The following is a 57671-nucleotide window of genomic DNA, read 5'->3' as shown; positions in this document are numbered from 1 at the left end:
GGTGGGGTCCTCGGCGTGCTGGTGCAGGGTGTACCGCAGAAAGCCGTCCCGGTCCGCCAGGAAGCGTCCGGTCTCGGCGAAGGCCTTGACGAACTCCTCCGGCGAGGCGTGCAGGGTGAACCTGTTGATGAAGGTGACCACCCCGTTCCCGGCGGGATCAAGGTCGTTGGGCTGCATCTCATCGCCTCTTCTCACGTGCGACGTAGGGCTGTGACGATGTGGCGTCGTCCAACGTGGGCGGCGGCTCTCGCAGCGCGCTCAACAGCGTCTGGACCCGGTGCCGTTCGCGGGCGGCCGGGGGTTCGAGCAGCCGTGGAGCGCCGGATCGAGCCATCGTCGATCCGCTGCCGACCGGGGCGTTGGGATGCTCGTCGACGATGAGCACACCGAGAAGCGGAGGCGCACGATGAGTCGGAACGTCGAAGCGGTACGGCGGATGATCAAGGCGTACAACACGGGCAGTACGGATGACGTCCACGAGTTCATCCACCCCGAGTATCTGAATCCGGCCACAATCGAGCACGGCATCGGGGAGGGGCCCGAGGCGTTCGCGAAGGCGGTAGCGTGGCTGCGGATGACCTTCTCCGAGGACGCGCACCTGGAGGAGGTCAAGATCGAGGAGCGGGGCGACTGGGTGCGCGCGTATCTGGTGCTGCACGGCCGGCACATCGGCCCCATGGTGGGCTTCGCACCCACCGGCCGCCGGTTCGCCGGGGAGCAGATCCATCTGCTGCGCCTGGTCGACGGCCGGATCAGGGACCACCGGGACTGGCCCGAGTACCAGAGCACCTACCGGCAGCTCGGTGAGCCCTGGCCCGAGCCGGACGGCTGGCGCCGCTAGGAACGCACTGTGCAAGGAGCCGATCGATGACCGAAGCACGGACCGTCGACTTCTGGTTCGACCCCGTCTGCCCGTACACGTGGATCGCCTCGCGCTGGATGGTGGAGGTCGCCAAGGTGCGGCCGGTGACCGTCCGCTGGCGGGTGATGAGTCTGTCGGTGCTCAACGAGCACCGGGACGACAACCCCGAGGGCGAGTGGGAGGACTACATGTGGGCGCCGGTGCGGGTGTGTGCCGCGGTGGAGGAGCGGTTCGGCGGGCAGGCGCTCGGTGACCTGTTCACGGCGATGGGGACCCGCTTCCACCTCCAGGGCGACTGGGGGAACCTCGCGGGGGCCCTGGCGGACGCCGGGCTGCCTCAGTCCCTCGCGGAGGTCGCCGAATCGACCGAGTACGACGAGGCCGTGCGGTCCTCGCACGCTCAGGCCATCGCCATGGCCGGCGGTGACATCGGCACCCCGGTGGTGTCGGTCGCCGGACCCGATGGCGAACGGGTCGGCTTCTTCGGTCCGGTCGTCTCCCCCGCACCCACCGGGGAGACGGCCGGACAGCTGTGGGACGGCTTCCTGCTGATGGCCTCCGTCCCGGGTTTCTACGAGGTCAAGCGCACCCGAACGGGAGAGCCCCGCTTCGACCTGCCGGCCTGAACCGGCCCCGGCCGCCCGGACCGCCGCGACCGCCCTGATCTGCCGTCACCCGTGGCGTCACCCATGCCGTCACCCGTGCCGTCGGACGTGGCGCAGCAGGGCCTCGGTGACGGGGCGGTGGACCGCGGCCGGCAGGGCATGGCCCATGTGCTCGATCTCCACCAGTTCCGTGCCGGGGATCTGATCGGCGAGATGGCGGCCGTGCGGCGGCGGGGCGATCGGGTCCTGCATCGCCTGGATCACCTGCGTGGGCACCCGGACGTCCCGCAGTTCGGGGGCCCGCTCGCGAGGCGGCGGCTGCACCGCGTAGTGCGCCTGCGGCTCGGTCAACGACCCCGAGTGGTCGATCGCCTGCTGTTCCCAGCGCCGGAAGTCGGCCTCGCCGAAGGGGACTTCGTCCCCGGAGAACAGCTTCCACCGGCGTATCCGGCGGTCCAGCTCCGCCTCCGGGCCCGCCGCGTCCTCGTTCATGACGGCGAGCGCCTTCAGGAACCGTTCCTGCGGCAGAGGCAGTCCGTCGGCCGAGGGCTCCCCGGTCATGGCACGGCGGATGTTGCCGGGGAAGTCCACGTCGAGCGCTCCGCTGAGCATCATCGACATGCTCAGCATCCGCTGCGGGTGGTCCAGCGCGACCAGCTGGCACAGGACCGCGCCCATGGACATGCCGACGAAGTGGGCCCGTTCGACGCCCCAGCCGTCGAGCACCGCCACCGCGTCGGCGGCCAGCTGGAGATAGCCGTACGGTCGTTCGGCGGGGTCCCAGCCGGTGGAGCGGCCCACGCCCCAGTGGTCGTAGCGGATGACATGGAGCCCGCCGGCGACGAGCAGTTCGACGAACTCGGCGGGCCAGCTCAGCGCGGTGAGGTTTCCCCCCGCGACCAGGAGCAGGGTGGGATCGGCCGGGTCGCCGAAGTCCTCGCTCCACAGCTCGACGTCCTTCGATGTGACGACGCGTTGTGTCACTGCGGCATACCTCTCGGCTCGGGGAACCATGGGTTCCGTGGATCGACGGTCGTGGTGGACGGCGGATCGTGGCCGGCGGGCCGCGCTCAGCGCGGGGCCAGCTCCCACAGGCAGGAGTCCAGGGGCACGTTGGGCGAGACCAGGGGCCCGGTCTTGGAGACGACGTCGAGTCCGGCGGCGTCGGCCAGCCGGTACCACTCGTCGTCGGTGCGCACCCGGCCGCCGAGGAAGACCAGCATGCGCATGTCGAGCACGCTGAAGTACAGGTCCGAGGTCCGTGTCCCGCCGGCCGGCGCCTCGGCCCGCTCCAGCAGGACGATCCGGCCGCCCGGCCGCAGCGCGGCACGGCAGCGTGCCAGGATCCGCAGCGCCTCGGGATCGGACCAGTTCAGCAGGACGAACGACAGCAGGACTACGTCGGCGGAGACCGGCAGTTCGTCGAAGAAGTCGCCGGCGACGACGTCGACGCGATCGCCCAGGCCGGCCTCCGCGATGCGCTCGCGCGCCCGGCCGGCCGCGCCCGGCAGGTCCAGCAGGGTGCCGTGGGCCTCGGGCGCGGCTCGCAGGATGGCCGTGAGCAGGCCGCCCGGCGCCCCGCCCACGTCGAGCACCTGCCGTGCCCGGCTCCAGTCGTACGCGGCGACGGGCGCGGCGAACGCGGCGTCCTCCCGTGTGGTCATCAGGGCGTCGAACGAGGCGCCGAGGGCGTCGTCGTCGGACAGGTCGGTCCAGAACGGCTTGCCGTAGTGGCCTTCGTACTGGGGCCGCCCGGTGCGGACCGCCTCCAGCAGGTGGAGGAAGGTCAGGTCGGCGCGCCCGACGGCCTGGTCCAGGTCGAGCCAGGAGCGCTGCCGTGCCGGATGGCCGTCGGCGAGCAGCTCTCCGACCCGGGTCGGCCCGTAGTGCCCGGGCCGGGTCTCCTCGAGGACACCGGCGGCGGCCAGGTGCCGCATCAGCCGCGACAGCGCGTCCGGGTCCGCCCCGGTGGCCTCGGCGAGGGCGTCGGCGCTCGTCGTGCCGGCGCGCAGATGGTCGACCAGCCGCAGGGTGGCCGCGACCCGCAGGGCCATGGGGGTGACCAGGTTGGACATGCGCACCAGGGCGTCTACCGGCCGCTCGTCCGCCGTGCCGCCGTGTCCTTCGTCCGTCGTGCCGTTCGTCCCGCTCATGCCCGGCCGCCTTCCGCGTCGGTGCCGAGCGCGTACGCGCTGAGGTGGTCCACGGCGTCGGCGTAGGTGAAGGGCTGCATGAACCAGCCGGCGCGGACGTCGCGGTAGTGGCGGGACAGCGGGTGGTGGGCGCTGAAGGAGGCGCCGCCCACCAGTGTCATGCAGTCCTCGACGACAGCCGCCGCGGTCCGGTTGACGACGAGCTTCGCGTACTGGAAGGGCGCCATCATCAGCCGGCCGCGCTCGTCCGGGTCGTCCGTCGTACGCCGCGCGTGACGGTCGGCGTTGGTCAGGGCCGCCGCCAGCGCCGTGCGCAGCGTGTAGAGCTTCACGTCGAGTTCGGCGACCAGGGTGCGGACCGCGGCGGCCGGCTGTTCACCGCGCCGGGCGACCGCGGCGACGGCGAAGTCACGGGCCGCCTGGGCGATGCCCGCGTACACGCCGAGCAGTCCGATGGAGCTGACGGTCTGGCCGGCCATCGCGGCGTCGTTGCGCACGCCGACCGGTCCGCGCAGGAAGACGTCGGTGGCGGGGACCGGGCAGTCCTGGAAGACGACCTCCGTGCTGGCCGAGGCCCGCATGCCCATGCCGTTCCAGTTGTCCGGCGCCTTCAGTCCGGGCGCGTCGGCGGGCAGGAAGGCGGAGGCCAGCCGTGGCGGTCCGGAGGCGGGCCGGGTCTGCGCCGCGACGACGAAGTGGCTGGCGAACGGGGCCATGCTGACCAGGATCTTGCGGCCGGTCAGCCGCCAGCCGCCGTCCGCCGCGGGCACCAGCTCCGTGATGCCGCCGGCGTCCTTGAGGGCACCGCTGATCAGCGCGCCCTGCGTACCCATCAGCCGCAACAGGCGCTCGGCCAGGGCGCGTCCGGTGTCGGTGCCGTGCTCGCGTTCGTACGACATGGTGATCCCGCGGCTGAACTGCATGTGCAGCGACAGCGCGACGGACGCGTCGGCCTCGGCGATCCGCTTCACCGCGAGGCACACGTCGTGGACGCTGCTCACGCCCAGTCCGCCGAACTCGCGCGGCACGGTCGCGCCGAGTACGCCGTCGTCAGCCAGGCGCCGGACGGTGTCCAGCGGGAAGGTACCGACCCGGTCGTGCTCGGTCGCGTCGGACGCCATGCCCGGCAGATGCCTGTCCAGTACGTCCAGCAGGGCCCGGCCCTCGGGGGTGAGCGGCTCGGCGAGGAGTCCCGCCGTGGTGACGGCCGTGCCGTCGGCCTGATCCGTCATGGCCTTTGCGTCCTTTCCGTCCGGATGACGTCGGCGGGGCGTACGGCCGCCAGATATCGGTCGATGGCTCTGCGGTGGTACCCCGGCCCGAACCCCAGCCGGTCCACCTCGGGCACCAGCCGCCTAAGTCTGCTGACGCGGGGGCAGTGCTCGACGCTGTCGCCGGTGACCTGCCATTCGGCCCTGGTGCCGAGCCGGCGTTCGAGATGCCGCACGATGGTGGCGACCTCCACGCAGTCCCCCGAGGCGAGGTTCACGGTCTCGTCGCGCACGCCGGTCCGCAGCAGGGCGTCCAGCACGGTGGTGAAGTCCGCCACGTGCACCATGTCCCGGCGCGCCCCGCGCTGGACGCGCACCCGGCCGGCCCGCACCTGGCTGATCAGCGCGGCGAGCAGGCGGAAGGGGGGCTCGTCCGGTCCGGCCACGTAGCCGAGCCGCAGGACGAGATGGCGCACCCCGGAAGCCTTGATCATCCGTTCGAGGTCCAGCTTGTGCTGGCCGTAGCGGGTGGAGGCGACCTGCGGGCCGTCCTCGTCACCCGGGCCGCCGGGGCCGCCGTACATGCTGACGGTGGAGAAGAACACCAGCATCCGCTCCTGCCGCAGACAGTGCCGGATCGTGTCCTCGACGAGCCTCGTCTCACGTCGGTGCGCGGCGTCGGGCAGCGGGTGCGTGGGCACTCCCGCGGCCAGGACGGTCGCTTCGGGGTGTGCCGGCGCGAGCGGGGCGAGATGTCGTGCGAGGAACCCGTTCCCGATGATCTCCATCTGACAAGACAGTCCTTCGGCTCGCTGGGGGCATCGACCCTGGCAGCCGGATGTCGAAGGACGCTCGAGAGCCCTCGGACGGCGGCCGAGGCCCTCTCGGGCGGCTGTTCAACAAGGCTCCGTGCGCCCTCAAGGGGACCGGGCAAGGGTGAGGTCTCCACCCCGTCCCTCTCGCGAGGCGAGGAGTTCCCATGCGCGTACTGTTCGTCAACTCCCCAGGGCGGGGGCACATCTTCCCGTCCGTGCCCCTGGCGCACGCGCTGACCGCGGCCGGTCACGACGTGCTGTTCGCCCAGGGCGGTGACGTCGACTCCGTGGCCGCGGCGGGCGTCAACGTCATCGATGTGACCCCCGGGCTCGACTATGCGACGGTGTTCCGGCCCGAGGAGATCGACTTCAGCGTCGACGGCGGTGACGAGTTCGTCGCCGAGCTCTTCGCCAGGGTCTCGGGTGTCACCGTCGACCGGGTGGTGGAGGTCGCCCGTGCCTGGTCCGCGGACCTGATCGTCCACTCACCGCTCCAGGGAGCGGGGCCGCTGGCGGCCGGGGTGCTCGGGGTGCCGGCCGTGCCGGTGGTGACCGGGCCGGCGGACAGCGCACCGCGCATCGACGGACTGCTGCGCGACCACATGAAGGAGGACTATCGCCGGCACGGTGTCGCGCCGGAGCCGGCGGCCGGCTTCCGCCTCAACTCGATGCCGTCCAGCCTGCTGGACCTGCTTCCCGAGCAGGTGCGCGGGGACGGTGACGTGCCGTTCCGCTATGTGCCCTTCAACGGCAACGGCGAGCTGCCCGGCTGGCTGCTGGATCCGGCGCCGCGGCCGAGGATCGCCGTCACCCTGGGGTCGATCGCCGGTCTGTGGGGCGGCCTGGCCATGCTGGCCCCGCTGGTGGCCGCGGCGGCGGACGTGGACGCGGAGTTCGTCGTCACCCTCGGCGGCGGCGACCCGGCACTGCTGGGTGAGCTGCCGGCCAATGTGCGGACGGTGGACTGGCTCGCGCTGGGGCCACTGCTGAGGACCTGCCAGGGGCTGATCCACCACGGCGGCTCCGGCACCTCGGCCGTCGCGATGGCCCTGGGCGTGCCCCAGTGCGTGATGGCGCTCAGCCCGGACCAGAAGGACAACGAGCAGGCACTCGTCGCCCGGGGCATCGCGATCGCTGCCTCCCCCGAGACGGTCGGCGCGGCGCAGTTCCAGGCCCTGCTGGCGGACGAGGGCATGCGGGCCGCCGCGGCCGAGGTGCGTGAGGAGACGGCGGCGATGCCGGCGCCCGCCGCGGTCGTCGAGCGGCTGGAGTCGCTGGGATGACGTACGGCCGGCGCCCGCGGCCCGGGCGCCGGCCGTGTGTCAGCGGCGGGCCGGCCGCACCGACATGGCGTGGCGGAAGACGTTCGCGGGGTCCCAGCGCGCCTTGATCCGCTGAAGCCTCGGGTAGTTGTCCCGGTAGTAGAAGGTGTGCCAGGGCACCCCGGAGGTGTTCCAGCGCGGGTCGATCAGGTCGGCGTCCGGGTAGTTGATGTAGGCCCCGCCGTTCGCGGCGCCGGGCACGGGCACGCCACCGGTGTCGGCGTAGACGTCCCGGTACAGCTCACGCACCCAGGCCAGTTGTGCCTCGCCGGAGATCCCGGGCCACCACGAGGTCTCGTAGGTGGCGCTGAACAGGCTGTCGCGGTGCGGGATCGCTGTCGCCGCGGCCGGTACCTCGTTGATCATGCCACCCAGCGTGGACAGGTACACGGCCGACGCCTGGTGCTCGTCGCCGCCCCGGGTCAGATGGCGGTGCAGGGTGCGGATCTGCGCCTCGGTCCAGGGCTTGCGCAGAAGCGCCGCCTTGGACTTGAAGGGGTATCTGCCGCCGGCGTACGGGTCGACGGTCAGGGTGGACTTCATCCACAGCGCGGTCGACTCCTCGATGTCCGGGCGGACCCCGGTGTCCGCGGTGATCGCCGTGACGTACTCGTCGAGCAGCTTCTTGCCGTGCGGCAGGGAGCCGTCCACGTTGGCCACGAGGGTGAAGCGTCCGCTCGCCTTGTGGTTGAGGATGAGCCAGCTGCTGAGCGGTGCGTAGCGGGATCCGGTGCCGGACTCCTTCTCGTGCCAGGCACCGTGGTTGCGCAGGATCCGTACGAACGCGGTCTCGGTCATGTCCGCCCAGGCCCAGCCGAGGGTGACGGAACGCAGCGTCGCCGGGGGCCTGGGCAGCAGGGTCGTGGGGTCGTTGCCGCGGGCGCCCGGGGAGCGCATCAGATAGCGGGTGACGATGCCGAAGTTCCCGCCGCCCCCGCCGGTGTGGGCCCACCACAGGTCGTGGTGGGGGTCGTCCGGGTCACGGGTGGCCACCACCAGGCGGGCCCGGCCGGCCCGGTCGGCGACGACCACCTCGACGCCGTACAGATGGTCGGCGACGAAGCCGTGATGCCGCGACAGCCCGCCGTATCCGCCGCCGGCGATATGTCCTCCGGCGCCGACGCTGGGGCACGCGCCGCCCGGTACGGTCACGCCCCAGCCGAGGTACAGGGTGCGGTACACCTCGCCGAGGGTCGCGCCGGACTCGATGGCGAAGGCGCGGTGCCGGGGGTCGTGGGAGACGGACTTCATCTCGGAGACGTCGACGACCATCTGGACGTCCGGGTTGTCGACGAAGTCCTCGAAGCAGTGTCCGCCGCTGCGCACGACGATGCGCCGGTCCGAGCGCAGGGCGTCGTCGACCGCGTCGACCACGTGGTCGGCCCGGTGGACGAGGCGTACGGACTCCGGCCGCGCGGAGAAGCGCCCGTTGTAGCCTCTTTCGATCAGCTCCGCATACCGGGGATCGTCGGGGCGGATGTTCTTGGCCGGGGGCCCCGGCAGGCAGTCACCGGCCCGGGCCGGCGCCGCGTGGGCCGTACCGGCTCCGCCCAGTGCCACGGCACCCCCGGCCGCGGCGCCGCCCGCGAGAAAGCCGCGGCGCGAGAAGTCCTTCACTGTCCGTCCCCCGTTTCGTCATGGGCTCTTGGGTGATTCGCGGGTCACTCGGCGGTGACCCGGTGTGCTGGTGTGGTCAGCGGTGTCCGGGCGGCGCCCCGGCTTCCCGCCGGCCGGCCTCTACGAGTTCTTCGAGGACCGGTACGACGGCGCTGGGCGCCGGCATGTCCCTCGACTCCCGGCTCAGCCGGACGGCCGCGTCGGCGAAGGACGGCTCCTCCAGGAGCCGGGTGAGCATCGTGCGCAGCGTTCCCGCGTCGGCGAGTTCGGGCCGCGCCACGCGCAGTCCGGCTCCGCGTTCCTGGAGCAGACGCGCCTTGTGGTCGGTGTCCCACACCCCGTCGGGCAGGATGAGCTGGGGCACGCCGCAGCTCAGCGCGGTGTTGAAGGTGCCGGCGCCGCCGTGGTGGATCACCGCGGAGCAGCTGGGCAGCAGGGCCTGAAGCGGCACGAAGTCCACGACGCGCACGTTGTCCGGCACGGTGCCGACGGACGCGAGCTGGGCCTTGTTCAGGGTGGCCACCACCTCGACGTCCAGTGCGGCCACGGCCGCGAGCACCTCGCCGAGCGGCAGCCGGTCGGCGCCGAGCAGCTCGCGGTGCGAGACGCCGAGCGTCAGACAGATCCGCCTGCCTGCCACCGGCTCGCGCAGCCAGTCCGGGAGGACCGAGCTGCCGTTGTGGGTGACGACCCTCATCGGTATGTGCTCCAGCCGGACGGGGAAGCGCAGCGAGGGGGGCAGCGGGTCGATGGTGCGCTGCCCGACCACGAGGTCCTCGCCGAACTCCCCGCCGTACTGCCGCATCGTCCAGCCAAGCCACTCCTCCATCGGGTCCTCCCGCTGCCCGGGGGGCAGCCGGCGTACCGCGTCGAGGTAGGACTCGCGCATCCGGCCGATGAGGTCGAGTCCGAACAGAAGCCGCACATGCGCCGCCCCGACGGCCCGCGCGGCGATCGGCCCCGCGAAGGTCAGCGGATCCCAGACGACCAGGTCGGGCCGCCACCAACGGGCGTGACGCACCAGGTCGTCCACCATGGCGGGTGCCGAGTACTGCTGGAAGACATGCGTGGTCATGGCGGTGAAGACACCGTGCATGTACGGGTAGGACAGCTTCTCCGGACGGATCTCCGTCATATCCGTCCAGTACTCGAACCGCTCGGCCATGGCCCGGTAGTCGTCCGCGCCGCCGGACTCGTCCCATGCGCCGGGATCAGAGCCGTGGGCGTCGGCGGTCTCCTCCCAGGCGCCGGTCCCGGAGGTCTCGCCGGGCCCGTCCGGCCCTTCGTGCTGCTGGTAGGAGTCCATCTGCGCGGCCAGGTCCAGGGCCGCACCGGCCGCCACCGCGGTCAGTCCGGTGCCCTTGATGTCCTCGGCGAGATCGGGCTGGCCGGCCACCTGGACCTCGTGGCCGGCGGCCCGCAGTGCCCACGCCAGCGTGACCTGTGCGAACAGATGGGACTTCGCGGTGTGTGTGGTGAACAGGACGCGCATCGGGCACCCTTCGTCGGCTGACGTGGTCGGGGCGGGGCGGGGCACTGCTCGGCGCGGGGCGCTCACACCACCCGGACGTCGGGGACGTAGACGATCCATTTGCCGCCCGAGTCCCGGAACTGCTGCTCCTTGGCGATGATCTCCTCGGCGTGGTTCCAGGCGAACAGCACGGCGTAGTCGGGGTACGGGTTCTCGAACTCCTCCCGGGAGCGCACCGGGATGTGCGAGCCCGGTGTCAGCCGGCCCTGTTTGTTCGGGGTGGTGTCGGAGATGAACGAGATCAGGTCCGGCCCGATGCCGCAGTAGTTGGCGACGGTGGCGCTCTTCGCGGTGGCGCCGTAGCCGACGACCGTCCGCCCCTCCGCACGGAGCCTGCGCAGCAGGGAGACCAGTTCGTCGCGGGCGTGCTCCACCCGCCGTACGAAGCCCTGGAGGGTCTCGAGGTCCGACAGCCCACGGCTGCGCTCCTGCTCCAGCAGCTCGGCGACCGCGGGCGACGGGGTGCGCCGGCCCGCGCGGGCGATGGTGTACCGGACCTCGCCGCCGTGCACGGGCAGCCGCTCCACGTCGACCAGCTGGAAGCCGAACCGTTCGGCCATCGCGCTCACGGAGGAGACGGAGAAGAAGTAGTAGTGCTCGTCGTAGATCTGGTCGAAGGAGGCGAGGTCGACGATGTCGGCGAGGTAGGGGTCCTCGAAGACGAACACGCCGTCCGGCGACAGCAGCACGTCCACGCCCTGGAAGATCGAGTCCAGGTAGGGGATGTGGCAGATCGTGTTGGCCGCGTAGATGACCTCGGCCTGTCCCTCGGCCTTGCGGATGTCGGCCGCCGTCGACGCCTGGAAGAACTCGGTGGTGACCCGGATGCCCTGGCGGCGCGCGAGGTCGGCCACGCTCTGCGAAGGCTCGACCCCCAGGTGCCGGATCCCGGCCTCGGCCAGGGCCCGCAGCATCACACCGTCGTTGCAGCCCAGCTCGACCAGGAAGGCGTCCCGGCCGGTGAGTTCGGTCTCCAGGAAGTGCTGCGCGGTCCCCTCGAAGTGCTTGCGCATCACGGAGGACCCGGACGACAGGTACGGGTAGTGGCTGTTGAACATCAGGTGGCGCGGCACTTCCTCGGTGAGCTGGACCATGGTGCACTCACCGCAGACACCGACCGCCAGCCGGAAGAAGAACTCGTCGCCGAGGTACTCGGGTTCGAGGAGCCCGCTGGAGAGCGGCTGCTGTCCGAAGTCCATGAACTCGTGCAGCCGACCGCCGCAGATCCGACAACTGAGCATGATGGAAGCCCACTTCCTTGAGTAGCGGAGTAGCGGAGTAGCCGAGGGGTAACGGGGCGGAGTGGCCGAGGAGCGGTCGTCATGACGCGCCGGCCCGACGGATGACGATCGTCATGACGCGCCCGGCCCGACGGATGACGGCAGCGGTCACAGTCCGCCCGGCCAGTCGTCGTCGCCGCGCAGCAGCGCCCTGGCCAGGCTCTGGTAGAAGGCCACGACGCCGGGTTCCTTGGGGCTCAGATGACCGCGGGCCGCGAATCGTGACCCGACCGCGCGCTGCACGGCCTCCAGGCCATTGCGGTCCTCAGTGTTGATCATTCCGGCGTACGACTCGGCCTGCCGGCGCATCTCGTCGAGGTCGGCGCTCTCCAGCGCGGCGCGCGGCACCAGGATGCCGCCGCGGACCTGGGTCCGGTCGATCGTGCGCGGCACGAGGCTGAGCCAGATCACCATCTCGCCGGCCGCCGCCAGACTCGCCGCGGGGAAGACGAAGAAGCCGTACAGATGGGCCTTCTCCGCGTCGGTCAGCGGTAGGGAGTAGGCCTCCTGCGGTGTGGTGAACGGGATCAGCATGCGCAGGGCCCACGGCGAGTCCACCCGTACGTCCGTGTCGGACCCGCCGGGCGTCGACGGCTGGAGGGTCTCGGGGTGGAACCCCATGACGTGGTAGTTCTCGTGGGCGTTCTCGACGGCGACCTTCCAGTTGCAGGCCCACTCCTCGCTCCAGGACCCGAGCTGTGCCATGTCGTCCAGCCGGTAGTTGGCCAGGTCGTCGGAGACCTTGCTCAGCTCGGGCGCGAGCGGGGCGGCGGAGGCGTCGAGGTTCACGTAGACGAGGCCGTGCCACTCCTCCACCGCGAAGGCGGGCAGCCGGCAGCTGCGCGGATCGAACTCCGGGTTCTTGCGCATATGGGTCGCGCCGATGAGCCGCCCGTCGAGCCCGTACCGCCACAGGTGGTACGAGCAGGTGAAGGACTCCGCCCGGCCCGCGGTGCCGGGCGTCACGAGGGGCATCATCCGGTGCCGGCAGATCGGTGACATGGCGTGCAGCGCCCCGTCCGCGTCCCGGGTGATCACCACCGGTTCACCGGCGATGTCGACCGACACATAGCTGTTCGGCTCGGCGAGTTCGTCGCGGTGGGCGACCAGTACCCAGGAGCGCCCGAAGACCCGGGTGCGTTCCAGTTCGTACAGCTCCGGCGAGGTGAACGCCCGCGGCGGCAGGCTGAGCTGGGGCGCGGACGTCAGATAGCGGCGCAGTTCGTCCAGCAGTGCGGCGACCTCGCCGGAGAGCGCGGCGCCCGCACCACTGCCGTCGGCCGCCCCGTTCGGACCGCCGAACGCCCTGCCCGGCTGCTGCTCGCCGGTGGTCCGGCCTGTGCTCACGCCTGTGCTCACGCTGGGACTCCAACCTGTGCCGCGGGTGGGTGGTCGCCCCGACCCTGGCAGGCCGGATTCGAACCCCGCTCGACAGCGGGACCGGCTGCCCTCACGGGCGGCGCGGCCCCGTGCGTCCAGCCGGTCTCCGGCGTTCCTCTAGCAGGCCGCCCGACGATCGGTGCCTCCGCCACCCCCGCCCTGTCGGGCGCGATCGAATGAGGTCACCGTGTACGGAGCCGAACTCGCCGAGATCTACGAGCTGATCCACCGCGGCCGTGGCAAGGACTATCAGCGGGAGGCGGCCGAGGTGGAGCGGCAGGTGCGCAAGCACCGTCCGGACGCCGCCACCCTGCTCGACGTGGCCTGTGGCACCGGGGCGCATCTCCGGTGCTTCGACGAGCTGTTCGACGAGGTGGCCGGGCTGGAGCTGTCGGAGCCCATGGCCCGCTGCGCCCGGGCGGCGCTGCCGCATGCCGACGTGCACGTCGGCGACATGCGGGACTTCGATCTCGGCCGCACCTATGACGTCATCACCTGCATGTTCGGCTCGATCGGCTATCTGCTCACCGAGTCGGCACTTGTCGAGGCGCTGCGCCGGTTCGTGCGCCATCTGACGCCCGGCGGCGTGCTGGCCGTCGACCCGTGGTGGTTCCCCGAGACGTACCGGGACGGCTATGTCGCGGGCGGCACGGTGTCCGTCGGGGAACGAGTCCTGTCCCGGGTGTCCCACTCGGTGCGCGAGGGGGCGGCGTCCCGGATGAACGTGCACTATCTGGTCGCCGACCCCGAGTCAGGGGTGCGGCACTTCCATGAGACGCATCTCATCGGCCTGTTCTCCCGGGAGCAGTACGAGTCGGCGTTCACGGCCGCCGGTTTCGGAGTCGACTACCTCCCCGTGGAGCCGGCCGGCCGGGGTCTCTTCGTCGGCGTCCGGTCCGCCGGCTGAGCCCGTCGGGGTTCAGGGCCGCCGGGCCAGTTGCTCGTTGGCCTGTTCGAGGAACTGGTTCAGCGTCCGGATGCGGCCCTCCGCGTCCGGCATGCCGATCGAGTACTTCCGCTCGACCTGACTGATCGCCTCCAGCAGGGCGAGTGAGTCGTATCCGAGGTCGTTCAGCTCGATGTCGCCGACATCCGCGCCGGCGCGGCCGTTCTCCTCGATGACCGCGGACTCGCCGGCGCACTCCCGGAATATGTCGACCAGCACCGGCAGGGTGAGTTCACTCATGGCACGTACCTTTCGGCTCGTGGGGAAGAGGACGTGAGGAGATGGAGATGAGGAGAGAGACAAGGCGAAGAAGGGGAAGGGGGAAGGGGGAAGGGAAAGGGAAGGCCCGAACGGGCTCGGTCCACCCCCTCGTTCGGGGCGCTCAGCCCGCCGCCTCCCACATGTCGCGCAGGGAGTCGCGCAGACCGATCTCCGGACGCCAGCCGAGCACCTCCTGCGCCAGCCGGATGTCGGCCTCGGTCCAGCCCCCGCCCTTGCTCTCCACCGATCCGCCCGTCTCCTCGATCGTCCCGGGCGGGAAGCCGGCGACCTCGACCAGGTCGGTGACCAGCTCACGCATCGTCGGCGCCCGGCCCCGCCCGATGTTGAACACCGCGCCGCGGTCCGCCGCCTCCGCGGCCCGTAGCACCGCCGAGGCCACATCCCGTACGTCGATGTAGTCGCGGGCGGCGTCCGCGATCATCAGTTCCAGCCGCTCCCCTTCGGACAGGCCGCGCAACCGCCGCAGCAGGGTGCCCAGGAAGCTGGCCTCCGACGGGTACGGACCGCACACATTGACCGCGCGCAGCACCACGCCGTCGACGTCCCCGGCACGGGCGGCCTCCAGCACGGCCTGTGACCCGGCCAGCTTCGTCCGGGCGTACGGCGTGCTGGGCTGCGGTGGCCAGGTCTCGTCGATGCTGGTGCCGGGCGGCACGAAGCCGTACTCGTGGATGCTGCCGATGTGCACGACGCGCGGGCGGTCGGGCAGCGTGGCGACCGCGGCGAGCAGCCGGTCCACCAGCCGCACATGGGCGCGGTGCATGCCCTCCTCGGTCACCGCCCAGCCGCCGGTGGCGTTGACCACGACGTCCACGTGCCAGGCGGCGAGCAGTCCGGCGATCTCCGGCGGGTCCGCGGCGGCCAGGTCCAGCGCGACGAACGGGTGCCCGGCGGCGTGCGGGGCGTGCTGTCGCGCTACCCCGAGGACTTTGTGTCCCGCGCGCGAGAACACCGCGCTCACCTGTCGTCCGATGCCTCCGGTCACCCCCAGCACGGCGACCGTGCCGGGCCGTTCCGGGTCACGCGGGCTCAGCACGGCGTTCCCCTCCCTGTCCGGGCGTCGGCGGGACCGCTGCGGTCCCGGCTCGTGAGGACCTCACGGGTGGAGGTCGTCACGGGTGACCCGGCGTTCGCGCACCTTGAGTTCGCCGTCCACCCGCTCCAGTACGTCCTCGCACACGCACATCAGATGGAGCCGGGGGCTGCCGCCCCGGGGCGTGGCGACGATCTGTGCGTACGACCGCACGCCGAGCGTGCCGTCCGCCCGCTCCTCGACCGCGACCATGCTGAGCAGGTGACGGTGCACCTCCCCGGCCTCGGCGAGGGCCGCGGCGGCCTTGTTGACGCCGGCGGCCAGCGCTTCGCGGCCGACGACGGGTTCGGGCAGCGAGGGCGGCGCGAACGAGCCGTTCTCGGTGAACGTCCGCGCCCAGCCCTCGCCGTCCCCGGCGTCCAGCAGATGCATGTGGCGGGCGTAGAACTGCTGCACTTCGGCATGGAGCAACCCGACCGACGACGAGGTTCCCACCGGCATTGCCACCGCGTCCTCCTCACGCTCGTGCCGTCCGCATCCGTACGGCGGCATCCGCGAACGATCCCCGACGCCCTTCGACATCGGCTCGAACGCGGCGGGCGGGAGGCGAGTGAGGTTTGAGCGCTTCTCCGTTGCCGCCCAGCACGATCTGACGCGTCGAAGTGAACGGCCGGCATCGGTATGGGAGGTCCGTGTGCGGTTGATCGACCTGTCCTCGGCGGTGGACGCCACGGCCCACGAACCGGATCCCGTGGTGCACGAGATACTGACGCCCCGCCAGGGCGCGGAGCACATGAGCGCGGAGATGAAGGCGCACTTCGGGCTCGAGTTCGACCCGGACGAGCTGCCCGACGGGGAGTTCCTGTCGCTCGACCGGATCACCCTGACCTCGCACACCGGCACCCACGTCGACGCGCCCTCGCACTACGGCTCCCGGGCCGGGTACGGCGACGGCGTGCCGAAGCACATCGACCGGATGCCGCTGGAGTGGTTCTGCAGTCCGGGGATCGTGCTCGACCTGACCGACGCCCCGACCGGTGTCGTGGGCGCGGACCGGCTGGAGAAGGAGTTCGAGCGGATCGGGCGCGCCCCGGCCCCGCTGGACATCGTCCTGCTGCACACCGGCGCCGCCGCGCGGTCGGGCGCCCCTGAGTACTTCACCGAGTTCGCCGGGCTGGACGGGCCGGCCGTGCATCTGCTGCTGGACCTCGGTGTGCGGGTGATCGGAACGGACGCGTTCAGCCTGGACGCGCCGTTCACCGACATCATCGAGCGGTACCGACGCACGGGTGACCGTTCGGTGTTGTGGCCGGCCCACTTCGCGGGCCGTGACCGGGAGTACTGCCAGATCGAGCGACTGGCGAACCTGGACGCCCTGCCCGCGCCGCACGGGTTCACCGTCGTGTGCTTCCCCGTGAAGATCGCGGGCGCCGGCGCGGGCTGGACCAGGGCCGTCGCCGTGGTCGACGAGTGACCGGACGGCCCCGCACCGACAGCGACGGGAGAGCACATGTACGGACAGGAGCTGGCGGAGGTCTACGAGATCTTCTACCGCAGCCGGGGCAAGGACTGGCCGGCGGAGGCCGCCCAGGTCACGGAGCTGGTGCGGGCGCGCTGCCCCGAGGCGGATGCCCTGCTCGACGTGGCGTGCGGCACCGGGGCGCATCTTCAGACCTTCGGCAAGCTGTTCGGGCACACCGAGGGTCTGGAGATCGCGGAGCCCATGCGGGAGCTGGCGCATCACCGGCTGCCTGAGGTGACCGTGCACCCCGGCGACATGCGCGACTTCGACCTGGGCCGTTCCTTCGACGCCGTGGTGTGCATGTTCTGCGCCATCGGCTATCTGGGCACGGTGCCCGAACTACGGGACGCGGTGCGGTCGATGGCCCGGCATCTGCGGCCCGGCGGGGTCCTCGTCATCGAGCCCTGGTGGTTCCCCGAGAACCATGTGGAGGGCTATGTCGCCGGTGACCTCGGCCGGGAGAACGGCCGTACCGTGGCCCGGATATCGCACTCGACCCTCCAGGGCCGCGCGACCCGGATGGAGGTGCGCTTCCTGGTCGGCGACCGGTCCGGCATCCGGGAGTTCACCGAGATCGACGTGCTCACCCTCTTCACCAAGGACGAGTACACCGCGGCGTTCACCGACGCCGGCTGCACCGTCGAGTACCTCCCCGGCGACCCGACCGGCCGCGGTCTGTTCGTCGGCGTACGGCAGTAGACCCGGAGCCGGGCGCACCCGAGACGAGCGGAGACAGTGACTCACCCATGACCACATACGTATGGGACTACCTGCGCGAGTACGACAACGAGCGGGACGACATCCATGACGCGATCGAGACGGTGCTGCGTTCCGGTCAACTCGTGCTCGGCGCCAGCGGACGCGGATTCGAGGAGGAGTTCGCCGCCTACCACGGCATCGGACACGCGGTGGGGGTCGACAACGGCACCAACGCCATCAAGCTGGGGCTCCAGGCGATCGGGGTCGGCCCCGGCGACGAGGTCGTCACCGTGTCGAACACCGCGGCGCCGACGGTGGTCGCCATCGACTCCGTGGGGGCCACGCCGGTCTTCGTCGACGTCGACCCCGAGACCTATCTGATGGACGTGGAGCAGGTGTCGGCCGCTGTCACGCCGCGCACGAAGTGTCTGCTCCCGGTGCATCTGTACGGCCAGTGCGTCGACATGACGGCATTGCAGGCGGTCGCGGACCGGCACGGGCTGCTGGTCTTCGAGGACTGCGCGCAGGCGCACGGCGCCCGCCGCGAGGGCCGGCTGGCCGGCACCTGGGGAGCCGCGGCCGGGTTCTCCTTCTACCCGACCAAGGTGCTCGGGGCCTACGGCGACGGTGGCGCCGTGATCACGGCGGACCCGGAGGTGGACGCCGCTCTTCGTCGGCTGCGCTACTACGGCATGGAGGAGCGCTACTACGTCGTCCGCACGCCGGGGCACAACAGCCGGCTGGACGAGCTGCACGCGGAGATCCTGCGCCGCAAGCTGCGCCGGCTCGACGCCTACATCGAGGGCCGCCGTGCCGTGGCCCGGCGCTACGCCGAGGGGCTCGCCGACACCGACCTGGTGCTTCCGGCGCTCGCCCCGGGCAACGACCACGTCTACTACGTCTATGTGGTGCGCCATCCGCGGCGCGACGCCATCATCGAGGCGCTGAAGGCGTACGACATCTCGCTCAACATCAGCTATCCGTGGCCGGTCCACACCATGACGGGCTTCTCCCACCTGGGCTACGCCGAGGGCGCCCTGCCGGTCACCGAGACGGTCGCCGACGAGATCTTCTCGCTGCCCATGTACCCCTCGCTGGACCCCGCCGTGCAGGACAAGGTGATCGGCGCGCTCCACGACGTCCTGGCGACGCTGTGAGTCCAGCGAGTCCCGGGCCCGAGGGCCCCGCCGGCGGCCGGGTGCGCATGGGCGTGCTCGGCTGCGCGGACATCGCGCTGCGCCGGATGCTCCCGGTCATCGCGGCTGCCGACACGGCCGAACTCGTCGCGGTGGCCAGCCGGGACGCCGCGAAGGCGCGAGGGGTGGCGGACCGGTTCGGGTGCGCCGGTGTCCAGGGCTACCGGACGCTGCTGGAGCGGGACGACATCGACGCGGTGTACGTCCCACTCCCGCCGGCGCTCCACTTCGAGCAGGTGGCCGAGGCACTGCGCGCCGGCAAGCACGTGCTGTGCGAGAAGCCCCTGTGCACGACGCACGCGGAGGCCGCCGAGCTGATGGAACTGGCCCGGCGGCACCGCCGTATCCTCGCCGAGAACTTCATGTTCCTGCACCATTCCCAGCACGACCGGGTCCGCTCGCTCCTGGACGCGGGCAGCGTCGGCGAGTTGGAGGTGCTGACCGGTTCGTTCGGGGTACCGCCGCTGGATCCCGCCGGGTTCCGGTACGCCGCCCCGCTCGGCGGCGGGGCACTGCTGGACGTGGGCGTCTACCCGCTGCGGACGGCGCAGATGTTTCTGTCGGGCGAGCCGGAGGTACTGGCGGCGACGCTCCGGGTGGACGACGCGACCGGTGTGGACGTGGCGGGTACGGCGCTGCTGTGCGCCCCCGACGGCGTCGCCGCGCAGCTCGAGTTCGGCTTCCGGCACTCGTACCGTTCGCGCTATGCCCTGTGGGGCCGCAGCGGGCGGATCTCGGTGGAGCGCGCGTACACCCCGCCGGAGCAGCTGAAGCCGGTCGTGCGGGTCCAGCAGCAGGACCGGCTGACGGAGCTGGCGATGCCGGCCGACCATCAGGTGCGCAACGCGCTGGCCGCGTTCACCGCCGCCGTCCTCGCCGGCGGGGACGGTCCGGTCGGTGAGGCCGAGTCGCTGCTCCAGGCCCGGCTGGTCGACGACGTCCGCAAGGTCGCCAGAGTCTTCACGGACTGACCGGCGCCTCCCGGCCTCCCGGGCGCTCGGGGGTCGCTCAGACCTTCAGCTCCTCGGCGATGGACATCACGTACTGCCCGTAGCTCGACCCGCGGATCTCCTCACCCAGCCGGTGGCACGCGTCCGCGTCGATGAACCCCATGCGCAGCGCGACCTCCTCGATGCACGCGATGCGGCACCCTTGGCGCTCCTCCAGCATCCCGACGTACTGGCTCGCCTGGAGCAGGGACTCCGGTGTGCCCGTGTCGAGCCAGGCGAAGCCGCGGCCGAGGTCGACGAGCCTGGCCTCGCCCTGTTCGACGTAGAACCGGTTCACATCGGTGATCTCCAGCTCGCCGCGCGCCGACGGCGTGATGTTCTTGGCGACGTTGACCGCACGGTTGTCGTAGAAGTAGAGGCCCGTGATGGCGCGGTTGGACCGCGGCCGGGCGGGCTTCTCCTCGATGGAGACGATCCTGCCGTCGGCGTCGACCTCCCCGACCCCGTAGCGCTGCGGGTCGTGCACGGGATATCCGAACAGCACCGATCCCCGTACGTCCCGGGACTCCTGGGCCAGTACGTCGGAGAAGCGGGGCCCGTGGAAGATGTTGTCGCCGAGGATCAGCGCGACCGAGTCGGTGCCTATGTGGTCCGCCCCGATGAGCAGGGCCTCGGCGATGCCTCCGGGGTGGAACTGCTCGGCGTAGGTGATGTTCATCCCCAGCTGGGAACCGTCGCCGAGCAGAGTGCGAAAACGCGGCAGATCGTCGGGCGTCGAGATGACGAGGACGTCCCGGATGTCCGCGAGCATGAGAATCGAGAGCGGGTAGTAGATCATCGGTTTGCCACCCACGGGCAGTAACTGCTTGGACACCACCCGGGTGATCGGATACAGCCTGGCCCCGGTGCCACCGGCCAGAACGATGCCTTTCACGTGGACTCACCCCCACAACGCAACAGCGTTACCGGGGAAGCAGTCTCCCCGGACGCCCTCGCAGGCACCTCAAGCCCCGCTCGTACGCGTGCCCGGGGCGCACCGTCAGCCGAAGTCGGAGGGGGACTGCGGTCCCGCCTGCCCGCTCCAGGCGGCCGGCTCGGGGGCGCCCAGCAGTTGCGTCGCCTGGCCTTCGGTGTTCGCTGCCGCCATCTGGGCCTCGGCCACCACGTCTCCGAGTTCGCGCACCAGGTCCTCGTAGATCGGCAGGTGGACGTTTTCGGCAGGACTGCGCGTCACTATGCCGATCCTTTCGCTGGTCGTCGCCGTCAGGCGCGGTCGAGTCGGACAGGAGGTCCCTGCCCGCGCAACACATACAACACAGCCGAAGGTTCGTAAGTGAGGAGAAGCCGTGGCCGCTGCGCGCCCATCGTGAAAATGTCCCGTGCACGGGGAGCACAGCGGGTCGCCGGCCTGTCAGGCCAGGTCGTCGGTGGGGAGCATGGCCCAGACCGTCTTGCCCATGGGCCGGCGGCGGGTCCAACCCCAGTGCTGGGCCAGGGCGTCGATGATGCGCAGCCCGCGGCCGTGCTCGTCGAGGGGATCGGTGGTGTGCGGATACACGGGCGGGTGATCGCTCGGGTCGGTGACGGCGCAGACCAGATGGGCGGGGCGGCGCAGGCTGAGCCGCAGCCAGATCCCGGCGTCGCCGCGGGCCCGGGTGGGCGGCCAGGGGTCCGGTACGGCGTGCAGGACCGCGTTGGCGGCGAGTTCGGTGACCACCGCCAGGGCGTCGGCGCTGCAGTGGTCCAGCGACCACTCACCGAGGGTGCTGCGGACGAAGTCACGGGCCCGGCCGCAGTCCTGTTCGGCCCCGGTGAGGCGCAGGGCCGCCGAGCGGGGTGCGGTGCGCGGCGGGTCCGGCCGGGTGAGACGGCTCCTGCCCGGGGTGCCGGGCGGTGCGTCCGGCGTCACGGTCAGCCCCGCTTGCGGCGCGGCATGACCGGGCAGTCGAAGCCGTTCGTACGCAGGTAAGGACACAACGTCTCCCTGATACACGGTCAGGACAGGTCCACTGCACAGCAGTTGACGCCACGGCTATTATCCACGCCGACGGCGTCTCCGTGCAATTTCACGGGAAATTTCGCGAGCAATGTCGTCGCAGAGCACGTGGGGCGGACCGGGCCCGCCGGGGCGAGGGACCGCACACGTGGCGGAACGTGAGCAAGGAGAGTGCAGTGCCAACAGCACCGAACGGCGTACGGGCAAGCTCGTTGGGCGTCCGCTGGATCAAGAGCCGGCACAGCAATGCCGAGGGCAACTGCGTCGAGGTGGCGCCCCTGGGCGACGGCAGCGTCGCGCTGCGCAACTCGCGCGACCCCGACGGACCGGCCCTGGTCTACACGCCCGCCGAGATCGCCGCCTTCCTGGCCGGCGCCAAGGAGGGAGAGTTCGATCACCTGGCATGACGTCAGATGGGCTGTGGGAAACGGAAGTTGACTTCTTCATTTCCCACGGTTCGGGCGGCGCGAGGCGGCGGGATGCGATAATGCGGTCTGTCGTATGCCGGTCTACGGGGAGTCAAGATGTCCGCGGAGTCACCTCGCATCTCGCGCCTCGAGCCCTACCTGTCCCGCTCCGAGCCCGCGCCCACGCTGCTCAAGATGCTGGTGGGCGTGCAGCTGGCGGGTATGCGCGAGGACCTCGGGCTCTCCCAGGACCAGGCGGCCCGCTCCGTCGGGTTCAGTCCGGCGAAGCTCTCGCGCATCGAGGCGGGCAAGGGCCGCAGGCCGCCCACGGAGGCGGATGTACGCGCGCTGCTGGAGCTGTACAAGGCCGCGGAGTACGAGTCGTCGGTGCTGCTCCAGCTGCTGCGCCGGGCCGGTGAACCGGGCTGGTGGCAGCGCTATGACAAGCGGCTGATGCCGGAGTGGTTCGACCGGCTGGTCGGACTTCAGGAGGCCGCGACGGCCATCCGCACCTTCGAACTGCAATACGTGCCGGGCCTGTTGCAGACCGAGGCCTACACCCGGGCCGTGGTGGAGCGCGGGCTGCCGGCGGCGCAGCCCCGTGAGGTGCAGCGCCGTGTGGAGCTGCGTATGCGCCGCCGGGAGCTGCTGAACCGCCCGGACGCGCCGCGCCTGTGGGCGATCGTCGACGAGTCGGTGCTGCTGCGGGTGCTGGGCAGCCGCGAGGTGATGCGCGAGCAGCTGGAGCACCTGGAGGCGATGGCACGGCTGCCTCATGTGACCGTGCAGATCGTCCCGTTGGACGTGACCAACGCCTCCGCACCGGCGATCCCGGTCACCTATCTGCGGTTCGGCGGCGTGGATCTGCCCGACATCGTCTATCTGGAGCACATCAGGAGCGCCGCCTTCCTGGAGGACCAGGACGAGACGGAGGAGTACCGGATCGCCCTGGACCGGCTGGGCGACGAGGCGCTCAACCCGCGCGAGTCGCTGGAGCGGCTGAGGGCGACCAAGGCGCGGTACTCCCCCGCCCCCTGAAGGCCTGGGGCCCGGGCCCCAGGGAATGTCCGACCATGCCTACGGGAGCCGGCCCACTCCGCCGAACTCGATCCACTCCTGGGTGAGCTGGCGCGGTGCCACCTCGCTGTCCGGGCGCCAGGTGGACACCTCCACCAGGCCCGGCTCCAGGATCTCCAGACCCTCGAACCACTGCGCGACGTCCTTCGCCTGGCGCACCCGCCCCCAGTGGCCCTGAGTCGCCTGGTTCATGAAGTCGGTGACGAAGTCGCGGACCTCGGCCTCCTCGCTGACCAGCTGGCACATCAGCGCGAAGCTGCCCGGCGCCAGACGCTCGATCACCCGGCGGGACACGGCGAGCGGGCCGTCGGTCTCACTGTCGGGGATGCAGTGGAACACCGAGTTGAACAGCACCGCCACCGGCTGGGAGAAGTCGATCAGACGCTGGGTCTCGGGGTGCGAGAAGATGAGGTCCGTCTCGCGCATGTCGGCGTGGATGACGGCGGTGTTCTCGTTCTGCTCCAGCAGGGCGCGGCCGTGCACGAGGACCATCGGGTCGTTGTCGACGTACACCACGCGTGAGGACGGGTCGACGGACTGGGCGACCTGGTGGACGTTGTTCTGGGTGGGCAGGCCGGAGCCGTGGTCCAGGAACTGCCGGATGCCGTGGTCCGCGGCCAGCGTCCGGACCACCCGCTGAAGGAAGCGCCGGTTGTTCAGCGCGAGGGCGCGGGTGCTGGGGACGACCTTGTCCAGCTCCTCGCAGGCGGCTCGGTCGGAGGCGTAGTTGTCCTTGCCGCCGAGGTAGTGGTCGTACATGCGCGCGGCTGTCGGAACAGTGGCGTCGATCGACGTGGACAGCTTTCCAGGCTCCATCGTTCCCCCAGAGGCAGGCCGGCCGAGGAGATCACCTCGCCGACAACACATCCTAGGGAGAGCGCAGTTGGTGGGGCCAGTCCATCGGTCAACCACCACGCAATGACCACCCGTATCGGACCGATCACACACGGATTCCGGCCGAAAGCCGGCCTCGTGTCGCCAAACGTTCGTAGATGGCTACGAAACCGAGCCGCTCGACGCCCGTCGGAACGCGGCCCTCACAGCCGCCGTCTGCATCTGTGAGGGCTTCTCGGACGCCTTTCATGATCGGGGCTGTGCGGCACGCCGCTTCGAACTAAGGTTCTTGACCGGAAGCCACATTCGACGGGGGTACGCACGTGGCCGATTCGGCGCGCTCGCTGGACGACACCGAGCAGCACGGGGGAAAGCCTGGCCGGTTCACCGGGATGGGCCCCTTCATGCTCGTGTGGAGCGGACAGGCGGTGTCCCTCGTCGGCAACTCCGTGCTGCGGTTCGCCTTCGTCTTCGAGACCTGGTCGGCCACCGGCCGGGCGACGGCGCTGACCACGCTGTCGCTGTGCGCGCTGCTGCCGCAGGTACTGCTCAGCCCGCTCGCCGGAGCCCTGGTCGACCGGGTCTCGCGCCGTATCGCGCTGCAACTCGCGGACGGCGGCGGACTGTTGATCGTCGCGCTGCTGAGCGTTCTGCACTTCTCCGGTGGGCTGCACACCTGGGAGGTGTACGCCGCCGTGATGCTGCTCGGCGGTGCCGCCGCCTTCCAGTTCCCGGCCCTGGGCGCGGCGGTGCCGCTGCTGGTGGACAAGAGCCGGCTCCAGCGTGCGAACAGTCTGCTGGCGAGCGCCAAGAGCACGGCCGACGTCGGCGGTCCGGCGCTGGGCGGGCTGCTGGTGGCGTTCTCCGGGCTCGGTTTCGTGCTCGTCGCCGACCTGGTGAGCTTCGCTCTCGCGCTGGCCGCGGTCCGGGTCGTACGGCTGACCGGGGACACCCGCCCCGTGCCGGACGAGGGCGGTGGGCCGCGCAAGAGGCTCGTCGCCGAGGCCGTCGAAGGGATGCGGTTCCTCTTCCGGCATCCGAGCCTGCGGGATCTGATGCTGGCGTTCTGCGTCGTCAACCTGGTGATGGTGTTCGGCTTCGCCGCGGTGCAGCCGATGGTGCTGGCCCGCTCCGGCGGCGAGACGGCGGCGCTGGCGAGCGTCAACACCGCGATCGGCGTCGGCGGGATAGCGGGCGGGCTGCTGATGGCTGCCTGGAGCGGGCCGCGCAACCGGGCCCGGGGCATGCTGCTCGGGATCATCGGGATGTGTCTGTCCGCGCAGGTGGCGATGGCGCTGGCGGGCGGGGTGGCGGGCTGGTGCGCGGCCATTCTGGTCGGCGCGGCGCTCATGCCGATGATCAACGGCGTGATGCAGGCGATCGTGCAGACCAAGGTTCCGCAGGAGTGGCACGGCCGGGTGTTCGGCGCCGTGGTGTTCCTGTCGCAGATCTCCGTGCCGGTGGCGACCGCGGTCTCCGGCCCGCTCGCCGACCATGTCTTCGAACCCCGGGCCGCCGACGGGACCGGCGTCTTCCGGGTGCTCGGACCGCTCGTCGGCGACGGGCCGGGCAGCGGCATGGCCGGGATGCTGCTCATCGCCGGTCTGTGCGGCATCGCGGTCGGTGTGCTGAGCATGACGCGGCGCACGGTGCGGGAGATCGACACGCTGCTGCCCGACATCGACGCCGAGCCGGGCGGCACCACGGGGGACGGGGCCGGCACCGAAGCCGGGAAGCCCGCCACCACCGACGACTCCGGGCGCCCCGGCGATCCCGAGGGCCCGGAGAAACCCGACAACCCCGAGAACAAAGAACTCGTGGAGGGCTGACCATGACCACCAATCCGTTCGAGGACGAGAACGGGACGTACCTCGTCCTCACCAACTCCGAGGGACAGCACTCGCTGTGGCCGGACGGGATCACCGTGCCGGACGGGTGGGACGTGGCGCTCACCGCGAGCAGCCGCGCCGACTGCCTCGCCTTCGTCGAGGAGCACTGGACCGACATATGTCCCGCCCGCACGGCCGCCGATGCCTGAGCCGGGGGCGACGGGGGCGTTGTACGGAGTGCACGAGTTCTTCGCGCGACAGGCGCGGCGCAGCCCGGCGGCGACCGCGCTGGTGGACGGTGACACACGGCTGACCTACGGCGAACTCGCCGAGCGCGCCGCCCGGCTGGCCGGGCTGCTGCGCCGCCGGGGGGTACGGCCCGGGGACCTGGTGGGCGTGTATCTGGAGCGGTCCGCCGAGATGGTGGTGGCGCTGCTCGGCACCCTCGAGGCGGGGGCCGGGTACGTCATGCTCGATCCGGACTTTCCGGCGGAGCGGCTGCGCGGGATGGCCGCCGACGCGGAGGTCGCCGTCATCGTGTCGCGGCGCGAGGCGCAGGCCTGCGAACTCGGCGCCGGGGCCGAGTCGGTGGCCGTGGAGGACGCCGAGCACGCCGAGCCGCTCGCGCCCGGCACGGTGCGGGTCCGTCCGCGGGACGCGGCCTGCGTGATGTTCACCTCCGGCTCCACCGGCCGCCCCAAGGGCATCGTCGCCTCCCACGCGGCGATCACCGGGACGCTGACCGGGCAGGACTTCGCCTCCTTCGGGCCTGGCGCGGTGTGGCTGCAGTGCTCCCCCGTGTCCTGGGACGCGTTCGCGCTGGAGCTGTGGGGTCCGCTGCTGAACGGCGGTCTGTGCGTGCTGCACCCGGGGCAGCGACCCGACCCGGTGGTGACGGCGGCCCTGGTCGAGAGGCACGCCGTCACCTGCCTGTATCTCTCCGCCTCCCTCTTCCATGTGGTCGTCGACGAGTATCCGCGGGCGCTGGCCGGAGTGCGGGAACTGATCGTCGGGGGCGAGCCGTTGTCGCCCGCGCACGCCGCCCGCGCCCTGGAGCGCCACCCCGGGCTGCGGCTGAGCAACGGGTACGGGCCGGTCGAGGGCATGGTCTTCCTGACCGTCCACCGCGTCGCCCTCGAGGAGGTGCGAGGCGGCGGCCCGGTGCCGATCGGCCGCCCGCTGGCCGGGAAACGGCTCCGGGTGCTCGACGAGCGGCTGCGGCCCGTCGCGGACGGCGCGAGCGGTGAGCTGTACGCCGCGGGCGCCGGTGTCGCCCTCGGGTACTGCGGCCGTCCCGGACTCACCGCCGAACGCTTCGTCGCCGACCCGTACGGACCCGCCGGTGAGCCGATGTACCGCACCGGGGATCTGGTGCGGCGGCGGGCGGACGGCGTGCTGGAGTATCTGGGGCGGGCCGACGCACAGGTGAAGATCCGCGGGTTCCGGGTGGAGCCGGGCGAGGTGGAGGCGGTCCTGGCACGTCATCCGGAGGTCGTCCGGGCCGCCGTGCTCGCCCGACCCGACGCCACGGGTGAGAAGCGGCTGGTCGCCTACGTCGTTCCGCGCCGAGGACGGCAACAGCCCTTGTCCGAGCAGGAGTTGCGCGCGCACGCCGCCGCCGTGCTGGCCGACTACCTGGTGCCGGCCGCCTACGTCCTCCTCGACGCGCTGCCCCTCACCCCCAACGGCAAGCTGGACCGCGCAGCCCTGCCGGAGCCCGGCCCGGTGACCGGCTCCCTGGCCTCGGCGACGGCACGGCAGCCGTCGGACGCGGTCGAGGAGGCGCTGTGCGGGCTGTTCTCCGAGGTGCTGGGCGTGGCGGCGGTCGGCCCCGACGACGATTTCTTCGCCCTGGGCGGCAACTCCCTGATGGTGGCCCGGCTGCTGGGGCGCATCCAGCTGACGCTGGGCGCCCGGATCGGCGTACGGACGTTGTTCGAGTGCCGGACGCCGGGGGCGCTGGTGCCGTACGTGGAGAAGGCCGGGACGGAGGCGGGGACGAAGCCCCGGTACGGCGGTGCGGTGCCCGCGCGGGACGGGGGCGCGCTGCCGCTGTCCTATGCGCAGCGCCGCCTGTGGTTCCTGGACCGGGTCGACGCGGGCACCGCCTACACCCTGCCGGTGTCGGTGCGGCTGAGCGGCGACATCGACACCGAGGCGCTGCGGGCCGCCCTCGGTGACGTGGCCGCCCGGCAGACGGTACTGCGCACCGTCATCGAGGACAGCGGCGGCGAGCCCCGGCAGCGGGTGCTGAGCGGCGCCGCGGCCCTGCCCCGGATGCGCCGGGTCACCGTCCGCTCCGGTGAGCTGGAGCGGGCGATGGACGAGGCCGCACGGCACCGCTTCGACCTCGCGGCCGAACTGCCGCTGCACGCGGTGCTGTTCAGTGTGGCGGACCGGCCGGGTGAGCATGTCCTGCTCCTCGTCCTGCACCACATCGCCGGCGACGGCTGGTCCCTGCCCCCGCTCTTCCGTGACCTGTCGCGGGCCTACGCCGCCCGGGCCGCCGGTCGTACGGCCGAGCTCGCCCCGCTGCCCGTGCCCTACGCCGACTTCGCCCGCCGGCAGCAGGAGCGGCTCGGGTCGGCGGACGATCCCGGATCCCTCGCCTCGGCCCAGCTCGGCTACTGGCGCCAGGCCCTGGCCGGCCTGCCCTCGGGTGGCCCCCTGCTGCCCCGCAGTCCGGCGCGGCCCGCCGTACCGGGTCGGGAGGCCGCCACCGTCGTACGGCGGCTGGACGCGGCCCTGCACGCGCGGGTCGTCGAGGCGGCTCGGGCTCAGGGCGCGACGCTGTTCATGGCGCTGCACACCGCTCTCGCCGCCGCGCTGGTGCGGGCCGGGGCCGGTGTGGACCTCGCGGTCGGCTCGCCGATCGCCGGGCGGGGACAGGACGGCACCGTCGACGACGTCGTCGGGTTCTTCGTCAACATGCTGGTGCTGCGCACCGACGCCTCGGGCGACCCCACCGCCCGGCAGCTGCTCGCCCGTGTCCGGGAGTCGGCGCTGAACGCCTTCGCCCACCAGGACGTGCCGTTCGAGGAGGTCGTGGGCGCGCTCAACCCGGCACGGCCGCCGGGCCGCCAGCCGTTCACCGAGGTGGTGCTGGCGTTGCAGAACAACGCCCGGGCCGAGGTGGACCTGCCCGGCGCCGAGGCGGGCGTCCGGCCGCTGCGCACCGGCGCGGCACGGTTCGAGCTGCTCGTCGACGTCACGGACGACCACGGGCCCTCGGGCGCGCCGGACGGCATGACGCTCGTCTTCGAGTACCGCACCTCGTGTCTGGAGCCGGAGTTCGTCGACCGGTTCGCGGACGCGGTCGTCGAGGCGCTGCGGGCGGTGGCGGCCGAGCCGGACGTACCGCTGTCGCTGCTCGCGCTGCCCGAGCCGCCCAGGCGTGCGGACCCCGCCCGCGACACGGTTCGCACGCCCGCACCCACCGGCGACGACGCGCCGGACTCGGCGCTGCGCCGCGAGATCCAAGCCGTCTGGTCCGACGTCCTCGGCGTCGACCGCGTCGGCCCGCACGACGACTTCTTCCAGCTGGGCGGCAACTCCCTGCGCGCCGTCCGGGTCGCGGCCCGGCTCACCGGCGCCGGACGCACGGTGACGGCAGCCCAGCTGTTCACCTCCCCCACGGTCGCCGCCCTGGCCGCCGAGCTGGAGCGGGCACCGGCCGAGGCACCCGCGCCGCCGGTGCCCATCCCGCGCCGGCCGCGCGTTCCCCGGCAGCCCGGCCGCGACGGCCGTACCGACACCAGTCAGAAGGAGGTGCCATGGAGCTGAGCGTGATGTTCTTCGGCGCCGACACGCCCGCCGGCACCCCCGCCGGGAGCACGGCTCCGCGGCACAGCGAGGTCTACGACGACATCCTCGACGTCGCCCGTACCGCGGACCGGCTCGGCTTCCACGCGATCTGGACGCCCGAGCGGCACTTCCAGCAGGTGGGCCAGGTCTTCCCCAGCCCGCCGGTGCTCAGCGCGGCCCTCGCGGTGGCCACCGAGCGGATCAACATCCGGGCGGGCAGCGTGATCCTGCCGCTGCACCACCCGCTGCGGATCGCGGAGGACTGGGCCGTCGTCGACAACCTGTCGCACGGCCGGATCGGCCTGTCGGCGGCGACCGGCTGGCACTCCGCCGACTTCGTCCTCGCCCCCGACAACTACGCGGGCCGCCGCGAGCAGACCGTGCGGGACATCCCGCTGCTGCGGCGGCTGTGGGCGGGCGAGGCGGCCGAGTTCACCGACGGCACCGGCGCCTCGGTCGCCGTCCTGCCGCAGCCGCGGCCCGTCCAGGACACCCTCCCGCTGTGGCTGACCAGTTCCGGCAACCCAGAGACCTGGGAGGCCGCCGGACGTCTGCGCACCGGGGTGCTCGGGGCGACCGTCGGGCAGAGCCGGGAGGAACTGGCGGAGAAGATCGCCCGCTACCGGGCCGCCTGCGCCGCCGCGCCCGAGCAGGGCGGCACCGACGCGCACGGCAGGGTGACGCTGATGGCGCACACGTTCGTCGGCGCGGACGACGCTCAGGCGCGGCGCCTGACCGCCGTACCGCTGAAGCGGTATCTGCGCTCCTATGTGCGGCAGACCACGGCGAACCGGACGGCCGACCGGGCGACGGCGGAGCTGACGGCCGAGCAGACCGCGATGCTCGCCGAGTTCGCCTTCCACCGCTATCTGACCTGGGGCAGTCTGCTCGGCTCCGCCGAGACCTGCCGGAAGATGCTCGCCGATCTGCGTGAGCTGGGCTGCGACGAGGTCGCCTGCTTCGTGGACTTCGGACTCGGCCGTGACGAGGTGCTGGCCGGTCTGCACCGGCTGGCCGAGCTGCGGGAGGACGTGGCGTGACGGCGACTACGGGGGCGGCCGGCGCCTCCATGGCCGAGCGGTTCAGCGCGCTCAGCGGTGAGCAGCGGGTGCGCCTGATGCGGCGGCTCGTGGCGTCCGGGCAGGCCGGGCTGATCCCGGCGGTGGTGCCGCCGCGCGACGGGGACGGGCCGGTGCGGCTCAGCCCGGCGCAGGAGGACCTGTGGGTGTACGAGTCGCTGTATCCGGGCACCCCGGCGCTGAACCTGTGCTGTGCCTATCACTTCGACGACACCGTCGAGCCGGTCGACCCGGACCGGCTGGAGACGGCGCTGACACTGGTCCGCGCCCGGCACGACATCCTGCGGGCCCGCATCGAGGGTGAACCGGGCGCGCTCGCCGTCACCTTCCCGCCCGAGGACCGCTTCCGTCTGGAGCGGGAGGACCTGCGCGGCACCGGCACCACCATCGCCGAGGCGTTCGAGACGTTCCGGCGCCGCCCGTTCGACCTGGCGGGCGACCCGCTGATGCGGGCGCGGTTCGTCACGGTCGACGAGCGGCGGACCACGCTGATGCTGAGCCTGCATCACGTCATCGCCGACTGGTGGTCCTTCGATGTGCTCCAGGCCGAGTTCGCCGAGGTCCATGGCGCGTTGCGCGCCGGTACCACCCCGGCGCCCGCCCGGCCGCGCATCCAGTACGCCGATTTCGCGTCCTGGCAGGGTGAGTTGGCGGACGCCGGGGTCTTCGAGGCGCGGCTGGACTTCTGGCGCCGGTATCTCGCCGAGCCACCGGGACCGCTGACCGTGCCGGGCGCCGGGAACGGGCGCGCGGAGGGCATCGCGCAGATCCCGTTCAAGGTCGACGCCCCCACCGCGCGGGCGGTGCGGGCGCTGGCCCGGGAGCGCGGCGCCTCCGTCTACGTCGTCCTCATGGCAGCCTTCGCGGTGCTCGCCCACCGCCTGACCGGCGCCGACGACCTGGTGCTCGGCACACCTACCGCCAACCGGGCCGCCAAGGGCCTGGAGCGGGTCATCGGGTATGTCATGAACGCCATCCCGACCCGCTGGCGGATCCGGCCCGAGGACTCCTTCGCCGATGTCCTGGCCCGGTTCGCGGCCGACTTCCCAGAGCTGATGGCCCACGCGGACGTGCCGGTGGGCCGGATCGTCTCGGCGGTCGCACCCGACCGCAGCGCCGGGCGCTCCCCGCTGTTCCAGTGGGTGTTCATGCATCTCACCCAGCAGCGCAGTGTGGCCGCGCTGCGGGAGTTCAGCGAGCCGGAGCGCATCCACACGGGCGGCGAGCACGACCTGGTGGGCATCGTCCGGGACGCCGACGACGGCACCATGGACGGCAGCTTCGAGATCCGTACGGCCCTGTTCGGCGCCGATGCCGTACGGCACTGGACGGACGCCTATCTGGAGCTGCTGCGCCGCTTCACCGCCGACCCGCGGATCCCGCTCGCCGAGGTCGGGCTCGTGCCCGAAGCCGACCGGCACCGGCGCGCCGCGCTCTCGGCCGGCGGTCCCGCGCCCGAGCCGCTGGCGCTGCCCGACCTGGTGGCCCGGCAGGCGGCCCGCACACCCGACACCCCCGCGCTGGAGGCCGAGGGCCTGCGGCTGACGTACGCCGAACTGTCCGACCGGGTGGACCGGCTGGCCGCTCACCTGGCCCGGCACGGCGCGGGCCCCGGCCGGGTCGTCGCCCTCGCCCTCGGCCGCACGGCCGCCATGGTCACGGCACTGCTCGCGGTCCAGCGCACCGGCGCCGCCCACCTCCCGGTCGACCCGGACTACCCGCCCGAGCGCATCCGGCTGACGCTGGAGGACGCGGCGCCGGTCCTGATGGTGGCCGCGGAAGCCGGAGCGGTGCCGGACACGGACGTGCCCACGCTGGTCCTCGACGACCACGCCTACGCCGAACAGCCGTCTGCCGCCGGGCCGTTGGACCCGGCCGTGCCCGCGTACGTCATCCACACCTCGGGCTCCACCGGCCGCCCCAAGGGCGTCGTCGTCCCGCACACGGGTCTGGCGGCGCTCGCGCAGGGGCTGGTGGACGCGCTCGGACCGGGCTCGGACAGCAGGGTGCTGCACCTGGGCTCGCCCGCGTTCGACATCTCCCTGGGCGAGCTGTGCCTGGCCTTCTGGTCCGGCGGCACTCTGGTCGTGCCGCCGGAGGGGCCGCTGGCCGGGCAGGACCTCGCGGACGTGCTGACCGGGCGGCGGATCAGCTGCGCGCTGGTGCCGCCCTCGGTGCTGGCGACCGTGCCCGCCGGGGAGTATCCCGAGCTGCGGTCGCTGGCCTCGGGCGCGGAGGCGTGCCCGCCGGATCTGGTGGCCCGCTGGGCGGTCGGCGGACGCCGCTTCCACAACGCGTACGGGCCCACCGAGTACACCGTCGGCGCCACCGTCTCCGGGCCGCTGACCGCCGACGGCACGGCCCCGCCGATCGGCGCCCCGCTGCCGGGCACGCGTGCGTACGTGCTCGACGCACGGCTGCGGCCGGTGCCGCCCGGGGTGTGCGGGGAGCTCTATCTGGCGGGTCCCGGCGTGGCGTACGGCTATCTGGGGCGGCCCGGGGCGAGTGCCGAGCGGTTCGTCGCGGACCCTTACGGGCCGCCCGGCGAGCGCATGTACCGCACGGGTGACCTGGCCCGCCGCCGGGACGACGGACAGCTGGAGTACCTGGGCCGCTCCGACGAACAGGTGAAGATCCGCGGCCGGCGCATCGAGCCCGGCGAGATCGCGGCCGTCCTCACCGGGCACCCGTCGGTGCGGCAGGCGGTGGCGGTCGTACGGGAGGACCGGCCGGGCCGGCCGCGGCTGGTCGCGTATGTCGTCGCCGAAGGGCCGCGGCCCGACCCGGACGCCCTGCTCGGATACGCGGCGCGGCTGCTGCCCGCCGCCCTGGTGCCGGCCGGCGTCGTGGTGCTGGAGGAGCTGCCGCTGGCGCCGAACGGCAAGCTGGACCGGGCGGCGCTGCCCACCCCGGACAGCGGACCGAGCCCCGCCGGGCGGGCCCCGCAGGGCGGCCGTGAGGTCACGCTGTGCGCCCTGTTCGAGGAGGTGCTCGGGGTCGAACGGGTCGGCGCCGACGACGACTTCTTCCGGCTGGGCGGCGACAGCATCATGGCGATCCAGCTCGCGGGGCGTGCGTCGGGCGCGGGCCTCCGCATCGCGCCGCGTGACGTCTTCGGCGCGCGCACGCCCGCGGCGCTCGCGCTGACGGCCCGGGAGGCGGCGGACAGCGGCCTCGGCCTCGGCCTCGGCGAGGACTCCGGCACCGGGCGCTTCCCGCTGACGCCGGTGATGCGCTGGTGGCGTGAACAGGCCGGGGATCCGGCGGCGTTCACCCAGTCGATGGTGTTCCCGGTGCCGGCGGGGACGGATCCGGGGCGGGTCGAGTCGTCGGTGCGGGCCCTGGCCGAACGGCACGGGGCGTTGCGGATGCGGCTGGTGGAAGGGGAGCTGGAGGTCCCCGAGGGTGCTGCGGGCGTGGCGGTCGAGCGGGTCGAGGTGCCCGACGGTGTCGATCCGCGGGCCCGGGCCGAGGAGGTGTCGGCGGCGGTGCGGCTCGACCCGGAGAAGGGGGAGATGCTGCGGGCCACCTGGCTCCGGGCCGGCTCCGGGCAGCCGGGGCTGCTGGTGCTGACGGTGCATCATCTGGCGGTGGACGGGGTGTCCTGGCGGCTGCTGGGACCCGAGCTGGCGGCTGGGCTGGCCGGTGCTCCGCTGCCGCAGCGCCCGGGCACGTCCTTCGTGCGCTGGGCGCGGCTGCTGGCGCGTGAGGCGCTCCGGCCCGATCTGGCCGACCGGGAGTCGGCCTGGTGGGAGCGGATGCTGGCCGGCCCGGACGCCCGGGTCGCGGGTGGGCGCGGTGCCGGCTCGGACCGTGCCGTGCTGACCGTCGAGCTGACGCCCGAGGTCACCGAGGCCGTGCTGTCCGAGGTGACCGCGGCCTTCCACTGCGGCGCCGACGCGGTCCTGCTGACGGCACTGGCCGCCGCGGCGGTCCGGCGCCGGGGCGAGGGCCATGGTCTGCTCGTCCATCTGGAGGGCCACGGCCGGGAGGCCCTCACGCTGCCCGCCGACGTCTCCCGGACCGTCGGCTGGTTCACCACCCAGTACCCGGTCCGGCTGGACGCGGGTGCCGCGCTGGGCCCCGACTTCTGGGAGCCTTCGCGGGACGCGGCCGGGGCGGCGCTCAAGCAGGTCAAGGAGCAGCTGCGGGCGGTCCCCTCGGGCGGCCTCGGCTGGGGTCTGCTGCGCCGGCTCAACCCGGACACGGCCCCGAAGCTGGCCGCGCTGCCCGTCCCGGACCTGCGCTTCAACTACCTCGGCCGGTTCTCCGGCGGTGACACGGCGGGCGGCGAACTGCTCGGCATGGCGGCCGAAGCGCTGCCGCTCGGGCATGCCGTGGAGGTGGACGCGCTGGTCGCGGAGCGGTGCGCCGGGCGGATGTGTCTGAGCGCCGCGTTCTCGTACGCGCGCGGGGTGCTCGGCGAGAACGAGGTGCTGGAGCTGGCCCGGCTGTGGTGCGAGGCGATCGAGGTGCTGGTCGCGCATGCGCGCCGGGACGGCACGGGCGGCCACACCAGCTCCGACTTCCCGCTGGTCGACCTGTCCGCGGACCAGCTCGCGCTGCTGGAGGACGACCTGGCGTTCGACCTGGACGACGCGGACGACGATGGCGACGAGGGGGACGACTGATGGGCGGGCGCATCGCCGACGTACTACCGCTCTCCCCGGCGCAGGAGGGGCTGCTCTTCCATGCCCTGCGCGATCCGGACCGGCCCGACCCGTATCTGGTGCAGGCCCGCTTCCGGATCGCCCCCGGCGTCCCGGCCGAGACCGTGCGGGCCGGGGTGACCGGGCTCCTCCGACGGCACCCGAATCTGGGGGCGTGCTTCCGGCACGAGCACGTCGACCGGCCGGTGCAGGTGATCCCGCGTGCCGTGAAGGTGCCGTGGACCGAGTCGGACCGCACGGGGCTCGGCGCGGACGGCACGGAGTCGGAACTGGCGCGCCTGGCGGCCGAGGACCGCGGGCGCCGGTTCGACCTCGCCCGGCCTCCGCTGATGCGGGCGACGCTGGTACGCCACGACAGGGGCGCCGACCTGCTGTTGACGCTTCATCACATCCTGTTGGACGGCTGGTCGTTGCCCTTGCTCGCCCATGATCTCCAGGCGCTGACCACGGGCGCCGCCCCGCCGCCCGCCGTGCCCTTCAAGCAGTACCTGGTCTGGCTGGGCGGCCAGGACCAGGCCGGCGCGCGGGCCGCCTGGCGGGAGGCGCTGGACGGGCTGCCGCGGCCCGCGCTGCTGTGCCCGCGGGAGTCCTCGCAGGGCCGCCGGGCCGGCTCCCCGGAACGGCCCGAGGGTCCGGTGGACACCGTCGACGCCGAGTTGTCCCCCGAGCTGACCGCGGCGATCACCCGGCTGGCGGCGCGCGCGGGCGTCACCGTCAACACCGTCGCGCAGACTGCCTGGGCGCTGGTGCTGGCACGGCTGACCGGCTCGGACGACCTCGTCTTCGGCGCGGTCGTCTCCGGCCGGCCGCACGATCTGCCCGGCGTCGAGCGCATGGTGGGGCTGTTCATCAACACTCTCCCGGTACGGGTCCGGCTGCGCGCCGGGGAGAGCGTCGACGCGCTGCTGGCCCGCGTCCAGGACGAGCAGCTGCGGCTGGCGCCGTACCACCACGTACGGCTCGCCGAGGTGCAGCGGGCGGCCGGAGCGGGCGAACTGTTCGACACCGTCCTGGCGTTCGAGAACTTCCCGCGCACGACCGGGCCGGCCGCCGACGTGGAGTTGGTCGAGACCTGGGACTCCACGCACTATCCGGTGACGGTCGCCGTCGTCGCCGGGGAGCGGATGCTGCTGCGGATCGGCTGCAGGCGGGGCCTGTCGGCGGCCACGACGGCCGCCAGGCTGACGCGCGCCTTCGAGGCGCTGACGTCCGCGCAGAGGACACCCGCCGACCGGCTCGACGTCCTCCCGCGGGAGGAATGGCGGCAGCTGCTCACGCTCGCGGAGGGCCCGATACGCCCGGTGCCCGAGACGCGCGGCATCCCCGCGCGCTTCGCCCGGCAGGTGGCCCGCACACCCGACGCGCCGGCCGTCGAAGCCGACGGCGAAGTGCTGTCGTACGGCGGCCTCGACGCGGCCTCCGACCGGCTGGCGGAACGGCTGCGGGAGGCGGGGGTACGGCCCGGCGACACCGTGGCGCTGCCGCTCGCCCGTTCCGTGGCCATGGTGGTGGCACAGCTGGCGGTGCTGAAGGCGGGGGCGTGCTGCCTCCCGCTGGACCCCGGGGCCCCTGAGGAGCGGCTCGCAGCGCTGACGCGGGCGGCGAGGGCACGGGTGGCGGTCGTGGACGGGTCGTCCCGGCTCCCCGCCGCGGTGCGGGCGTTGAGCTTCGCCGGCACCGAGCCCGCGGCGCCCACGACGACACCGCCGACCACCGCCCACCCCGAATCCGCCGCCTATGTGATGTACACGTCCGGCTCCACGGGTGAGCCCAAGGGCATCGTCACCCCGCACCGGGCCGTCGTCGAACTGGCCGCCGACTCCCGTTTCACGGGCGGCGCGCACCGGCGGGTGCTCCTGCACAGCCCGCACACCTTCGACGCCGCCACCTACGAGACCTGGGTGCCCCTGCTGAACGGCGGCACCGTGGTCGTCGCCCCGCCCGGCCCGGTCACCCCCGACCTGCTCAAGAGGCTGCTGCCGGAAGCCCGCGTCACCGCCCTGTGGCTCACCGCCGAACTGCTGCGCACCGTCGCGGAGATCGCTCCCGAGGTGCTCGGCGGCGTCCACGAGGTGTGGGCGGGCGGAGACGTCCTCGCGGCCGAGGCGGTCCGCCGGGTGGTCGAGCACTGCCCCGGCACCCGGGTCGTCAACGGCTACGGGCCCACCGAGACGACCGTGTTCGCCACGGCTCACCGCGTCACCGGGGGAACCGGCGCGTCCGTGCCGGTCGGCCGGCCTCTGGACAACACCCGCGCCCACGTCCTGGACCACCTGCTGCGCCCCGTACCGCTCGGCACGGTCGGCGAGTTGTACGTCGCCGGCACCGGACTCGCCCACGGCTATCTGAACCGCCCCGGTCAGACGGCCGAGCGGTTCGTCGCCGACCCCTACGGGCCGCCCGGCGCCCGGATGTACCGGACGGGCGATCTGGTGCGCCGGCTCCCCAAAGGCGAGCTGGAGTTCGTGGGCCGCGGCGACGACCAGGTCAAGGTGCGCGGCTTCCGGATCGAACCCGGCGAGGTGGAGGCCGCCCTCGCCGCGTGCCCGGGCGTGGAGCGGGCCGTGGTCACCGCGCGCCCCGCCCCCGACGGCGGCAAGCGGCTCGTGGCGTACGTCGTCGGCCTCGGCCCCGACTCGGATCTCGGCCTCGTACGGGAGCATGCGGCGCGCACCTTGCCCGCGCATCTGCTGCCCTCGGCCTGGGCCCGCCTCGACACCGTCCCGCTGACCGCGCACGGCAAGGTCGACCGGGCCGCGCTGCCCGAACCCGAGCCCGAGCGAAGGCACGGCGGGCAGGAGCGGATCGCCCGGCCGGGGCGCGAGCAGCGGCTGTGCGCGCTGTTCGCGCAAGTACTCGGGGTGGCCGCGGTCGGCCCCGACGCCGACTTCTTCGCGTACGGCGGTCACTCGCTGCTGGCGCTGCGCCTGACCGCCCGGATCCACGCCGAGCTGGGGACACAGGTGTCCCCGGCGGCCCTGTTCGAGGCGCCGACGCCCGCCGCGCTCGCCGCCCGGCTCGCCGCGACCGGTGCTCCGCCGGACCAGGCCGACGAGGACGCGTACGCCCCGCTGCTCCCGCTGCGCCGCGAGGGCGAGCTGCCCCCGCTGTTCTGTCTGCACCCGGGTCTCGGCCTCGGCTGGGGGTACGCGGCGCTGCTGCCGCACCTGGCCCCCGGTCGGCCGGTGTACGCCGTCCAGACACCGGTGCTGCACGGCGAGGAACTCCCGGCGACGCTGGGCGAGCTGGCCGAGCGCTGTGTGCCGCTGATCCGGGCGGTGCGTCCGCACGGACCGTATCTGCTGCTGGGCCGTTCCTTCGGCGGGCCGTTCGCACATGAGCTGGCGGTGCGGCTGCGTGCGGCCGGTGAGGAGGTCGCGCTGGTCGCCGTCGTCGACTCCATGCCGAAGCCGGCGGAGGTCGCCGCGACACCGCTGGACCCGGCGGTCGTGGAGCAGGTGACGCTGGGCAACCTGCTGCGCAACGCGCTGCCCGGGGTGACGGCCGGGCCCGGCACGCTGGAGCGGACCGAGGTCATAGCTCGCGTCCACGCGCACAGCGAGCTCCTCGCCGACCTCGACGAACGGCGCCTGGACACCCTGGTCGGCGCGATGGAGGGGTACATCCGGATGGCCCGGGCCTGGCAGCCGTCGCCGTACGACGGCCGGGTGACCCTGTTCTCGGCCACCCGCGCCTCCGAGGCGACGACCGAGGAGAAGCGAGCCGCCTGGGCGGGCTGCTCGAACGGGGTGGACGTGCACGAGCTCGACTGCGAGCACAGCGATGTGCTCACACCGGGGCCGGTGGGCGAGATCGCCGCGGCCGTGGAGGACGTACTGGCAAGGGACCGCACGGGGGACGGAGCACAGGCAGATGGACGCTGACGACATCGGCACGGGTGGGACGTACGAGGAGTACGAGTTCCCGACCTCGGACGCGCAGGCCCGGCTGCTCGTCCTGGATCACATGGACCCGGGCGCCGCGACCTATCACGTGCCGGCCGCCTTCGCCGTGCGCGGGCCGTTCGACAGGGCGGCCTTCGGGCGGGCCCTGGACGCCCTCGTCGCCCGGCACGAGTCGCTGCGCACGCGCTTTCGCACCGGCCCCGACGGGGTGCCGGTCCAGCTCGTGTCCGCCGAAGGGCGGGCCGAGCCGCGCCTCGAGCGGGACGTGCCCGTGGCCGAGGTGGCCGACCGGATACGCGCGGAGGCCGCCCGCCCCTTCGACGTGACGGCCGGCCCGCTGCTGCGCTGCACGCTGTACGCCGTGGCCGACGGCAGCCACCGCATCCTGCTGGTCGCCCACCACCTGGTCTGCGACGGCTGGTCGCTGGGCGTGCTGCTGCGGGAGCTGGCGGCCGGGTACGAGAACGAGGCCAAGGGCCTGCGGCACGCGCTGCCAGAACTGCCCCTCCAGTTCCCCGACTTCGCCGCCTGGCAGCGCGAGCGGCAGGGCGACGGCGAGTACGCCCGCTCGGTCGCGTACTGGGCCGGACGGCTGCGGGGCGCCCCGGAAACGGTCGCGCTGCCCTTGGACCGGCCGCGCGGGGCGGTCCGTGAGGCGGCGGGCGGCACCGAACGCTTCCTGCTGCCGGCCGGGGTCCGCGAGCGGATCGCCGCGACGGCCAGGGAGCGTGGCGGTACGCCGTTCATGGCGGTGTTCGCCGCGTACGCCGCGTTCGTGGGCCGCCTGTCGAGCGCCGAGGACCTGGTGATCGGCTTTCCCGTCTCCGGCCGCGACCGCCCCGAACTCCAGGACATGGTCGGCATGCTGACCAACACCCTGGCCCTGCGCATCGACCTGTCCGGCGACCCGTCGTACCACGACCTCATCGACCGTCTGCGCGCCGCCCTGCTGGACTCCCAGCCGTACCAGGACGCCCCCTTCGAGGCGGTCGTGAACGAGGTCGCCCCGGCCCGCGAGATCAGCCACGACCCCGTCGTGCAGGTGGTCTTCGGCTACGACGACGACACCGACCTGACCCTGCGGCTGGCCGGCGCCGAGGTCGAGCGGATCCCCGTGACCCTGGACACCGCGAAGTTCGACCTGCACCTCCAGGTGGAACGCTGGGGCGAGGACCTCGCCGCGTACCTCATCCACCGCACGGCACTCTTCGACCCGGCGACGGTACGACGCTGGGTGCGCTGCTTCGAGACCCTGCTGCACGGCCTGCTGGACCGCCCCCAGGCACCCCTGTCGACCCTCGACATGCTCCCGCCGGACGAACGGGAGCGGCTCCTGAGCCGGGGCGCGGCAGTGCCCCCCACAGGGCACTCGGTCCCCGACCTGGTGGCGGACCGGGCGGCCGAACGCCCGCAGGCCACCGCCCTCGTCTGCGGCGATCTGCGCCTCACCTACGGCGATCTGCTGAAGCGCGCCGACACCCTGGCGGCCCGTCTCCAGGCGCACGGCGTCCATCGCGGCGACCGAGTCGGCCTTCTGCTGCCCCGCGGCGCCGACATGGGCATCGCCGCCCTCGCGGTCCTGCGGGCGGGCGCCGCCTACGTCCCGCTGGACCCGGCGCACCCGGCGGCCCGCCTCACCTACATGATCACGAACTCCGGGACGTCCCTCCTGCTGACGGCACAGGGGACCACGGGCCTGACGGCGACGGACGTTCCGGAACTGCGCGTGGACAAGGAGGGTGAGGAGGACGGCGAGTACGAGCGGCGGGCCCCGGGAACGGGCGGACCGGCCGGCCCCTTCACCCCCGTGCCCACCGCCCCCGAGGACCTCGCGTACGTCCTCTACACCTCCGGCTCCACCGGCGTCCCCAAGGGCGTCGCGGTGGAGCACCGGGCCCTGCACAACCTCGCGGTGAACGTCCGCCCCGTGTTCCCGGTGAGCGCGGACGACCGCGTCCTGCAGTTCGTGTCGTTCGGGTTCGACGTGGCGGTGTCCGACCTGTTCTTCCCCTGGGTCGCGGGCGCCGAGCTGCACATCGCGCAGGAGGACGAACGCCTCGGCGAGGCGCTCCAGGCACGGTTGCGGGACTCCCGGATCACCTATGTCTTCCTGCCGCCGTCCGCCGCGATGACCCTGCCCCCGGCGCCGGGCGCGCTGCCCGAGCTGCGCACCCTCGCGGTCGGCGGCGAGGCGTGCCCGGCCGAACTGGTGGAGCGGCTCGGCGAGGAGGGCCGCCGGATCGTCAACGCTTACGGCCCGAGCGAGGCCACCGTGTACTCCACGACGGCCGACCTGCGCCCCGGCGAGCCGGTGGTCATCGGCCGCCCGGTCCCGGGCTCGCGCGCCTACGTCCTGGACCGCCTGCTGCGCCCGGTCCCGGTCGGCGTGACCGGCGAGCTGTACGTCGCCGGTGCCACCCTGGCCCGCGGCTATTTCGGCCGCCCCGGCATGACCGCCGAACGCTTCGTCGCAGACCCGTACGGTCCGCCCGGCAGCCGTATGTACCGCACCGGCGACCTGTGCCGCGTCGACGCCGACGGCGTGCTGCACTACCTGGGCCGCGGCGACTCCCAGGTGAAGCTGCGCGGCTACCGCATCGAGCTGGGCGAGATCGAGGCCGTGCTGGCCGGCCACCCGCAGGTCACGGTCGCCGCCGCGGCGGTCCGCGGTGAGGGCGCCGAGCAGCGGCTGGTGGCGTACGCGGTCGGCGCCGCCGATGTGCCGGACGAGGCGCTGCGGGCCCATCTGGCCGGGCGGCTCCCCGGCTACATGGTGCCGGAGGTCTTCGTACGCCTGCCCGAGCTTCCCCTGAACCGGTCCGGCAAGATCGACCGCTCCCGGCTGCCCGAACCGCCCTCGTCGCGGCCGGAGTTGAGCGAGTCGTACGCCGTTCCGGGTACCGACGCCGAGCGGCGGGTGGCCGAGGTCTGGCAGCGGGTGCTGACCGTGGACCGGGTCGGCGCCCACGACAACTTCTTCGACCTGGGCGGCAATTCGGTGCGGCTGCTGGCCGTGCTCTCGGCGCTCCAGGAACACCCCGGGCACCGGGACCTCACCCTGATCGACCTCTTCCGGCATCCGACGGTCGCCGCGCTCGCGGCCCACCTCGACAGTGCCGCGCCCGACACCGCCGTACAGCAGGAGGCGGCCCGGCGGGGAAGCGCCCGCCGCGAGCGCCAGGCGGCTCTGCACAAGCTCCGTTCCAGGAAAGGCACGACGCGATGACGACCGAGGACACCCCCCTGCACGATCCGACGCGGGAGCCGGACTCCGCGGTGGCCGTCGTGGGCATGAGCGGCCGGTTCCCGGGCGCGGGCGACCTGGAGACCTACTGGGCCAATCTGCGCGCCGGTGTCTGCTCGCTGTCCACCTTCACGGAACAGGAGCTGCTGGCCGACGGGGCCGACGCGGCGGAGCTGCGCAACCCGTCGTACGTCCCGGCTCGGGGCCGGCTCGCGGACGCGGACCGTTTCGAGGCGGAGCTCTTCGGCTTCGGCCGTGCCGAGGCCGCGGCCCTGGACCCACAGCACCGGGTGCTGCTGGAGACCGCCTGGTCCGCGCTGGAGGACGCGGGGTACGCCCCGCTGAACGCCCCGGCCCGCACCGGGGTGTACGTGGGCGGCAGCCCCACCGAGCACGCGCTGGCGGCCGGCACCGACCCGGAGCTCGCCGCCTCGATCGGCGCCCTTCAGGTCCGCATCCTCACCGACCGTGAGTTCCTCGCGCCCTGGATCTCCTACCGGCTGGGCCTGGACGGCCCGAGCATGACCGTGCAGACGGCCTGTTCGACCTCGCTCACGGCCGTCCACCTGGCCGTGCAGGCCCTCCTCCTCGGCGAGTGCGACACGGCGCTCGCGGGCGGCGTGGCCATCTCCGGCGTGCGCAAGCAGGGCTATGTCCACTACCAGGGCGGGATCTTCTCGCCCGACGGCCGCTGCCGCCCCTTCGACGAGAAGGCGGCCGGTACGGTGCCGGGCAGCGGGGTGGGCGTGCTGGTGCTGCGCCGGCTGGAGGACGCGCTGGCCGACGGCGACCCGGTGCGCGCGGTGATCCGGGGCACGGCGGTGACCAACGACGGCGCCGGGAAGGTCGGTTTCACCGCGCCGGGGGTGGACCAGCAGACGGCCGCGATCACGGAGGCGTGGGCGGCGGCGGGCCTCGATCCGGCCGCGGCGCAGTACGTGGAGGCGCACGGGACGGGGACGGAACTGGGCGACCGCATCGAACTGGAGGCGGCGAGCGCGGCCTTCGCGGGCGGCTCGGGCATCGGCCTCGGCTCGGTGAAGTCGAACATCGGCCACGCGGACGCGGCGGCCGGCGCGGCGGCGCTGATCAAGACGGTCCTGATGCTGGAGCACACGACGCTGGTCCCCACGGTCGACGTCACGAGCCCGGCCCCAGCCCTGAGGGATTCACCGCTGCGGCTGGTCACTCAGGCGCAGGAGTGGCCGGACCGGCCGGAGCTGCCCCGGCTGGCGGGCGTGACCTCGGTGGGCATCGGCGGCACCAACGTGCATGTGGTCCTCCAGGAAGCACCCTCCCGCCCGGCTCCGGCGGACGACGTCGTACGACCCCTGCTGCTGCCCCTGTCGGCCCGCACAGAGCCCCAACTGGCCGTCGTGGCCGAGTGGTTGGCCTCGGCGCTGCGCGCCCCGGACGCCCCCTCGCTGTCCGCCGTCGCCCACACCCTGCGCACCGGCCGGGCGGCCCTGGACGTACGGGCGTACGTCGTGGCGTCGGACGTCGAGGAGGCCGTGGAGAAGCTGACGGCACTGGCCCAGGGCCGCGTTGCGCACAGCGCGCCCGATCCGCTGGGTGAGGCGTGGGTGCGAGGCGAGGAGGTGACGTGGCCGGCGCCGCGGGGCGAGGCGCGCCAGGTGCGGCTGCCTACGTACCCGTTCGCCGGGGAGAGCCATGGCGCGCTCACGCTCGGCCGGCCGGCCGCGCGGGACACGCCGGTGACGGCCGAGGACACGGAGCCGGCGGACGACGCGCTCGAAGCCACGGTGACCGCTCTGGTGATCGAGGCCCTCGACCTGAAGGGCGTGGCCGGGCTGACGCAGACATACTTCGAGGCGGGCGGCGATTCCCTCACGGCCGTTCACCTCGCCGGAAGGCTGCGCGACGAAGTGGACATCGATGTGCCGATCCAGCTGTTCCTGGAGCCGATCACCCTGCGGGAGATGACGGACCGCATCTGCGAGCTGAAGCGCGAGGGCGCCGCGGACGGGGCACTGGACGCCCTTCTCGCCGAGTTCGAGGCGGAGGCGGGGGCATGACCGTGGCCGACATCCGGACCCGCTGGCTGCGCGGGGTGAGCGCACCCGGCGCGCGGCTCCGCCTGGTGTGCTTCCCGCACGCGGGCGGAGCGGCGAGCTCCTTCCACGACTGGGCGGCGCTGGCCCCGCCGACGATCGAGGTCACGGCGGTGCAGTACCCGGGCCGCCAGGACCGGCTGGCCGACGCGTGCCCGGCCACGATGGAGGAGCTGGCGGACGCGATCACCGACGCCGTGCTGCACGACCCCGCCGACGACCGGCCGTTGGCGCTGTTCGGGCACAGCATGGGGTCGGCGGCGGCGTACGAGGTGGCCCGCCGGCTGGCGGACGCCCCCGGCCCCGTACTCACCCGGCTGATCGTGTCGGGCCGGGCCCGGCCACGCCTCACGCGGGAGCAGCCGCCCGACCCGCAACCGACCGACCCCGAGATCCTGGAGTACGTCCGCCTGCTGGATCCCGAGAGCGCGGCCGTCTACGACCACCCGGATCTGCGGCCCGTGATCATGCCGGCGCTGCGCGCGGACTTCGGCCTGCTGGCACGGCACCGCCCCACAGCTCTGCACCGTCTGGAAATCCCGGTCACCGCGTGCGGAGGCGACCGCGATCCGGCGTGCGCACCTCAGGACCTCAAGTCCTGGTCCGATGTGACATCCCAGGAACTGGACGTCCGGATCTTCGAGGGCAACCACTTCTACCTGACCCCGCGCAAACAGGAGCTGCTCGCGTACATCACGTCACAACTGACCTGAGCAAGCGGGGTGGAGGGTTGGGCTGGGGGCTGGGGGCTGGGGGCTGGGGGGACGGTGACATCACCCGCGCTCCGCCGACGCGCCCCGCGGGCAGAGACCACCGTCACGCGGTCCGCTTGCGGGACGCCGTCCTCTCGCCACGGCCTTCTTCGCCGTGCCCTTCGCCACGTCGGCTTCTTCCCGGCCGCCTGCTTCGGCGTCACGCCTGCCGTCTCACGCCGGGGCAGGCGTCGGACCTTCGCCTCGGCGCGACCGGCGACATCGCCGCGCTCCGCCCCCGGCAGAGCACCACCGTCACGCGGTCCGCTTGCGGGACGCCGTCTTCTTCGCCGCCGTCTTCTTCCCCGTGCTCTTCGCCGTGCTCTTCGCCGCCGTCTTCTTGGTTCCCTGGGCGGCCGTCTTGGACGTCGACTTCTTGGCGGAGGACGTGGAGGACGATGCCGTTTTCTTCGCCGTCGTCTTCTTCGCCGCCGTCGACTTCTTCCCCGCCGTCTGCTTCGGTGCCGCCCGGGCCGTCTTTCGCTGGGGCAGGCGTCTGACCTCCCCCTTCTCCTCGGCCGGTGCCTCACCCCGCGACTCCTTCGCCGCCCGCACGCTGCTCTCCAGGGCCGCCATCAGGTCGAGGACCTTGCCGCCCCGCGCCGGCTCGGGAGACTCCGGCGGGGCCTCGCCCGCGGCCTTCGCGGCGACGACCTCCTCCAGGGCCTCCTGGTACTCGTCGTGCAGTTCGTCGAGGTCGATCTCGCCGAGGGTGTCCATCAGGGCGTCCGCGAGGTCCAGCTCCTTGTCGTTGACCGTGACGTTCGTGTCCGGCGCGACACCCTCGGGCTCGCGCACCTCGTCCGGCCACAGCAGCCCGTGCATGGCGATGGCGTCGCCGACGACCCGCAGCATCCCCAGCCGTTCCCGGCCGCGCAGGGCGAACTTGGCGATCGCCACCTTCTGGCTGCGCTTGAGCGCCTCCCGCAGCAAGGTGTACGGCTTCGCCGCCGGCGCACCGCCCGCCGCGAGGTAGTACGCGCTGTCCATGTGGAGCGGGTCGATACGGTCGGCCGGCACGAACGCCACGATCTCGATCGTCTTCGCGGTCGGGAGCGGAAGGTGGGCCAGGTCCTCGTCCGTGATCGGGATGATCGTGCCGTCCGCATCCTCGTACCCCTTGCCGATCTCCGACTGGGTCACCTCGCGGTCCTCCAGCTCGCAGACCTTGCGGTAGCGGATGCGACCTCCGTCCTCGGTGTGGATCTGGCGGAACGAGATGGAGTGGCTCTCGGTCGCGTTCACGACCTTGATCGGGATGCTGACCAGGCCGAAGGAGATGGCACCGTTCCAAATGGATCGCACGCACAGCACCCTTTCGATAGTTTTGCCGGACTCGCTCAGACATCCATCGTTATTTCTGGAATTCTCATCGTATGACGCCGATCACAGAGGTGGAGGGGCGACGGCTCGCGCTCAGCAACCTGGAGAAGGTGCTGTATCCGCAGACCGGCTTCACCAAGGGCGAGCTGCTGCACTACTACGCGACCACCGCCGACGCCCTGCTGCCGCATCTGCGTGACCGGCCGGTGTCCTTCCTGCGCTATCCCGACGGCCCGGACGGCCAAATGTTCTTCGCCAAGAACGTCCCGCCGGGCACCCCTGAGTGGGTCACCACCTCCGAGGTGCCCCGGGTCGAGGGCCCGGCCCGCATGGTGCTGGTGCAGGACCTGGCGAGCCTGATGTGGGCTGCCAACCTCGTCACCGAGTTCCATACGCCCCAGTGGGTGATCGGCGCGCCCGGCGAGGCCGACCGCCTGGTCTTCGACCTCGACCCCGGCCCGCCCGCCACGGTGGTCGAGTGCTGCGAGGTGGCCCTGTGGCTGCGGGAGCGGCTCACCGCGGACGGCATCGAGGCGTACGCCAAGACCTCCGGCTCGAAGGGGCTCCACCTCTCGGCGGCCATCCGCCCCGCACCCTCCGAGCGGGCCACGGAGTACGCCAAGGCGCTCGCCGTGGAGGCCGAGAAGACCCTGCCCCGGCTCGTGGTGCACCGGATGACCAAGAGCCTGCGGCCCGGGAAGGTCTTCGTCGACTGGAGCCAGAACGCCGCCCGCAAGACGACCGCCACGCCCTACACCCTGCGCGCCCGCAGCGGGCCGACGGTGTCCGCGCCGGTCACCTGGGAGGAGGTCGAGGACTGCCGCTCCCCGGACAGCCTCACCTTCCTGGCCCCCGACCTGGCCCCCCGCCTACAGGACTACGGCGACCTCCTCGCCCCTCTCCTGGACCCGACCCGGGCGGGCACCCTCCCCTGACCCGGACAGGACCCGACCCGGGCGAGCACCCTCCCCTGACCGGACAGGACCCGACCCGGGCGGGCACCCTCCCCTGACCGGACAGGAAGCCGACACCACAGCGGACATCACAGCCGCCGCCACAGTCCGACGAGCCCGGCCAGTCCGACCGGCCCGACCGACCCGACCACCCGCCCAACCGTCCGCCGCTCAGCTGCCCCACTGCTCGCCCGGCGACAGCCACACCCGTCGGTCCCGGGCCATCGCGTGCAGGGCCTCCACGTCCGCCGGCTTCAGCACCCCGCCCGACCGCGCCAGCCCCGCCACCTCCGTGTCCCTGAGGACCCGTACCTCCCGCGGCGGTGCCGGTATCACCACGTCGGAGGGCTCTACCAGGGCCAGGACCGGGCGTACCTCGGCGGTCAGGGCGTGCGAGGCCCGGTCGGCGTCGGCACGGACCCGGCGCAGCAGGGGCTGCGGCTCGCGGCGCCCGAAGGACACCATCGGATCGGTCACCGTCACCCGCTGCTTACGGGCGTACAGCGTGTGCACCGCGAACAGCCCGCCCGGCCCGATCACCAGGTGATGGATCCGGTCCCCGCCGGGCAGCGGCACGCAGTGCAGCGCATGCCAGCCCGCGCCGTCCAGCCGGTCCAGCGCCTCCCCCACCCGCTGCTCCGCCGCCAGCGCCCGGCGCCTGGGGTCGGGCCGCAGCCGGTGCGCGGGGCCGGGATCCCGGTCGAGGTCGGCCAGGAGCGCCTCGCCGGGACGGTTGGGCGCGAGGTCGTCGTCCGGGTGGAGGGCCAGCCGGACCAGCTCGGCCGGGGTGGGAACCGGCGGCGGGCCCACGGTCACCGAGCCGGTGACGAAGGGGCCGAGGGCCTGCAGCACATCCTCTCTGCGATCCTCGCTGAGCAGGTTGATCCGGGCCGCCTCCCTGTCGTACCAGGCGATGTTCCGCCCGTCCGTGAGGCAGACGTAGAGCCGTTCCCGGCCGTGCCGCCAGGTCGGTACGACGCGCAGTCCGCTCATGCACCATCACCCCACTGACCATGGGAACAGGCAGGGCGCCGCCCGGCAAGAACCCGGTTGGCTTCGAGCGGAGTTGGGCAGACCCCCCGGGAAGGCCGGCTGGGGAGGCGCCGTTGCGTACCCGCAGGAAGCGACCCGACGTACCGGCTCCGGACAGCCCGTGGAGCGAGATCGTGCCCGGCCTGTGGATGGGCGGGCACGAGTTCCGGGGGCCGTCGGGGCAGCTGGAGTTCGCCGTCGTCCGGGACGAGTTCGACGTCGTACAGACACTGCTGCGGCTGCCGGGGCACGGGCCGGATCCCGGCGTCCGGCACCAGGTGTGGCCGATCCCCGACGGGCCGCTGGACGGGACCCAGCTCGCGGGGGTGATCCGGCTGGCGGAGGCCGCGTGCGAGGCGCTGGACGAGGGCCGCAGGGTCCTCGTGCGCTGTTACCACGGGTACAACCGCTCGGGCCTGGTCGTCGGTCACGCGCTCGTACGCCGGAACCGCTCCGCCGAGCAGGCGATCCGGCTGATACGCTCCCGCCGCTCCGAGTGGGCCCTGCACAACGAGCTGTTCGCCGAGTACCTGCGGGCCGGGCTGCCCACCGCCCGGCTCCTGGAGGAACTCGCCGAGTAATCGTTTCGCCCGACCGCCCACCGGGTGCGCAAAAAGGACTTCCGTCCGAATAGTGTGTACGGACCGATCATCACCCCCTGCCCCAGGAGAGCCGTGCCCCGCAGCAGCCCCATGCGTCTCGCCGCGCTCGTCGCCCTGCTGGTGACGGCCGCGACGGCGTGCGGTGACGCCGGGGGGCTCCAGGGCGCGGGCCCGACTGAGACGGCGATCAGCCCGGACAAGCTCTGGCCGCAGCTGACACCGGCGTCCAGCCCGGCCTACGTCGTCGGCGAGGTGAACCGGGAGGCCGTCAAGGGCGTCGCCGTCCCGCGGGGCGACATCCGCGAGGTGGACCCGGTGGCGGTCGTCAGCAGGGAGATCGCCGAGAGCCCCGGGGACTACGCCGGCGCCAAGGCCCCGTACCGCGAGACCGGCCGCCTGATGGCGCAGTGCGACCGGGGCGTCGGGCACGGGCGCTGCCCGGTGCTCCAGCCGTACTACCGGGACCTGACCGGCGACGGGCGCCCCGACCTCACGCTGGGCTTCCGGCTGATGCCGGGCAACACCACCGCGGTGCGGGTCTACACCGTGGAGAAGCGCAGGCTCGTCCAGGTGATGGAGTGGGACGACGCCGTCAGCGGCGTGGAGCTGGCCGGACGGTCCGTGATCATCCGCTCGCCGTCCGAGGTGGCCGGATACGAGTACCGCCTGCAGTGGACCTGGGACGGTGACCAGAAGGCGATGCTGCTCACGCACGACGAGATGCTGCGCACCGGCACCCGCGACAAGACCCGTCACCCTTCGCCCGGCCCCACGCGCCCAGCCACGCCGACACCCTCCGCCACACCCTCCGCCACGCCTCCTGCGAGCACCCCATGAGGCTCGCCCTCCCCCGGTGGGCAGGCCCGCTCGCCGTCAAGGCGGCCGTCTTCATCACGGTGATGTGCTGCGCGCTCGCCGCGCTGCTGGGCGTCCTCGTGCATGTCTCGGTGACCAAGCAGACCGTCGACCAGGCCCGGGAGCTCGCGCTGTCCCGGCTGGAGGACGCGACGGCCGCCTTCGAGGCCGGGGACCCGCTCCGGCCGGGCGTCGCGCTCGATCCGCCGGAGCTGCCCGGCTCGCTGCGGGACCTGGCGCTGTCCGGCGACCGGGGCACGATGGTCGCCGAGTACCGGGAGCGCCCCACGATGTGGGCGGCGGGCCCCGCCGACGACGACAGGGCCCTCGCGGTCCGGATCGACTACGCGCAGCAGGCCCGCACCATCGACGGGCTGGACCGGGCGATCGTGTGGTCGTCCGGTCTCGCGATCGGGGTGACGGTGCTGGTGGGCGCGTTCGCGGTGACACGGGTGACGCGCCGGCTGCACACCACGGCCCGGGTGGCCCGGCGGATCAGCGGGGGCGATCTGGACGCGCGGGTCGACGATCCCCGTACGCAGGATCCGAGCCGGCCGCAGGACGAGGTGGCCGCGGTCGCCGCCGCCCTGGACTCCATGGCGGCGTCGTTGCAGGGCAAGCTGCTGGCCGAGCAGCGGTTCACGGCGGACGTGGCGCACGAGCTGCGGACACCGTTGACCGGGCTGCACGCGGCGGCCGAACTGCTGCCGCCGGGGCGGCCGACGGAGTTGGTGCGGGACCGGGTGGCCGCGTTGCGGACGCTCACCGAGGACCTGCTGGAGATCTCACGGCTGGACACCGGGCGGGAACGGCTGGAGCTGGACTCCGAGCCGCTGGGGGCGCTGGCGGAGCGGGTCGTGCGGGCGTCCGGGTCGGACACCGAGGTCGTCGTGGTGCGGGACGTCGTCGTGGAGACGGACCGGCGGCGGCTGGAGCGGGTGCTGGGGAACCTGGTGGCCAATGCCCACAAGCACGGGCGTCGGCCGGTGTCGCTGACGGTGGAGGGGCCGGTCGTCACCGTGCGGGATCACGGCGGCGGGTATCCGGACTACCTGGTCGCGCACGGGCCGCAGCGGTTCCGCACGGAGGGCGGTTCCCGGGGGCATGGGCTGGGGCTGACCATCGCGCTGGGACAGGCTGAGGTGCTGGGGGCGCGGCTGACGTTCGTCAACGCGGCGGACGGCGGGGCCGTGGCGCGGCTCGTCCTGCGGTAGCCGGCCCCTGAGCGAGGACCGCTGCGGGGCGCCGCGCTCCTATGGCCCAGCGTGGCGCGCGATCCTCCAAGCGGGCTTCTAATGTGGCGATTAGTCAGGTATGTCCCTCTCCCATGGAGGTTCCCATGGCCCTGCGCTCGCGCCTCGCCATATCCGTCGCCGTCGGCGCCCTCGTCGCCGCGGCCTACGCCACGCCCGCCGCGGCCGATGACGAGTGGGGGTCCGGGGGTGACTCGGGCACGTCCCAGGGGGACGGGGGCGGTGGCCAGGGAGGCGGGGGCGGAGGTCAAGGAGACGAGGGTGGCGGCCAGCAGGGAGGGGGCGGCAACGACCAGGGCGACGGGGGTGGCGGCCAGCAAGGAGGGGGCGGCAACGGCCAGGGCGACGGGGGCGGCGGCCAGCAAGGAGGGGGCGGTGGCCAGCAGGAAGGGGGCGGCGGCGGCAACGGCCAGGGCGACTGGGGCGGGAGCGGCCAAGGGGAAGGCGGCGGCAACGGTCAGCAGGGCGGCGGCGGCAACGGCCAGGGTGACTGGGGCGGCGGCCAGGGCGACGACTGGGGCAACAACAGCCGCCGCGAATTCACCCGCGGACGCGTCACCGCCGGGACGCTGCTGCTGCGCAGCGCGCCCAACCGGGGCAGCCAGGTGATCCGGACCGCCCACCGGGGCGAGATCGTCAAGATCTTCTGCAAGACGCCGGGCCAGCGCGTCGACGGCAACCCGCTCTGGTACCTGCTCGCCGACGGCACCTGGGCATGGGGCGCCGCCCGGTACATCGACAACATCGGGGCCGCGCCGCGCTGGTGCTGAGGCGTTAGACACACAAGACCGACTATTTGGGTAGGTTCCGGACATGACCAAGGCCGGAACCACCCTGGTGGCAGCGGACGCGCCCGCTCCCGCCGTACCGCTCCCCCGGCGCCGTGGCATCGAACTGGCCCTGATCGTCGTGGCCGTCCTGCTCTCGGTGTACGGCTACTGCGCGGTCGGTCTCGCCAGGAACGGCACCGTCCCGCCCGGCGCCGCCGGTTACGGCGCCGGGCTCGGCGTGCTCGCCTTGCTCGCGCATCTGGCGGTGCGCCTGCGCGCCCCCTGCGCGGACCCCCTGCTGCTGCCGATCGGCGTACTGCTCAACGGCCTCGGTCTGGTGCTGATCTACCGGCTCGACCTGGAGACACCGAGCGACCTGGCGGCCCCCGCCCAACTCGTGTGGTCCACGTTGGGCGTGGCGCTGTTCATCGTGGTCGTCCTTCTCCTGCGCGACCACCGGGTGCTCCAGCGCTACTCCTACGTGTGTGTCGTGGCCGCCCTGGTGCTGCTCACCCTGCCGATCTTCTTCCCCTCAGTGAACGGCGCCCGCATCTGGATCCGCGTCGCCGGATTCTCCATCCAGCCGGGCGAGTTCGCGAAGGTCCTGCTCGCGGTGTTCTTCGCGGCATATCTGGCGGCCAACCGCAGCGCACTGGCGTACACGGGCCGCAAGGTCTTCGGGCTGCGCCGGATGCAGTTGCCCACCGGGCGGGTCCTCGGCCCGATCGTCGCCATCTGGCTGCTCAGCGTCGGTGTGCTGGTCCTCGAACGGGATCTGGGCACCTCCCTGTTGTTCTTCGGTCTGTTCGTGGTCCTGCTGTACGTCGCGACCGGCCGCACCGGCTGGATCGCCGTCGGCCTGCTGCTCGCCGCGCTCGGCGCGGTGGCCGTGGGGCAGTTGGAGCCGCATGTGCACAGCAGGGTCGAGGACTGGCAGCACCCGCTCGCCTCGATCGAGGCGGGCCAGGGCCCCAACCAGCTCTCCCAGTCGCTGTTCGCCTTCGCGGCGGGCGGCGTCGTCGGCACGGGACTGGGCCTCGGCCACTCGATCCTGATCGGCTTCGCGGCCAAGTCGGACTTCATCCTGGCGACGGCCGGCGAGGAGCTGGGCCTCACGGGACTCGCGGCCGTCTTCCTCCTCTACGGCCTGCTGGTGGAGCGCGGCTTCCGGGCTGGGCTCGCCCTGCGCGATCCCTTCGGCCGGCTGCTCGCGGTGGGGCTCGCCTCGATCGTGGCGCTCCAGGTGTTCGTGATCGCGGGAGGGGTGATGGGCCTGATCCCGCTGACCGGCATGGCGATGCCGTTCCTGGCGCAGGGCGGCTCGTCGGTGGTCACCAACTGGGCGATCGTGGCGCTGCTGATCCGCCTCAGCGACCGAGCCCGCAGCCGGTTCGGCGTGCCGAAGGAAGAGGGGGCCGACCGATGACCCGGCACATCCGGCACGCCGCCTTCTTCTGCGCCCTGCTGCTGGTCGCGCTCCTCGTGAACGCGGCCCGGATCCAGGTCTTCCAGGCCCCGTCCTACGACGACAACATCGCCAACCGGCGCAGCACCATGGCCCGTTACGGACAGCCGCGCGGTGACATCCTGGTCGGCGGCGAGCCGGTCACCGGCTCCCACGACACCCGCGAGCACCTGCGCTACGAGCGGACGTACGCGGACGGCCCGATGTACGCGCCGGTGACCGGGTTCGCCTCGCAGGTGTACGGCACGACCTTCCTGGAGCAGACCGAGGACGGCGTGCTGTCGGGCACCGACCCGCTGCTGTCGCCCTTCCCGCTGTGGAACGGCACCGCCCGCGACCGCTACCCCGCCGGCGACGTGGTGACCACCCTGCACCGGGCGGCGCAGAAGGCGGCGTTCGAGGGGCTGGCCGGCCGCAAGGGCGCGGTCGCGGCCGTCGAGCCGTCGACCGGGCGGATCCTGGCCCTGGTGTCGGCCCCGTCGTACGACCCGTCGGTGCTGTCGGGCAACGGCTCGTCGGTGACCCGGTCCTGGCAGTCGCTGAACGACGACCCGGACAAGCCGATGCTCAACCGGGCGGTGCGCAAGACGTATCCGCCGGGCTCGACCTTCAAGGTGGTGACCGCGGCGGCGGCCCTGGACACGGGCGTGGTCGAGGACGTGGACGAGCCGACCGACTCCCCGGACCCGTACCGGCTGCCCGGCACCAGGACCTCGCTGACGAACTCGTCCAAGGGCTGCGAGGACGTCGCGCTGCGCAAGGCGTTCGAGTGGTCGTGCAACACGGTGTTCGCCAAACTTGGGGTGCGGGTCGGGGCGGACCGGATGGCGCAGACGGCCGAGGCGTTCGGCTTCAACGACGCCGGACTGCGCATTCCGTTCCCGGTGGCCGAGAGCACCTTCGACTCGAAGGTGGACCGCGCGCAGCTGGCCCTGTCGTCGATCGGCCAGTACAACACGCGGGCCACCCCGCTGCAGATGGCGATGGTCGCGGCGGCGGTGGCGAACGGCGGGCAGGTGCGCTCGCCGTATCTGGTGGAGCGCACCACCCGGGCGAGCGGCGGCACGGTCGCGTCGGCCGGGCCCGGCCCGATGCGGCAGGCCATGCGGGCGTCGACCGCCGTCCAGCTCAAGGAGCTCATGGTGGACGTGGTGCGCGAGGGCACCGGCACCAACGCCTGGATCCCCGGCGCGACGGTCGGCGGCAAGACCGGTACGGCCCAGCACGGCCTCGGCAACTCCGGGACGCCGTACGCGTGGTTCGTCTCCTGGGCGCAGGGCGACCGCGATCTGGAGCCGAAGGTCGCCGTCGCGGTGGTGGTGGAGGACGCGGACGCCGACCGGGGCGAGATCAGCGGGGGCGGGGACGCGGCCCCGATCGCCCGAGCGGTGATGCAAGCGGTACTGAAACAACCTTCCCTCGCCCGCCACTGACACCGGTGCCCACCCACTGAGACACCCCCTGGGCTGATGCCACCCACCCGACCTATCGTTCGGTCCATGACGTCATCAACCACCCCGGAAGCCGCCTACGAACTCGCCCAGGTCAACATCGCCCGCCTCAAGGCACCACTGGACTCACCGCAGTTGAAGGACTTCGTCGACAACCTCGAGCCCGTCAACGCCGACGCCGACAACGCCGACGGGTTCGTCTGGCGGCTGAAGGACGACTCGGGCAACGCGACGGACGTACCCGTCTTCGGCGACTCCTGGCTGATCATCAACCTGACGATGTGGCGGGACACCGACGCCCTGACCGCGTACATGTACCAGGGCCGCCACCGCGAGATGCTGGCCCGCAGGCGCGAGTGGTTCGAGCGGCTCCAGGAGGCGGTGACGGCTCTGTGGTGGGTCCCGGCGGGCCACCGCCCGACGGTCGCGGAGGCGGAGTCCCGCCTCCTGCACCTGCGCACGAACGGTCCGACGCCGTACGCCTTCACCCTGCGTACGTCGTACCCGCCCCAGGGTGCCGAGCCGGTGCTGGGCGAGCTACCGGACGGCCTGGGCTGCTCGGTCTAGCGCTACGCCCCCCTCATTCCTGCGCCCCCGCGCGCACGGCGTCCGCGACCTCCCCCACCCGCTCCCGCTCCTCGACGGCGAACCGCTCGGCGTCGAGCCGCTCGGCGATCTCCTCGTCCTGGGCCATCAGCAGGTCCAGGTTCGAGTCGCCCATCTCGAAGACGCCCATGTCGACATAGGCCTGCTGGAGCCGCTTGCCCCACAGGCCGATGTCCTTGACGCAGGGCACGATCCGGGAGAACAGCAGCCGGCGGAACAGGGCGAGGAACTCGGACTGCTCGCTGTACTCCTCGGCCTCGGCGGCCGGGACGCCGAAGTTCTCCAGCACCTCCACGCCCCGCAGCCGGTCCCGCATCAGATGACAGCCCTCGATGACGAACTCCTCCCGCTCCCGGAGTTCGGCGTCGCCGAGCTGCTTGTAGTAGTCCCTGAGCGCCATCCGCCCGAAGGCCACGTGCCGCGCCTCGTCCTGCATGACGTACGCCAGGATCTGCTTGGGCAGCGGTTTGTCGGTGGTGTCCCGGATCATGCCGAAGGCCGCCAGCGCCAGCCCCTCGATCAGTACCTGCATGCCGAGATACGGCATGTCCCACCGGCTGTCCCGGAGCGTGTCCCCGAGCAGGGACCGCAGATTGTCGTTGACCGGGTAGAGCATCCCGATCTTCTCGTGCAGGAAGCGGCCGTAGATCTCGGCGTGCCGGGCCTCGTCCATGACCTGGGTCGCCGAGTAGTACTTGGCGTCGAGGTCGGGCACGGACTCCACGATCCGCGCGGCGCACACCATCGCCCCCTGCTCACCGTGCAGGAACTGGCTGAACTGCCAGGAGGCGTAGTGCCGCCGAAGCTCCCCCTTGTCCCTGTCGCTGAGCTTCGCCCAGTGTCTGGTGCCGTACAGGGACATGGACTCGTCGGGCGTGCCGAGCGGGTCGTACGGATCCACCTCCAGCGACCAGTCGATCCGCTTCTGGCCGTCCCACTGCTTGTCCTTGCCCTTCTGGTAGAGCGCGAGGAGGCGGTCGCGGCCGTCGTCGTACTCCCAGCTGAAGCGTGCCGCGCCGGTCGCCGGCACCTGCCAGTGAGGATCTCCCGGATCTGTGGCGTACAGGTCGAAAGTCGGCATGTTCCGCAGGCTCACACGTAGTAGACGCGCGGTCAACAAGTTGCGCGCGAGGGATTGACGAGCTTGCTGACAGGCAGTCTCATAAGGGCATGACGACGCTGACGGAAGCCGACGCGATCGCGGGCCTGCGCGACGCCCTCGGCCTGCTCAAGGACCGCGAACAGGTGGCCGAACGTCTCCTCGCCTCCTCCGCCAAGCATTCCTTCGACCCGGACAAGGAACTGGACTGGGACGCGCCCTTCGAGGAGGGCAAATGGTTCTGGCCTCCGGAGCTGGTGTCCCTCTACGACACCCCGATGTGGAAACGCATGAGCGAGGAACAGCGCATCCTGCTCTCCCAGCACGAGTCGGCGGCCCTCGCCTCGCTGGGCATCTGGTTCGAGATCATCCTCATGCAGCTCCTGGTCCGCCACATCTACGACAAGGCGGCGACGAGCGCACACGTCCGCTACGCCCTCACCGAGATCGAGGACGAGTGCCGCCACTCCAAGATGTTCGCCCGCCTGATCTCCCACGGCGACACCCCCTGGTACCCGGTGAGCCGCGCCCACCAGCACCTGGGCCGCCTCTTCAAGACGATCTCCACCACCCCCGGCTCCTTCACGGCCACCCTCCTGGGTGAGGAGGTCCTCGACTGGATGCAGCGCCTGACGTTCCCCGACGAACGCGTCCAGCCCCTCATCCGCGGCGTCACCCGCATCCACGTGGTGGAGGAGGCCCGCCACGTCCGCTACGCCCGCGAAGAGCTGCGCCGCCAGATGGTGACGGCCCCGAAGTGGTCCCAGGAGTTCACCCGAGTCACCTCCGGCGAGTTCGCCCGCGTCTTCTCGGTGGCCTTCGTCAACCCCGAGGTCTACACCAACGTGGGCCTGGACAAACGAGAGGCCATGGCCCAGGTGAAAGCCAGCGCCCACCGCCGCGAAGTCATGCAGACGGGCGCCAAACGCCTGACGGACTTCCTGGACGACATAGGAGTCCTACGCGGAGTAGGCCGCCGCCTGTGGAGGTCATCGGGCCTACTCGCGTAACCCCCCGGCACACCCGCTGGGAGGCCACACCCCGTACGGCGGGGCAGCCGCAGACACCGGCGATCACGCACCCCCGCGTGGCCGCGCCCCCACGGACGCGAGGCCGCGTACGGCGGGAAGGGGCCGGGGTGGGGGGTGTCCGCCCGCAGCGGCCGGCGTCAAGAAACAGCACTGCCCAT

The 57671-nt window shown here is 72.6% G+C and carries 47 protein-coding genes (1 of these 47 running past the window's edge); 28 read left to right on the top strand and 19 right to left on the bottom strand.

Annotation, left to right across the window (positions count from 1 at the left end):
* On the bottom strand, positions 1 to 177 hold the 5' portion of the coding sequence (locus ACHBTE_RS24710) for an antibiotic biosynthesis monooxygenase family protein (protein WP_394726260.1). Its footprint begins 174 nt before the window's first position; the window shows 177 of its 351 coding nt (coding positions 1–177); the start codon lies at positions 175 to 177; its stop codon lies off the left edge, out of view.
* A 229-nt stretch (positions 178 to 406) separates the two neighbouring features.
* On the opposite strand from ACHBTE_RS24710, the gene ACHBTE_RS24705 reads away from it, so the two are divergent.
* Both ACHBTE_RS24705 and ACHBTE_RS24700 read left to right on the top strand, forming a co-directional pair.
* Positions 407 to 841 (top strand): SnoaL/DnrD family polyketide biosynthesis methyl ester cyclase, encoded by a 435-nt coding sequence (locus ACHBTE_RS24705; RefSeq protein ID WP_394726259.1) that lies wholly within the window; start codon positions 407 to 409, stop codon positions 839 to 841.
* A gap of 26 nt (positions 842 to 867) precedes the next feature.
* Positions 868 to 1488, top strand: coding sequence for a disulfide bond formation protein DsbA (locus ACHBTE_RS24700; protein ID WP_394726258.1), 621 nt, complete (start codon positions 868 to 870; stop codon positions 1486 to 1488).
* A gap of 69 nt (positions 1489 to 1557) precedes the next feature.
* Here ACHBTE_RS24700 and ACHBTE_RS24695 read toward each other — a convergent pair whose 3' ends face one another.
* The 4 genes from ACHBTE_RS24695 to ACHBTE_RS24680 all read right to left on the bottom strand — a co-directional run bounded on the left by ACHBTE_RS24695 (position 1558) and on the right by ACHBTE_RS24680 (position 5619).
* Positions 1558 to 2451: an alpha/beta fold hydrolase gene (locus ACHBTE_RS24695; RefSeq protein WP_394726257.1), complete on the bottom strand. Its 894-nt coding sequence runs from the start codon at positions 2449 to 2451 to the stop codon at positions 1558 to 1560.
* An 86-nt stretch (positions 2452 to 2537) separates the two neighbouring features.
* Entirely contained in the window at positions 2538 to 3620 is a 1083-nt protein-coding gene (locus ACHBTE_RS24690) for a methyltransferase (RefSeq protein WP_394726256.1), read from the bottom strand.
* Positions 3617 to 4852: an acyl-CoA dehydrogenase family protein gene (locus ACHBTE_RS24685; protein ID WP_394726255.1), complete on the bottom strand. Its 1236-nt coding sequence runs from the start codon at positions 4850 to 4852 to the stop codon at positions 3617 to 3619. The genes ACHBTE_RS24690 and ACHBTE_RS24685 overlap by 4 nt, the downstream gene beginning before the upstream one ends.
* Entirely contained in the window at positions 4849 to 5619 is a 771-nt protein-coding gene (locus tag ACHBTE_RS24680) for an NAD-dependent epimerase/dehydratase family protein (protein WP_394726254.1), read from the bottom strand. The genes ACHBTE_RS24685 and ACHBTE_RS24680 overlap by 4 nt, the downstream gene beginning before the upstream one ends.
* A 191-nt stretch (positions 5620 to 5810) precedes the next feature.
* Between ACHBTE_RS24680 and ACHBTE_RS24675 the strand changes: the two genes are divergently transcribed.
* Complete coding sequence (locus ACHBTE_RS24675) at positions 5811 to 6929, top strand: nucleotide disphospho-sugar-binding domain-containing protein (protein WP_394726253.1); 1119 nt, start codon at positions 5811 to 5813, stop codon at positions 6927 to 6929.
* A gap of 39 nt (positions 6930 to 6968) precedes the next feature.
* Here the strand turns inward: ACHBTE_RS24675 and ACHBTE_RS24670 are convergent, their stop codons facing one another.
* The 4 genes from ACHBTE_RS24670 to ACHBTE_RS24655 form a co-directional block, all read right to left on the bottom strand.
* A complete protein-coding gene (locus ACHBTE_RS24670) occupies positions 6969 to 8585 on the bottom strand; it encodes an FAD-binding oxidoreductase (RefSeq protein ID WP_394726252.1) in 1617 nt (538 codons plus the stop codon).
* A 76-nt stretch (positions 8586 to 8661) separates the two neighbouring features.
* Complete coding sequence (locus ACHBTE_RS24665) at positions 8662 to 10077, bottom strand: activator-dependent family glycosyltransferase (RefSeq protein ID WP_394726251.1); 1416 nt, start codon at positions 10075 to 10077, stop codon at positions 8662 to 8664.
* Between the two features lie 62 nt (positions 10078 to 10139).
* A complete protein-coding gene (locus tag ACHBTE_RS24660; RefSeq protein WP_394726250.1) occupies positions 10140 to 11357 on the bottom strand; it encodes a methyltransferase domain-containing protein in 1218 nt (405 codons plus the stop codon).
* A 147-nt stretch (positions 11358 to 11504) separates the two neighbouring features.
* Positions 11505 to 12755, bottom strand: coding sequence for an aromatic ring-hydroxylating dioxygenase subunit alpha (locus ACHBTE_RS24655; RefSeq protein WP_394726249.1), 1251 nt, complete (start codon positions 12753 to 12755; stop codon positions 11505 to 11507).
* A gap of 208 nt (positions 12756 to 12963) precedes the next feature.
* On the opposite strand from ACHBTE_RS24655, the gene ACHBTE_RS24650 reads away from it, so the two are divergent.
* Positions 12964 to 13683, top strand: coding sequence for a class I SAM-dependent DNA methyltransferase (locus ACHBTE_RS24650; protein WP_394726248.1), 720 nt, complete (start codon positions 12964 to 12966; stop codon positions 13681 to 13683).
* A gap of 12 nt (positions 13684 to 13695) precedes the next feature.
* Here the strand turns inward: ACHBTE_RS24650 and ACHBTE_RS24645 are convergent, their stop codons facing one another.
* From ACHBTE_RS24645 to ACHBTE_RS24635, 3 genes are all read right to left on the bottom strand, one after another.
* Positions 13696 to 13962: a phosphopantetheine-binding protein gene (locus ACHBTE_RS24645; protein WP_394726247.1), complete on the bottom strand. Its 267-nt coding sequence runs from the start codon at positions 13960 to 13962 to the stop codon at positions 13696 to 13698.
* Between the two features lie 142 nt (positions 13963 to 14104).
* Complete coding sequence (locus tag ACHBTE_RS24640) at positions 14105 to 15040, bottom strand: NAD-dependent epimerase/dehydratase family protein (protein ID WP_394726246.1); 936 nt, start codon at positions 15038 to 15040, stop codon at positions 14105 to 14107.
* Between the two features lie 60 nt (positions 15041 to 15100).
* Complete coding sequence (locus tag ACHBTE_RS24635) at positions 15101 to 15538, bottom strand: nuclear transport factor 2 family protein (RefSeq protein ID WP_394726334.1); 438 nt, start codon at positions 15536 to 15538, stop codon at positions 15101 to 15103.
* Between the two features lie 193 nt (positions 15539 to 15731).
* Here ACHBTE_RS24635 and ACHBTE_RS24630 point away from each other — a divergent pair, with 193 nt between their 5' ends.
* The 4 genes from ACHBTE_RS24630 to ACHBTE_RS24615 are packed head-to-tail and all read left to right on the top strand — an operon-like array spanning position 15732 to position 19425.
* Complete coding sequence (locus ACHBTE_RS24630) at positions 15732 to 16511, top strand: cyclase family protein (RefSeq protein ID WP_394726245.1); 780 nt, start codon at positions 15732 to 15734, stop codon at positions 16509 to 16511.
* Positions 16512 to 16547: 36 nt separating this feature from the next.
* The gene (locus ACHBTE_RS24625; protein ID WP_394726244.1) at positions 16548 to 17258 is read left to right on the top strand and encodes a class I SAM-dependent methyltransferase; all 711 of its coding nucleotides are present in this window, start codon (positions 16548 to 16550) and stop codon (positions 17256 to 17258) included.
* Between the two features lie 47 nt (positions 17259 to 17305).
* Positions 17306 to 18415: a DegT/DnrJ/EryC1/StrS family aminotransferase gene (locus tag ACHBTE_RS24620; RefSeq protein ID WP_394726243.1), complete on the top strand. Its 1110-nt coding sequence runs from the start codon at positions 17306 to 17308 to the stop codon at positions 18413 to 18415.
* On the top strand, positions 18412 to 19425 hold the full coding sequence (locus ACHBTE_RS24615) for a Gfo/Idh/MocA family protein (RefSeq protein ID WP_394726242.1): 1014 nt from the start codon (positions 18412 to 18414) through the stop codon (positions 19423 to 19425). Before ACHBTE_RS24620 ends, ACHBTE_RS24615 begins: the two co-directional genes overlap by 4 nt.
* A 37-nt stretch (positions 19426 to 19462) precedes the next feature.
* On the opposite strand, the gene rfbA is transcribed toward ACHBTE_RS24615, so the two are convergent.
* The 3 genes from rfbA to ACHBTE_RS24600 all read right to left on the bottom strand — a co-directional run bounded on the left by rfbA (position 19463) and on the right by ACHBTE_RS24600 (position 21379).
* Positions 19463 to 20338 (bottom strand): glucose-1-phosphate thymidylyltransferase RfbA, encoded by an 876-nt coding sequence (rfbA, locus tag ACHBTE_RS24610; protein ID WP_394726241.1) that lies wholly within the window; start codon positions 20336 to 20338, stop codon positions 19463 to 19465.
* A gap of 105 nt (positions 20339 to 20443) precedes the next feature.
* Positions 20444 to 20638 carry a hypothetical protein gene (locus ACHBTE_RS24605; RefSeq protein ID WP_394726240.1) on the bottom strand — a complete coding sequence of 65 codons (195 nt, stop codon included), beginning with the start codon at positions 20636 to 20638 and terminating at the stop codon, positions 20444 to 20446.
* A gap of 177 nt (positions 20639 to 20815) precedes the next feature.
* On the bottom strand, positions 20816 to 21379 hold the full coding sequence (locus ACHBTE_RS24600; RefSeq protein WP_394726239.1) for an ATP-binding protein: 564 nt from the start codon (positions 21377 to 21379) through the stop codon (positions 20816 to 20818).
* A gap of 197 nt (positions 21380 to 21576) precedes the next feature.
* On the opposite strand from ACHBTE_RS24600, the gene ACHBTE_RS24595 reads away from it, so the two are divergent.
* Complete coding sequence (locus ACHBTE_RS24595) at positions 21577 to 21807, top strand: DUF397 domain-containing protein (RefSeq protein ID WP_394726238.1); 231 nt, start codon at positions 21577 to 21579, stop codon at positions 21805 to 21807.
* A gap of 117 nt (positions 21808 to 21924) precedes the next feature.
* Positions 21925 to 22845 carry a helix-turn-helix domain-containing protein gene (locus tag ACHBTE_RS24590; protein WP_394726237.1) on the top strand — a complete coding sequence of 307 codons (921 nt, stop codon included), beginning with the start codon at positions 21925 to 21927 and terminating at the stop codon, positions 22843 to 22845.
* 39 nt (positions 22846 to 22884) lie between these two features.
* Here the strand turns inward: ACHBTE_RS24590 and ACHBTE_RS24585 are convergent, their stop codons facing one another.
* Positions 22885 to 23700, bottom strand: a complete 816-nt coding sequence (locus tag ACHBTE_RS24585) for an SAM-dependent methyltransferase (protein ID WP_394726236.1) — start codon at positions 23698 to 23700, stop codon at positions 22885 to 22887.
* A 341-nt stretch (positions 23701 to 24041) separates the two neighbouring features.
* Between ACHBTE_RS24585 and ACHBTE_RS24580 the strand changes: the two genes are divergently transcribed.
* Genes ACHBTE_RS24580 through ACHBTE_RS24540 form a run of 9 tightly spaced genes read left to right on the top strand, consistent with a single transcriptional unit; the run spans position 24042 to position 45034 of the window.
* Entirely contained in the window at positions 24042 to 25547 is a 1506-nt protein-coding gene (locus ACHBTE_RS24580; protein ID WP_394726235.1) for an MFS transporter, read from the top strand.
* Between the two features lie 2 nt (positions 25548 to 25549).
* The gene (locus tag ACHBTE_RS24575; protein WP_394726234.1) at positions 25550 to 25756 is read left to right on the top strand and encodes an MbtH family protein; all 207 of its coding nucleotides are present in this window, start codon (positions 25550 to 25552) and stop codon (positions 25754 to 25756) included.
* Positions 25749 to 29330 (top strand): amino acid adenylation domain-containing protein, encoded by a 3582-nt coding sequence (locus ACHBTE_RS24570; RefSeq protein ID WP_394726233.1) that lies wholly within the window; start codon positions 25749 to 25751, stop codon positions 29328 to 29330. Before ACHBTE_RS24575 ends, ACHBTE_RS24570 begins: the two co-directional genes overlap by 8 nt.
* Complete coding sequence (locus ACHBTE_RS24565; protein ID WP_394726232.1) at positions 29321 to 30391, top strand: MupA/Atu3671 family FMN-dependent luciferase-like monooxygenase; 1071 nt, start codon at positions 29321 to 29323, stop codon at positions 30389 to 30391. The genes ACHBTE_RS24570 and ACHBTE_RS24565 overlap by 10 nt, the downstream gene beginning before the upstream one ends.
* Positions 30388 to 35061, top strand: a complete 4674-nt coding sequence (locus ACHBTE_RS24560; protein ID WP_394726231.1) for an amino acid adenylation domain-containing protein — start codon at positions 30388 to 30390, stop codon at positions 35059 to 35061. Before ACHBTE_RS24565 ends, ACHBTE_RS24560 begins: the two co-directional genes overlap by 4 nt.
* Complete coding sequence (locus ACHBTE_RS24555; RefSeq protein ID WP_394726230.1) at positions 35061 to 38984, top strand: amino acid adenylation domain-containing protein; 3924 nt, start codon at positions 35061 to 35063, stop codon at positions 38982 to 38984. The genes ACHBTE_RS24560 and ACHBTE_RS24555 overlap by 1 nt, the downstream gene beginning before the upstream one ends.
* Positions 38974 to 42231, top strand: coding sequence for an amino acid adenylation domain-containing protein (locus ACHBTE_RS24550; protein ID WP_394726229.1), 3258 nt, complete (start codon positions 38974 to 38976; stop codon positions 42229 to 42231). The genes ACHBTE_RS24555 and ACHBTE_RS24550 overlap by 11 nt, the downstream gene beginning before the upstream one ends.
* Complete coding sequence (locus ACHBTE_RS24545) at positions 42228 to 44285, top strand: beta-ketoacyl synthase N-terminal-like domain-containing protein (protein ID WP_394726228.1); 2058 nt, start codon at positions 42228 to 42230, stop codon at positions 44283 to 44285. Before ACHBTE_RS24550 ends, ACHBTE_RS24545 begins: the two co-directional genes overlap by 4 nt.
* A complete protein-coding gene (locus ACHBTE_RS24540) occupies positions 44282 to 45034 on the top strand; it encodes a thioesterase II family protein (RefSeq protein WP_394726227.1) in 753 nt (250 codons plus the stop codon). The genes ACHBTE_RS24545 and ACHBTE_RS24540 overlap by 4 nt, the downstream gene beginning before the upstream one ends.
* A 294-nt stretch (positions 45035 to 45328) precedes the next feature.
* On the opposite strand, the gene ACHBTE_RS24535 is transcribed toward ACHBTE_RS24540, so the two are convergent.
* Positions 45329 to 46387: a Ku protein gene (locus ACHBTE_RS24535; protein WP_394726226.1), complete on the bottom strand. Its 1059-nt coding sequence runs from the start codon at positions 46385 to 46387 to the stop codon at positions 45329 to 45331.
* A 62-nt stretch (positions 46388 to 46449) separates the two neighbouring features.
* On the opposite strand from ACHBTE_RS24535, the gene ligD reads away from it, so the two are divergent.
* Positions 46450 to 47331: a non-homologous end-joining DNA ligase gene (gene ligD / locus ACHBTE_RS24530; protein ID WP_394726225.1), complete on the top strand. Its 882-nt coding sequence runs from the start codon at positions 46450 to 46452 to the stop codon at positions 47329 to 47331.
* A 189-nt stretch (positions 47332 to 47520) separates the two neighbouring features.
* On the opposite strand, the gene ACHBTE_RS24525 is transcribed toward ligD, so the two are convergent.
* Positions 47521 to 48342, bottom strand: coding sequence for a nuclease-related domain-containing protein (locus tag ACHBTE_RS24525; protein WP_394726224.1), 822 nt, complete (start codon positions 48340 to 48342; stop codon positions 47521 to 47523).
* 113 nt (positions 48343 to 48455) lie between these two features.
* Here ACHBTE_RS24525 and ACHBTE_RS24520 point away from each other — a divergent pair, with 113 nt between their 5' ends.
* The 7 genes from ACHBTE_RS24520 (at position 48456) to ACHBTE_RS24490 (ending at position 55344) form a co-directional block, all read left to right on the top strand.
* On the top strand, positions 48456 to 48962 hold the full coding sequence (locus tag ACHBTE_RS24520) for a protein phosphatase (protein ID WP_394726223.1): 507 nt from the start codon (positions 48456 to 48458) through the stop codon (positions 48960 to 48962).
* A gap of 93 nt (positions 48963 to 49055) precedes the next feature.
* Positions 49056 to 49820: a hypothetical protein gene (locus ACHBTE_RS24515; RefSeq protein ID WP_394726221.1), complete on the top strand. Its 765-nt coding sequence runs from the start codon at positions 49056 to 49058 to the stop codon at positions 49818 to 49820.
* The gene (locus ACHBTE_RS24510) at positions 49817 to 51052 is read left to right on the top strand and encodes an ATP-binding protein (protein WP_394726220.1); all 1236 of its coding nucleotides are present in this window, start codon (positions 49817 to 49819) and stop codon (positions 51050 to 51052) included. The genes ACHBTE_RS24515 and ACHBTE_RS24510 overlap by 4 nt, the downstream gene beginning before the upstream one ends.
* Before the next feature lie 125 nt (positions 51053 to 51177).
* Positions 51178 to 51861 carry an SH3 domain-containing protein gene (locus ACHBTE_RS24505; protein ID WP_394726219.1) on the top strand — a complete coding sequence of 228 codons (684 nt, stop codon included), beginning with the start codon at positions 51178 to 51180 and terminating at the stop codon, positions 51859 to 51861.
* 43 nt (positions 51862 to 51904) lie between these two features.
* Positions 51905 to 53287 (top strand): FtsW/RodA/SpoVE family cell cycle protein, encoded by a 1383-nt coding sequence (locus tag ACHBTE_RS24500; RefSeq protein WP_394726218.1) that lies wholly within the window; start codon positions 51905 to 51907, stop codon positions 53285 to 53287.
* Positions 53284 to 54759, top strand: a complete 1476-nt coding sequence (locus tag ACHBTE_RS24495; protein ID WP_394726217.1) for a penicillin-binding transpeptidase domain-containing protein — start codon at positions 53284 to 53286, stop codon at positions 54757 to 54759. Before ACHBTE_RS24500 ends, ACHBTE_RS24495 begins: the two co-directional genes overlap by 4 nt.
* A 66-nt stretch (positions 54760 to 54825) precedes the next feature.
* On the top strand, positions 54826 to 55344 hold the full coding sequence (locus tag ACHBTE_RS24490; protein ID WP_394726216.1) for a DUF3291 domain-containing protein: 519 nt from the start codon (positions 54826 to 54828) through the stop codon (positions 55342 to 55344).
* Positions 55345 to 55357: 13 nt separating this feature from the next.
* On the opposite strand, the gene ACHBTE_RS24485 is transcribed toward ACHBTE_RS24490, so the two are convergent.
* Complete coding sequence (locus ACHBTE_RS24485; protein WP_394726215.1) at positions 55358 to 56464, bottom strand: ferritin-like domain-containing protein; 1107 nt, start codon at positions 56462 to 56464, stop codon at positions 55358 to 55360.
* A gap of 89 nt (positions 56465 to 56553) precedes the next feature.
* Between ACHBTE_RS24485 and ACHBTE_RS24480 the strand changes: the two genes are divergently transcribed.
* Positions 56554 to 57492: a diiron oxygenase gene (locus ACHBTE_RS24480; protein WP_394726214.1), complete on the top strand. Its 939-nt coding sequence runs from the start codon at positions 56554 to 56556 to the stop codon at positions 57490 to 57492.
* The last annotated feature ends 179 nt before the right edge of the window (positions 57493 to 57671 follow it).

Source organism: Streptomyces sp. M41 (assembly GCF_043673425.1).
GTDB lineage: Bacteria > Actinomycetota > Actinomycetes > Streptomycetales > Streptomycetaceae > Streptomyces.
This window is presented reverse-complemented; position numbering and strand designations above follow the sequence as displayed.

Excerpts from the sequence above, each read along its gene's own strand:
- ACHBTE_RS24585 (WP_394726236.1), bottom strand. The coding sequence starts at position 23,700 with ATGGAGCCTGGAAAGCTGTCCACGTCGATCGACGCCACTGTTCCGACA.
- ACHBTE_RS24540 (WP_394726227.1), top strand. The coding sequence starts at position 44,282 with ATGACCGTGGCCGACATCCGGACCCGCTGGCTGCGCGGGGTGAGCGCA.
- ACHBTE_RS24700 (WP_394726258.1), top strand. The coding sequence starts at position 868 with ATGACCGAAGCACGGACCGTCGACTTCTGGTTCGACCCCGTCTGCCCG.
- ACHBTE_RS24665 (WP_394726251.1), bottom strand. The coding sequence starts at position 10,077 with ATGCGCGTCCTGTTCACCACACACACCGCGAAGTCCCATCTGTTCGCA.
- ACHBTE_RS24620 (WP_394726243.1), top strand. The coding sequence starts at position 17,306 with ATGACCACATACGTATGGGACTACCTGCGCGAGTACGACAACGAGCGG.
- ACHBTE_RS24660 (WP_394726250.1), bottom strand. The coding sequence starts at position 11,357 with ATGCTCAGTTGTCGGATCTGCGGCGGTCGGCTGCACGAGTTCATGGAC.
- ACHBTE_RS24545 (WP_394726228.1), top strand. The coding sequence starts at position 42,228 with ATGACGACCGAGGACACCCCCCTGCACGATCCGACGCGGGAGCCGGAC.
- ACHBTE_RS24570 (WP_394726233.1), top strand. The coding sequence starts at position 25,749 with ATGCCTGAGCCGGGGGCGACGGGGGCGTTGTACGGAGTGCACGAGTTC.
- ACHBTE_RS24590 (WP_394726237.1), top strand. The coding sequence starts at position 21,925 with ATGTCCGCGGAGTCACCTCGCATCTCGCGCCTCGAGCCCTACCTGTCC.
- ACHBTE_RS24625 (WP_394726244.1), top strand. The coding sequence starts at position 16,548 with ATGTACGGACAGGAGCTGGCGGAGGTCTACGAGATCTTCTACCGCAGC.
- ACHBTE_RS24480 (WP_394726214.1), top strand. The coding sequence starts at position 56,554 with ATGACGACGCTGACGGAAGCCGACGCGATCGCGGGCCTGCGCGACGCC.
- ligD (WP_394726225.1), top strand. The coding sequence starts at position 46,450 with ATGACGCCGATCACAGAGGTGGAGGGGCGACGGCTCGCGCTCAGCAAC.
- ACHBTE_RS24495 (WP_394726217.1), top strand. The coding sequence starts at position 53,284 with ATGACCCGGCACATCCGGCACGCCGCCTTCTTCTGCGCCCTGCTGCTG.
- ACHBTE_RS24550 (WP_394726229.1), top strand. The coding sequence starts at position 38,974 with ATGGACGCTGACGACATCGGCACGGGTGGGACGTACGAGGAGTACGAG.
- ACHBTE_RS24555 (WP_394726230.1), top strand. The coding sequence starts at position 35,061 with ATGGGCGGGCGCATCGCCGACGTACTACCGCTCTCCCCGGCGCAGGAG.
- ACHBTE_RS24645 (WP_394726247.1), bottom strand. The coding sequence starts at position 13,962 with ATGAGTGAACTCACCCTGCCGGTGCTGGTCGACATATTCCGGGAGTGC.
- ACHBTE_RS24485 (WP_394726215.1), bottom strand. The coding sequence starts at position 56,464 with ATGCCGACTTTCGACCTGTACGCCACAGATCCGGGAGATCCTCACTGG.
- ACHBTE_RS24635 (WP_394726334.1), bottom strand. The coding sequence starts at position 15,538 with ATGCCGGTGGGAACCTCGTCGTCGGTCGGGTTGCTCCATGCCGAAGTG.
- ACHBTE_RS24510 (WP_394726220.1), top strand. The coding sequence starts at position 49,817 with ATGAGGCTCGCCCTCCCCCGGTGGGCAGGCCCGCTCGCCGTCAAGGCG.
- ACHBTE_RS24690 (WP_394726256.1), bottom strand. The coding sequence starts at position 3,620 with ATGAGCGGGACGAACGGCACGACGGACGAAGGACACGGCGGCACGGCG.
- ACHBTE_RS24505 (WP_394726219.1), top strand. The coding sequence starts at position 51,178 with ATGGCCCTGCGCTCGCGCCTCGCCATATCCGTCGCCGTCGGCGCCCTC.
- ACHBTE_RS24675 (WP_394726253.1), top strand. The coding sequence starts at position 5,811 with ATGCGCGTACTGTTCGTCAACTCCCCAGGGCGGGGGCACATCTTCCCG.
- ACHBTE_RS24705 (WP_394726259.1), top strand. The coding sequence starts at position 407 with ATGAGTCGGAACGTCGAAGCGGTACGGCGGATGATCAAGGCGTACAAC.
- ACHBTE_RS24525 (WP_394726224.1), bottom strand. The coding sequence starts at position 48,342 with ATGAGCGGACTGCGCGTCGTACCGACCTGGCGGCACGGCCGGGAACGG.
- ACHBTE_RS24575 (WP_394726234.1), top strand. The coding sequence starts at position 25,550 with ATGACCACCAATCCGTTCGAGGACGAGAACGGGACGTACCTCGTCCTC.
- ACHBTE_RS24680 (WP_394726254.1), bottom strand. The coding sequence starts at position 5,619 with ATGGAGATCATCGGGAACGGGTTCCTCGCACGACATCTCGCCCCGCTC.
- ACHBTE_RS24500 (WP_394726218.1), top strand. The coding sequence starts at position 51,905 with ATGACCAAGGCCGGAACCACCCTGGTGGCAGCGGACGCGCCCGCTCCC.
- ACHBTE_RS24490 (WP_394726216.1), top strand. The coding sequence starts at position 54,826 with ATGACGTCATCAACCACCCCGGAAGCCGCCTACGAACTCGCCCAGGTC.
- ACHBTE_RS24685 (WP_394726255.1), bottom strand. The coding sequence starts at position 4,852 with ATGACGGATCAGGCCGACGGCACGGCCGTCACCACGGCGGGACTCCTC.
- ACHBTE_RS24565 (WP_394726232.1), top strand. The coding sequence starts at position 29,321 with ATGGAGCTGAGCGTGATGTTCTTCGGCGCCGACACGCCCGCCGGCACC.